Here is a 56,720-nt window from a genome sequence, read left to right as displayed (position 1 = left end):
TCGCGGCGAGCGCGACTTCCGGCCGTTGTCGGGCATGCTCAAGGAACTGCACCAGCGTTATCAGCGGCCAGTGCTGATCGCCGAAACCGGTGCCGAAGATGATGAACGCCTGCCGTGGCTGGCATACATCGTCGAGCAGACGCTGCTGGCGCTCGAACGCGGTGTGCCGGTGCAGGGGATTTGCTGGTACCCGTTTCTCGATTATCCGGGTTGGGATAACGGCCGATATTGCCCCACAGGTGTGTTTGGCTATCCCGATGGCGAGGGCGAGCGCGCGGCGTTTCATCCGCTGCACGTCGAGCTGGCGCAAGTGCCCGAGCGGATTGCCGCAAGTCTGCGCCGGGTCAATGGCCGGCGTGTTGAGGGGCAGGGGAGATGAACTTTCAGCGCAGGCGTGATGAACCGTTGCCGGCGTCAGCCGCCGCGTTTCTATGGCGCTACATAAGAATTCGCCCGGCGCACTTCGTCGCCATGGTCGCACTGGTGATCGGCGCGGCGTGCTGCGCGGTAGTGGTGCAATACGGCATGAAACTGCTGGTCGATGCCATGGCCGCCGGGTCGGCGGCGGAACAGGTCTGGCACGCGTTCGGCCTGTTCATGGCATTGATCGTGATGGAAAACCTGCTGTGGCGCCTCGGCGGTTGGGTCGGTTGCCACACCATCGTCGGCAGTTGTGCGGATCTGCGCGTCGACCTGTTCCATCATCTGACCGGCCACCCGATGCGTTATTTCCGGCGGCATTTCTCCGGTTCGCTGGCCAATCGCGTCTCGGCGATCGGTGCCGCTGCCGACAAAGTGTATGGCGGGCTGACCTGGCGTATCGTGCCGCCATGCGTGGATTTCATCGGTGCCGTGGCCTTGTTGTTGGCGGTGCACGGTGCGATGGCGCTGGCGTTGGTCGGTTGCGTGATAGTCGTCGCCGCGCTGATTACCATATTCGGCGTGCGCGGCCGCAGCCGGCACATCGCGTTCGCGTCGCAGTCGGCGCGGGTCGGTGGCGAAATTGTCGATCTGGTTTCCAACGTATGGACGATCAAGGCTTTTTCCGGGCGGGAGCGCGAGCGCTTGCGCCTGGAGCGCGAGATCGGCATCGAGGCCGATTCGCACCGCAGCAGCTGGATGTACATGGAAAAAGCCCGGGTACTGCACGACATCTGCCTGACCGTTATGGCCGGCGGCATGCTCGGCTGGGCGATTCTGCTCTGGGGAGCGGGACAGGTGACGGCGGGGGATGTGGTGATGGTCAGCGCGTTGACCTTCCGCATCCTGCACGGATCGCGCGAACTGGCGCTGGCCCTGGTGGAAACCAGCCAGCAGATGGGCGTCATCAGCGAAACCCTGGGCATCGTCGCCCAGCCCCACGAGCTCAGCGACGCCTTGGAGGAACTGGCGCCGACGCGCGGGCACATCAAAATGCTCGACGTCAGTTACGCCTACCCGGACGGGCGCAAGGTCTTCGAGCATTTCTTTCTCGATATTCCGGCCGGGCAAAGCGTCGGCATTGCCGGCACCTCGGGCTCGGGAAAATCGACCTTGCTCGGTTTGCTGCAACGTCTGGATGACGTGCGCAGCGGGGTGATCCTGATCGACGACCGCGACATCCGCTCCGTCAGCCAGGACAGCCTGCGCCGGCAGATCGCTGTGGTGCCGCAAGAACCGGCGCTGTTCAATCGCAGCATTCTGGAAAACATCGGCTACGGCCAACCGCACGCTACCGAGCAGCAGATCATCGATGCGGCGCGCCAGGCGTTTTGCGATGAATTCATCCAGGCGTTGCCGCAGGGTTATCACACCCTGGTGGGTGAACGGGGAGTGACGTTGTCCGGCGGGCAACGCCAGCGCCTGGGGCTGGCGCGGGCGTTTTTGAAAGACGCACCGATCCTGATTCTCGACGAGGCGACCTCGGCACTTGATTCCGATTCCGAAGCGATCATCCAGCGCGCATTGAGCAACCTGATGCGCGGCCGCACGGTACTCGCCGTGGCCCACCGCCTCTCGACCATCGCCAACTTCGATCGGGTGCTGGTGCTGGAGGACGGCGAGATCGTCCAGGACGGCACTCCCGAAGAACTGCGCGAAAGCCAAGGGCGGTTCCGCACGCTGTGGCAGATGCAGGCGATGGTGCACAACCGTTGAACGCGCTGCTATTGCGCTGAGCGCGTCCAGACCCTGACGTAGTCGATGCGAAACACCGACGGCAGATCAGCATCGTCGACCACGCCGAACCAGTCCCACATCGCTTCACTGTCGAAGACGATTTGCATGGGGAAATGCCAGTAGTTGTTTTTCGCCTCTCGCACCAGCACGCCGTCGACGTACCAGCGCAAAGTCTCGGGTTGCCAGTCAAAGCCGTAGACATGAAAAGTATTGGCCAGCCGCCACGGTGCGATCCAGGTACTGCCGGAGCTCAGGTGTTGATCATTTTGCGGTCTGGCCCAGACATGGGCGTTCATGTTGTACCGGCGATCAAAGGCTTCGTTGCGGGTCTTGCCGCCGATTTCGAAGATGTCGATTTCCGTGGCGTTGTCCGGCAGCCCGGTCCACGCCAGCCAGAACGCACTGGAGCCGGCGGAATTCATCGGTTTCGCCCGGGCTTCGTAATAGCCGTACATCCCCCGTTCGTTGGTTCGCACCATCGCCGAGCTGTAATCCTTGTAGCCCAGAGCTACGTATTTTTCCGGGAGGGTCTGTTTGCGGAAAGTGATGTTCAGATTGCCGTTGCCGAGCTTGGCGTTCTCCGGCAAAAACAGCGCCGGTTTGCGCCCGAGGGAATCGGTGCCGGTGGCGTTGTTGACGTGCCAGCGTTCGGCATCGAGCGCGCTGCCGTTGAATTCGTCGGACAGCCGCGTATCGCGTTTCCAACCGCCGGCATTGGCCTGGTCCGATAACGGCAGGTCGGGCGTAACGTGCGTCGGGGTCGGGCCTAGCGGACCGACGCGAGTCCACGCATCCACCTGTTGCGGAATGGCGACCGCCCACTTTTGCGCCAGATACTCGAACACATTGCGGCGTTCTTCCTGGCTGCTGAATGGGCGGTCATAAACCAGTACTTCGGCAATGTCGCCGCGGAGGATTTCCGAGGTGCCAACCACGTTGCGCGCCACCGCGAACGGGCCGATCGGCACGTCACTGGTTTCCAGCAACGCCAGCGCCGGCTCGTACGCGGTGGTGTGCTGCACGCTGATGCCGAAATTCGGTGCGACGTTATCGTTATCCGCCAGTTGCGGCCGCGAGCTGAACAGGCGCTGCCAGGCCTTGCCGCCGGCTTGCTCGGGCAGGCGCCGCGAGACAACGAACACCGTCACCGGCCCTTTGCTTGTGCGGATCGCCTGGCCCATGAATGCCGCCGTGCCGCTGAAGCGCACCACGCCGTGGCCGTTGAGGGCGTTGTCGAAGCGCGTCGGCAAAGTCGTCGCCGCGCGGTTGTCGATGTCGACGTCATTGCCCTTGCCGGACTTATCCAGCCAGCGCACGACCTGGTTTTGCCCCTCCAGTGTCATCGAGGCCGGATCATTGCCGTCCAGCCACAGCACCAGTCCGTCAGCCACCGGTTGGGGAATATTGGCCCTGACGCCGGCGCTCAGCATTAGCAAAACCAACAGCAACCATCGTGATCTGTTCATGAGTCTTCCCTAACGTGGATTTGCCCCGGTTCAAGTGCCCACCGCCAGCAGCGGCGCCGGTTGCGGGCGGTAGCCCCATGGGTTGTGAGTCTGCCAGCGCCAGCTGTCGATGAGCATTTGCGTCAGCTCGCGTTGCGCGCGCCAGCCCAGTTCGCGCCCGGCCTTGCTCGCATCGGCGCGGCACTCGGCGACATCACCGGCGCGGCGCGGGGCGAAGCGGTAGGGAATACGCAGGCCGGTGACGTCCTCGAAGGCGCTGATGATCTGCAACACGCTGTAGCCGTTGCCGCTGCCGAGATTCCACACGTGCAGGCCATGCTCGTCGCCCTGCAAAACCTGTAGCGCCTTGAGATGACCTTCGGCCAGATCCAGCACATGGATGTAATCGCGAACGCAGGTGCCGTCGACGGTTGGATAGTCGTTGCCATACACGGTCAACGCAGCGCGCTGGCCGCTGGCAACCTCGGTGAGGCACGGCAGCAGATTGTTCGGTCGACCGTTGGGCGCTTCGCCGATCAGCCCGCTCTGGTGCGCGCCGATCGGGTTGAAGTAGCGCAGTACAGCAATGTTCCAGCGTGAATCAGCGAGGGCAAGGTCGCTGAGCAATTCTTCGATCATCAGCTTGGAACGCCCGTAGGGATTGGCCGGTTTGCCGGTGCCGTGGTCTTCGACGATGGGCATGCGGGCCGGCTCGCCGTACACCGTCGCCGAGGAACTGAACACCAGATTGAACACGTGGGCGCGGGCCATCGCCTGACACAGGTTCAGTGTGCCGAACACATTGTTGGCGTAGTAATCCATCGGGCGGCGCACGCTCTGCGCAACGGCTTTGAGGCCGGCGAAATGCAGCACTGCATCAATTGCGTAGGTGCTGAAAATCTCGTCCAGCAGTGCGGCGTCGCGGATATCGCCCTCGATGAAATCGACGTGCGAGTGACTCAACAGCTCCAGCCGTGCGATGGCCTCGCGGCTGCTGTTGCACAGGTTGTCGAGGATCAGGACCGAGCGCCCGGACTCGATCAATTGCAGTGCCGTGTGCGAACCGATGTAGCCGGCACCGCCCGTGATCAACGTGGTTTTGCGCATGACGATGTGCTCCATTGCGAGGAAATGCAGCTCAGCGGGCGGTAAACACCAACTTGAATTCTTGCGGCCAGCGCGGGTGCAGCAGGCTGTAGGCCAAGGCATAGGTCAGCGCGCCGATGGCAATATCGCCGGTCAGGTGCGCGTAGCCGGACAGGCCGGTTTGCCGCGACGCCCACATCACCACGACGACCATCAGCAGCGAGGCGAACAGGCTGCGGTAACTGGACTGAAAGAAGCAGCGCCAGTCATAACCGATGGCGGCGTGCAGGCCGCGTACCTGCAGCGGCGTGATCAGCAGCATGCGCAGCAGCAATGCCAGCGCCGCCGCCATGCCGCCGTAGGTCGCTCCGAGCAGATACACCAGCGCCAGCGCGAGCAGGGTGGTGGCAACTTCGGCCTTGAGCGTCAGGTGCGTGCGATTGACCGCCACCAGCGCGGTGGTTGCATACAGGGCCAGATTGCCCAGCGCCGCCGTGCAGGCGAGCACTTGCAACAAGGGAATCGCATCGGCCCATTTCGCGCCGAAGATCAGCAGGATGATGTCTTTGGCAGTCAGGGCGATGCCGAAGAACAGCGGTGTCAGTACGAAACCGCTGATTGCCGTGGAATCGCCGATTACCCCGATCAGCCGCGCAGGCTCGGTACTGCGGCGGGCGAACACCGGCAAGGCGTAACTCATCAAGCCGTTGTAGATTGCCGAGCGCGGCAGGTCGATGATGCGCATCGCCAGGTTGAACATGCCCACTGCATGGGCGCCAGCGGTGAAACCGAGAATCAGGTTGACGCCACGTTGCAGGGTTTGCGAACTCATCACGTTGACACAGACCGGGAGACCGGCGCGCAGAACGTCGCCCAGCACTTGGCGGTCGATAAGAAAGGGAATGCGCCGACGCTCGCTGCGCATCAGTACCAGTGTGGAGATGCCGTCCATGATCAGCGCCTGAGCGACCACCGCCCACGGACCGAAACCCAGCAGCGCCACAGCCACACCGCCGACACCGCCCGCGACTTTGCCGAGCAAGGTACGCGAGGCCAGCAACTTGAAATTGCCGCTGCGGCGCATCTGCGCGACATACACTCGGGCCATCAGAGTGAAGAGGATTTTTACCGAGGCCACGGCGGTCATCCAGCGCAGCGTGGTGGACGGCGTATACAGCACCACCGCCAGCGAAATCAACGCAATCGACAACAGACTGACCAGCACGGCAAACCAGAACACGCTGCTGATGTGTTTGTTCTCGACACGTTGCAGGCGCACCAGCGGGTCTTCCAGCATCGACGAGAATAGAATGCCGACCACTTCGACCACGGCGATGATCAGCGTGCCGATGCCCAGCTCCGTCGGCGTCAGCAGATGCGCGTAGACGACAAAGGTAATCATCGACAGAAAGATCAGGCCGAACTTCTCGGTGAAAATCCATACGAGGGTCATCAGGCGGCGGTTGGCCATGGCGCGATCCCTGTAATTCAGCGGCTGTTGCCCAGGCTTTTCAAGCAGGCGTAGAGGTAGCGCAGGGTCGGTTTGCCCTGGGAGAAAAACAGCGTTTGCCACGAATGCCCGAGCATCTGCCGGAACACCTCGATAACCCGTCGATGATCGCCGCGCCGGGAAAACGCATTGAGAAATTCGGCGTGGTTGGCGAGGACGAAATAGATCCGTTGCTGTTTGGCCAGCCGCGTGCCGTAACGCGCCAGATAAAGCTGGATGAAGCGCAGCTTGTGCGGGTAATACTTGTGCGGTTGCGCGGTGATGTTGGCGGCGTTGACGGCGCGCCAGTGGAGGATCTGCGGCACGCTGTGGATCTCGCTGATTTCGGCGATGCGCGTCCACAGCAGGCGATCCTCGGCAAAGCGCAGGCTCTGATCGAAGCCGCCAATGGCGACGATGATCTCGCGCAGGGCGAGTACGCCGGAGGTGCCGTTGATGATGTTCTCGCGCATGAAGTCGGCAAAGTGCTCGCCGTGTTTGCAGCGGTCCTCCAATTGGCGTTTGCCGTCGCTGAATTCACTCATCTGAAAGCAATCGATCAAGCCGACTTTGCGTCCCTGTCGGGTCAACTCCGCGTGCAGCGCCAGTTGTTTTTGCAGTTTCTCCGGATGCCAGCGGTCATCGGCATCGAGGAAGGCAATGAAAGTTTCCTCGGCACTGAACACACCGCGATTGCGCGCACTGGCCGGGCCTTGGTTGGGCTGCTGCAACAGGACGATGGGCAGGGGCGCGGCGTAGTGCTTGACGATCTCTGGACCGGCATCACTGGAACCATCATCGACGACAATGACTTTGTCCGGCAGGCGGGTCTGTGCGCACACCGAGTCCAGTGTGCGTTGGATGCTGGCGGCGGCGTTGTACAGCGGAATCACCACGCACACGGTGACGGCGTAGGGATCATTCAGCATGGGCGTTGTTCCCGGAAAGTGCCGCGCATTGGCCGAGCATTCGCCGCTGGCAGCGGCTGCGGACGGGCGACGAGGTGGTGGCGGAAGGTCAGGCTGAGCACGCAGAAAATCAGGAACTCACCCGAGCGATAGTTGGGGATCACGTAGGCGACGTAATTGGTAACGACGAACAGGCCGATGATCACCAGCGCACAGGCCTGATAGCGCGCGGACTGATCTGCGGTGATTGCGCGATAGCGCTTGCTCAGGGTCTGGGCAAACATCAGCAGCAGGGCGATCAACTGAATCAGGCCGCCATTGAGCAGGGTTTCGACGTAGCCGCTGTGCGCGTTGCCGATGTAGCCCCAGCGCGTAATGAACGCATCTGCATCGGCACTGGCCCAGAACGCGCCGAAACCGTAGCCCTTGAGAAATTGCGCATCGATCAGCGGTTGCAACAGTTCCCAGATCAGCGTGCGGTCGGTCAGCGACGGGTCACGGCCAACCAGTTCCAGCAGCATCGCGTAGTTGGCGTAGAGCACGCCACACAGAAGGAAGAACACCAGCGTCGCCGCAGTGAAAGCCAACAGTGAGCGGTTGATGCGCAAGCGGATCAGCGTGATGAAGTAGGCGTAACTGGCGGTGCCGGCGACGATCAGCGCAATCGCCGTGGCCGACTGCGCCAGGCCAATGGCAATTAGCGCGAACAGGCCGTAGAGCATGGCCATTGGGTTGCGCTGGCGGATCATCGGCAGCAGCAACAGGATCGCAATAGCGTTCAGGCGTGCACCGGCATTCTTTTCCGCGAACACCCCGCGAAACGCACCGTCACGAATGCCGCCGGAAATGAAGGCGATGTCCGGGCGAATCACGGCGAAGATCAACCCGACCAGCGCCGCCGCACCGATCACACAGCCGAACAGAAACGCAATGCGTTCCAGGCTGTAGCGCCAGGCAATGAAACCGGCGAAAAACACCACACTGAGCAGCGCGACGAAACGCTTGAAGCTGAGCATCGGCTCGCTCGACCAACTGATCGACGCTGCCACGCAGCCGAGAAACAGCAGCAAGAACAGGTTCTGCCGGTAGAAGCTTTTACTGAGGAAGACCTTGTGCCGGATGAAGAAAAACAGCGGCACCAGCAAGGTCAGCAAGCCGCAGACCTGATTGGCCAGATTGCCTTCCAGATCCTGCTGGGCATCATCCAGCGTGCTCACATTACCCAGGCGCAGAAAGAAGCCGATCACTTGCGTATAGAACAGCACACCGAACAGGGTGAAGGCGTCCGCCAGCGTCGAGTAACGCACTTGCAGGCGGTTCATCTCAGCGCCTCCCGAGTAACGCCTTGAGGTAGGTCTGCACCGCGCGAGCATTGACAAAACGCGCGGCAGCATCAATGCGGCGCTGGCGATGCACGGCTCGCGGCGTGGCCATTTGCGCACTGATCGCGGCGGCGAGGGCGGCCGGATCGTCCACCTCGACCAAGGGCGCGACCGCACCATCGGCGAGAATTTCCTGCGGGCCGTACGGGCAGCGGGTCGCCACGACCGGCGTGCCGGTCGACAGGGCTTCGACCAGGGCGTTTGGGCTGCCTTCGAAGCGTGACGACAAGACGAAGCAATCGGCCCGAGCGATTTCGGCGATGGGGTCACTGGCGTACCCCGGCAGATCACAACGCTCGGCGACGCCGAGCGCTGCCGCCTGGGCCAGCAGTTCGCCGCGCAAGGCGCCTTCGCCGAAGATGATCAGCCGCGCATCGCCTTGTGGCAGGCGGGCGAAGGCGTCGATCAGAGTGTCGAAGCCTTTTTGTTGCGCCAGGCGTCCTACAGCGACGATTACCGGGGTGGTTTTGTCCTTCAGCCAGGGATGGCTGGGCGCGGCGGCGGGTTTGTCGCGAAAATCGTTGTCGAGCACCGGGTTGTCAGCGGTCGTCACATCGCGCGGGCGGGCGATGGTGGTGTCGACCAGGTCTTCGGCGACGCCTTGCGACACGCAGATCACCGGGTTGGGAATCAGCCGGTACAGCCACGGCGCCAGCCAGTAGGCGAGCTTGACCGACAGGGCCGGGTTGACGTGCTTGTCCCGCGAAAAGGCATTGCGCTCGCTGACATGCAGCCGCGCCAAGGTACCGGACAACGCGGCGGCGGCAATCGCCACGACGTTGACATGAGTGAGCACCGCCAGTTGCGCGTCGTAGCGATTGCTGCGCAAAAAGCGCATCAGCGCGGGCACGGCAGCGGCGCTGCGCGGGCTGTCGAGCAACACTTGCCTGACCCGTGGGTCGAGCGCCGGTTGATTGATGCCGGCACCGGTGAGCATCAGCAGCGTGACTTCATTGCCGGCCTCAACCAAGGCGCCGGCGAGGCGCACCATCATTTTCTCCGCGCCACCGGCGCCGAGGTCCTGGAGGATGATCAGCAGCTTTTTCATCGGTTCCATACCTGGTAATAGGCCTGGGCGGCGTACTGGCTGGTATAGGGCAGGATCGCTTCGCTGACTGAATGTCGGGCTGGAGCTGCCGGTTCGCGGTTGGCCAGACTGTCGAGCATTGCCTCGGTCAGGGCCGGCACATCATTGACACCGACCAAACGCCCGAGGCGTCCATCGTCGAGCAACTCGCGCGGCCCGCTGCCACAATCGGTGGAGATCACCGGAGTGCCCAGCGCCAGCGCCTCGACCAGCACCGTCGGCAAGCCTTCGTGCAAAGAGCTGAGCACCAACAGTTGCGAATGGCGGATCAGCGGATAGGGATTGCGCAGATGCCCGGTGAAATGCACCAGGCGTTCGATGCCCAGCCGTTGTGCCTGCGCTTCAAGCGCTGTGCGCAACGGGCCGTCGCCGGCAATCACCAGATACGGCAGCGGGCGTTGTTGCGCCGCCAGCGCGTAGGCGTCGAGCAGCAGATCGAAGCCCTTGGTGTGCACCAATCGGCCGATGCCCAGCCAGTAATGATGGGGCACACCACCGGGCAACGGCGCTTGTGCCGCACGCATCAGTTGTTCGCTGATCACTGCGTTCGGGCAATAACGAATACGCGGTCGCCCCCACGGCATCAACCCGGCAAGCGACTGGCGCAGACCGTGGGACACCGCGACCACCTTGCCGCTGCCGCACAGGTACAGCGCGTACAACAGCCGCAGGCTGGCGCGCCCGGTGTTTTGCTCGGCGCAATCCAGCGCGGCGTGGCGGGTGTAAATGACTTTGCAGGGACTGCCCAGGGTGGCGAACCAGGTGCAGAGATTGGCCTGCTCCTTGGCGCCAATCAGGTGCGTCACGCTTTCGCGGCGAATCAGCCGGCGCAACAGCACGATCGACTTTAGCCAGCCCGCGAGCCCACTGCCGCCACCGGCCATGCTCGGCGCGCCGTCGACGTTGGGCGAGTCGCCGTTCATGACGAAAAAACTCACCCGCCGTCCGTCCGCCAGAAACTGCTCGGCGAGGCGTTGCTGCACGCACTCGACGCCGCCGCCAGTCTGGTAATCCTTGAGCGTGAACAGAATATGCATCGGCACAATCCTCATGGGGCAGTGACATTGATTGCCACTTGCTGGCGCAGAATCAGTTCGGTCAGGCGCAGGGCATTGCTCGGGTAGTCGAGCAGGTAACGCTTGATCGTGTGCGGCTCGCGGTACATGCGGTAAAAGGCGCGCAGGTGCAGGCGATTGATAGCGTCGGGGTAGTATCGCTCGCTGGCATTGGCCTCCTGACGAATGAAACCGCCGCAGGTGAACGCCACGCCGCTGAAACCACCGCGCAGTGCTTCGAGGATAAAGCGCTCCTGCAGACCGGCGCCAAGGCCGACCAGCAGCAGGTTGGTGCGCTGTCGGCGGATGTCAGCTTGAATTGCCGCACCTTGTTCGGCGTCGAAGTAACCGTTGTGCGCGCCGACCAGTTGCAGGCGCGGGTACTGCATACCGAGCTTGTCAACGAAACGATCAAGCTCGGCCTGCCGCGCACCGACCACGTAGACGCGTTTGCCGCGCTGCTCGGACTCGCGCAACACCGGATCGGCAATCGAGGTGAAATCGAAACTGACCCGCTGCACCGCGCGCCCGGTGATGCGCGACATGAACCCGGACATCAGCATGCCGTCGCAGAAATACGCCAGCGACGGCGGCGGCTGGCGGATGAAACTGCCGATCGAGGCGAAGTTGAGAAAGGAGAACGCCCGGTTGGATTCCAGCAGGGCCGGCGAATAACGGTCGAGCAATTCCAGGCGGATCATGATGCGAGATCCTGTGTTTCGGCGGCGCAGGTTGGCCGGCCGACGCTGATGTAGGTGAAGCCGCGTGCGCTGAGGCGTTGCGGATCGAACAGATTGCGGCCATCGAAGATCAACGGATTTTTCAACTGGCGGGCGAGCAGTTCGAAGTCCGGCGCGCGAAACGATTGCCATTCGGTGACGATCACCAGCGCGTCGGCATTTTTCAGCGCCGCCTCTTTGGTCCCGGCCAGCGTCAGGTCATCGCGCGGGCCGTAAAGCTGCTGCGCCTGCTCCATGGCTTTAGGGTCGAATGCCTGCACATTGGCGCCTGCTCGCCACAACGCCTCCATCAACACGCGGCTGGGCGCTTCGCGCATGTCGTCGGTGTTGGGCTTGAAGCTCAGGCCCCACAACGCGAAGGTTTTGCCCTCCAGCTCGCCGTTGAAGTGCTCAGCGATCTTGTGGAACAGCGTGCTCTTCTGCTCGTTGTTGCGTGACTCCACCGCGCGGAGCAGGCGCGCATCGATGTCGACGCCGTGGGCGGCATGGATCAACGCCCGCACATCCTTGGGAAAACACGAACCGCCATAACCGATGCCGGGGTAGATGAACTGGTAGCCGATGCGCGGATCCGAACCGATGCCATGGCGGACCATTTCGATGTCGGCGCCAAGCTTTTCCGCGAGCCCGGCCATTTCGTTCATGAAACTGATCTTGGTCGCGAGCATGCAGTTGGCCGCGTACTTGGTCAGCTCGGCGCTGCGCACATCCATGACGATGATTTTTTCGCGGTTGCGATTGAACGGTTCGTAGAGCTCACGCATCAGCGCTTCGGCGCGCGGGCTGTCGGTGCCGATGATGATCCGGTCGGGGCGCATGCAGTCGTCGACCGCGCAACCTTCCTTGAGAAATTCCGGGTTGGAAACCACATCGAAGGTCAATGCAGCGCGGCCGCTTTCGCCGAGGATGGCGCTGATGCATTCGCGCACCCGATCCGCCGTGCCCACCGGCACCGTGGATTTGTCGACGATGATCTGCTCGCCGCGCAGGTGCTCGCCGATGGTGCGGGCGACGCTGAGCACATGTTTGAGATCCGCCGAGCCGTCCTCGTCCGGCGGCGTGCCGACGGCGATCAGCAACACATCGCCATGCTTTACGGCGGCGGCCAGATCGCTGCCGAATTGCAGGCGACCGCTGTGATGATTGTCCCGCACCAGGCTTTTCAGACCCGGCTCGTAGATGGGCAGAGTGCCGTCGTTCAAGGCCTGCACCTTGGCCGCGTCGACATCCACACACAGCACGTTGTGGCCGACCTCGGCCAGCGCGGCGCCCTGGACCAGTCCGACATAACCGATACCGAATACACTCACATTCATGGGAAAACCTCATGCGTGGCGGGGTGGGCCAGAGCGCTGGCCGCTGTCAGTAGATGTTTTTCGAGAACAGGGTGAAGGGCGTTTTCAGGAGGATCTTGATGTCCAGCCACAGCGACCATTGATTGATGTAATTGAGGTCCTGGGCGACCCGGCGCTGCATCTTTTCCACGGTCTCGGTTTCGCCGCGATGCCCGGTGATCTGTGCCAGCCCGGTGATGCCAGGCTTGAGCCGATGCCGCGCCATGTAAGCGCGGACCTTGCCGGTGTAATAGATGTTGTGGGTGACCGCGTGGGGGCGCGGGCCGACCAGCGCCATGTGGCCGAACAGCACGTTGAATAGCTGCGGCAGCTCATCGATCGAGCTGCGCCGCAGAAAGCGTCCCAGCGGTGTGACGCGGTCGTCGTCGCGGGTGGCCTGACGTACTTGCTGATCGTCGTGCACGCGCATTGAGCGGAATTTCCACACGCGGATCACTTCGCCGTCGCAGCCATGGCGGTTCTGCTTGAACAGCACCGGTCCCGGCGAGGTCAGCTTGACCGCAATGGCCACGCCGAGCAGCAGCGGGCTGAGCAGAATCAGCGCCACCGCGGCGACGCTGCGTTCGAACAGGTCCTTGCAGAACAGGCTGCCGGGGTGCGAAGTGAGCAGGCTTTCGTTGAGATAGATCGCCGGCATCCGCTCGATCTCGGAGATCGAATGATTGAGCAGGACCATGCTGCCCAGATCCGGAATCCACACCACGTCGACGTTCATGTCGAGGAGGTTGATGTACAGCGCTTCGATGGTCGCAGCCTCGGCCATCGGCAGCACGATGTACACCCGCCGCGCCTGCAAACGCGTGATGATTTCGCGAATGTCCTCGACCTCGCCGAGCAGCGGCAGGATGCTCGGCGCCGGGCCGCTGTTGGCTTTCGCCGCGACAAAACCCAGCAGCAGCGCACGATCCGGGTCGAGCAGTTTGCGCGCCAGTTCATGGGCGGTCGGGCAGGTGCCGATGATCACCGCGCGGCGCTCGTTGCAAATCATTTTGGTGTACATGCGCACGAACAGATGCAGCGGCAGAAACGTCGCCGCCTGGGCGAGAAAACCCACCACGGCCCAGACAATCACCACTTGCCGCGAGAACAACGCGCTGGTCTGGGTGACGAAAGCGATGCTCATCAGCAGCCCGAGCAGAATCAGCCAGCCGGCGAGCAAACGTCCGAGCCCGACCAGCAGACCATGGCGCTTGTGGTAGACCTGCACCAGACCGTAGACCGGCATCGAGCCAAGCACCGTGAGGATGATCAGCAGCCGATATTCACTGGGCAACTCGCCGATGCGCCAGCGCACCAGCACGATCAGCAACAGGTTGACCAGGGTCATTGCGCACAGCCATTGCACCCAGAAGGTGAGGCCGCGACGGTGTGCCATTTGCGCGGAATATTGCGAGGTCATCGGCGCGATCTCCGATTCGTCGAACAGGGAAGGATTTGCTGTTGCCGGGCGGCACGGCCCGAAGGATCAGCGCGGGGCGAAGTCGTAGTCGTAGAAGGAACGGGAATGGCCATGGCCGTACTTGCGCGCCTTGCGCAGATCGACCTGATTGAGCACCACGCCGAACACCGGCGCCTGGCTCTGCTGCAACACGGCGATGCTCTTGCGCACCTGGCCGACCGGCGTGCTCTGCGCCTTGACCACGTAGATCACTGCGTCGGAGTGCTGGGCCAGCAACAGTGCGTCGCTGACGATTTCTGCCGGCGGCGAATCGATGATGATGTGCCGGTAGCGCGACTTGAGAATCTGCAACAGCCGGCCGAGGCGTGGAGAGCTGAGCAAATCCTGCGCCGGCGCCACGGCATTGCTCGAACTGCTCGAGGCTTTCAAACGCGGTGCCTCGAACGGGTCCAGCGCCGATGGCGACAGGCAGCCGGCCGGGAGCATGTCGAGATTGCCGACGCTGCGGATGCAGTCTTCCAGCCGCGCGCTGCCGGCCATGAGGTTAGCGAGGCCGGGGCTCTGCGGCGGAAAATCGAAGTTCAGCGACAGCGTCGGCTGCCGCATGTCGGCATCGATCAGCAGCACCCGTTCCAGCGGCGCCAGCGACGAAGCGAGATTGTTGGCGATAGTGCTCTTGCCTTCGCCGGACACCGAAGACGTGACCAGCACCACCTGCGCCGGGCGTTCGTTGTTTTGCAGCATCAGCCAAGTGCGCAGGTTACGGATGGTTTCGCAGAAACGCGGGTGGTCGTTGTCCTCGAACAGCCGCGCCAACTGCCGCCGGCTCTTTTTCATCACCAGCGGCACGACGCTGAGCAGCGGCACATTGAGCAGACTCTCGACGGTGTCGTCGGTCTTGAAGGTGTTGCTCAGGGTATCGAAGAGGAAGGCGAGGGCGATGCCGACGATCGCTGCGACCAGCGCGACAATCGCGAGAATCAGGTTCTTGCGCGGTTTGCTCGCTTCCAGCGGTGCGATCGCCGGGTCGACGATGCGCGCCTTGGCCGAATCCATGTCCGAAGTGGCGGCGGTTTCCTTGAGGCGGGTGACGAAGGTTTCGTAGAGCGCTCGGGTGCTGTCGACTTCACGCTGGAATTCGCGCAGCTGGAATTCCTTGCGCGAAATGTCCTGAATCTGCGCCTTGTTGCTGTTGAAGGATTTGCGCAGCGCGTCTTCGCTGGCCACTGCCAGCTGATACTGGCGCTCAATACCGGCAACCACTTGCTGCACTTGCAGGCGCAGACTGTTGGCGGCGGTGCGCTGTTCGGAGCGGGCGGATATCAGCGCCGGGTGCTTCGGCCCGTACCGGCCCGACAACTCTTCGACTTTGGCCTGGGCCTTGGCCAGATCAGCCTGGAACTGCTGAATCAGCGGATTGCTCAGCACTGCCGGCACGCTGGACAACCGACTGATGTCGCCGTTGCTCAACGCTTGCGCCTGACGGAACTGACTCTCCGCTTCGGCACGGTCGCGGCGCGCATCGATCATGCGGTTGCCGGTCATCTGCAGCTCGTTGGCACTGATGGTGGCGACACCGTCGACATCGACCAGACCCTGTTCCTCGCGGTAGGCCTGCAACTTCTTTTCGGCGACGCGCAGGTTGTCGCGCAACTCGACCAGGCGGGTGTTCATCCAACTGGTGTTGTTTTGCGAAGACTTCAGGCTGGTGTCCTGCTGGCTGTCGATAAAACCCTGGGCGAGGGCGTTGGCCACCGCCGCAGCGAGTGCCGGGTCGGGCAGTTCGACTTCGATTTCCAGCAACTGACTCTTGCCGACGAATTTGACGCTGGTGTGCAGCATCAGATTTTGCGTTACGTCGTTGAACACCTGTTCTTCAGTCGCTGGCGGCTTCGGCGGCGGCAACAGGTCCAGCCACGGCAGCCACTGGTCACGATTGAGCTCCGCCAGCCATTGGCGCGGGGTGAACCAGCTCTGCGCCTTCTGGCGTGGATCGGTGACCGGGTTGGTAGTCAGGCCAAGTTTGCGCACGGCGCGCTCGGCCAGCTCCCGCGATTGCAGCAGGGCTTGCTGGGTCTGCAAGTAATCAGTGGTGGTGGCACCGCCGGATTCGGCGGCTTGCTGAAAACTCAACACCGGCGGCGTCTTGTCCTTGATCAGCAGTGTCGCACTGCCGACGTACTGCGGCGTGATGAACGACAGCGCCGCTACGGCCAGAGCGCAACTGAGCAGCACCAGCCAGGCGATGTTCCACTTCGCCGACCAGATCACCCGCCACAGGTGCAGCAGATCAAGGGTGTCCGACTCGTCGGCGGCTTGCGTTGGCAAGTGGCCCTGGAGCGGACGTTCGAGGTAGGTGCTTGGGCTGTTGTCCATGATCAGAAAAAGCCTTGTGCAATGGAAATGGTGTCGCCGGGGGCGATGACGGTGGTGCGCGAGATGTTCTCGGTGACCGGTGGGCCGCCACTGCCGCGCAAAATCGTCACGCGTTTCATTGAGGCGCGTTCGGTCAGGCCGCCACCCAGGGCGATGGCTTTTTCCAGAGTGAGCCCGGGCTGGAAGGGATAACTGCCGGGCTTCTGCACCTCGCCGTTGATGTAGAACGGGCGGTATTCGATCTGGCTGAGGCTGACTTTCGGATCGACCAGATAGCCTTGCCTGAGGCCATCGACGATTTTTTGTTCGACCTGATTGGGCGTCAGGCCCTTGGCGACGATTTCGCCGAGAAACGGGTAGGAGAAGGTCCCGGCATCGTTGAGGCGGATCTTCTTGAAGCTCAGTTCCGGCTCGCCGAACACGATGATGCGCAAGACATCGCCAGCGGCCAGGCGGTAATTGGTGTCGGTGTCCGCTGCCTCGACCGTGGGCACTGTCCAGAGCAGCAACAACAATAAAATCAGGCGCGTATGCATGGCCCAACCCTCCTACAGACTGACGTCGAACGTGATCTGGAAAACATTGCGGGTGAAGCTTTCGTTGTCGGCATCGGAGTCGTTATCGCGGTGGCGGTAGGCGACTTCGACGTCCAGCCAGCGGCGCATTGCGTAATTCACGCCGAGTTTGTAGTCCTGCAAATCGTCGCTACGATCCTGGCCTTCGTAGACGTAATGGCCCATGCCGACTTCGGCAACGCTGGTGATGCGTTCGGTCCAGCCGTGACGCCAACCGATCTGGGTGAAGGTGGCTTTCACCGCGTCGGAGCCATCGTCGCCTTCGGCCATGGCCTGGCGGGCGAGAAAGGTGAAGGTCGAGTAGGTGCGCGGTTTCCACGCCAGATCCACTTGCCAGGTCGGGTTGCTCAGGTCGTCGGAACCGCTCTGGTCGAAATTCTTGCGCTCGTAACCGACGCGCAATTTGCCGGTGGTTTTCGCCGTCATGTCCCACTCGGCACCGGCCAGCACTGCGTCGGAGCGGCTGCTGCGCGGGCTGTTCGATTGCAGGTAGTCGAAGCGGGTGTGGTCGTATTCGAGCAAGCCACGGGTTTTGCTGCCGAGGCGGTGATACCAGGTGCTGGTCAGATTGCTGGTGTTGCGCTCCTTGTCATCGTTGATGCCATCGGAGTTGTCGTAGCGCAGCTGTGCGTAGCTGGCGCCGAGGTCGATCTGGTTCAGCGCACTGCGCGCGCCAAAGGTGTAGACGCCGCCGACGCGCTGACTCTCGATCTTGTCGTTGATGCCGTCGACGGCGGTCGAGGTGGTGCGCTCGTATTTGCGCGCCTCGGCTTCGAGTTTCAGACGATGCCGATCAGTGAACTCCATGATGCTGTCGGCGCGCAGGCGCTGGGCGGTGTTCGAAGCGTCTGAGGCGCTGTGATAGATGTAGCGGGTCGGTTCCCAGATCACCCGCGTGGCACTGTTGCGATCCTCGGCCTTGAGCTCGAAGGCCGGCGCCAGACGGGTGACCATGGTCGATTCGACATCGTGTTCGACTTCGCGAAAGTTGTCGTCGTAGCTTTCCGACAAGGCAAAGGTCGGGGTGAAATCGAAGCCGTAGACATTGATCGCTTGCGGCTCAACGCACCAGGCAGCTTCGGGGGCACAGCAGGCGACGACTAAAACCAGGGAACAGCGAGGCTTCAGAGCCATGGATCACGCTCCTGATTAAGGGGGTCGGGGTCAGGGCGAAGCGGATCCGGACTATTGTCGCTGGCGTTCGAGGTAACTCAGCGGGACGCTGACGTGCTGTTGGCGGTTGAGAAAATTGAGCAGCATCATCACCCGCTCATCGCCGTGCATGGACAGGAACACGCCTTCGAGCGGGGACAGTGGGCCCTGGACGATTTGCAGAGGTTCGCCGGGCTTGAGTGTCGGTTCGGCAGGAAAACCGAGCGACTCCTGGCTGCGTTCGCGCAGTTGCGCAATCACGTCTTCGTCGACCCGGGCGGGCACATGGTTGAATTCGACGATGCGGCTGACACCGCGGGTCGAGCGAATCGGTGCCCAGTTATCGTCGCGGCTCAGTTCAATGAATACGTAGCCGGGGAACAGCGATTCCAGTGTTCGTTGGCGTTTGCCACGAATACTTCGCTCGCTCATCAGCTGCGGCCGAAAGGTCGAATAGTTCTGTTGCTGCAGATTGAGTTGTGCCCGTTCATCCTGGCGGGGCTTGCACTGCAATAAATACCAGTTAGAGCCGTTGCGGCAAACCGTTAGCATGCTGGAGTACTCCATACATAGCGATCGTGTAAGCAGGGCGGCCGATAACGTGGGAAGAGCCGCCAAGCTTGCTAGTAGGTAGTAGGCTGATCAAGGCAAAGTGCCGAGCCAGATGCATCAATGTTTATTGGCAGAAGAAGTGTTTCAAAAATGAATCAACTTGATTGGGTTGTTGTTATATCCATGGCCGTCTTGGCTATAACGAGTCCGCGCTTTTGTTTGAGCAAAGCTACCGCACGGTTCGCAGTTGCGACCTTCAGGATCCAATTACATAAATAGCCGGAGAGCAGAAAAGTACGCGTCGGCGCGAGCTCATCGGGCAGTGATTAGTTATCGGCCAGTCTTTGCAAGCTGTCAATTGCTAACAGTCAAAAACATTACCTTTCATCCGCTGATGATGGCCATCTCACGTAAGTCATTGTTTGGTCAGGGCGGATTTTATTCGTCGGGTTTTTTAAACTTTTCGAAGTTGTTGTAGTCACGCGGGTTAGATGGCGCGCGTGATAGCAAATTAGTTTCAATCTTACATGTTTCGGTTCGTAAGAAGTTTTGATTTTAGATGCCTCGCGTCGGATGCTGCTGGCCCGGGTAACTAAGGTCGTCTATGAATAGTTACGGTCGTTCGCGGGTAAATGTTCGTGCTGCATATTTCTTGAAGTCAAACCGGTGAGCCGAGGCAATCATGAGTGTTCTGGTAACGGGTGCCGCAGGTTTTATCGGTTATCACACGGTCATGCGTTTATGTCGCGAAGGGCTAGAGGTTGTGGGTATCGACAATCTCAATCCTTATTACGACGTCAAACTCAAACAGGCGCGTTTGCAGAGATTGCAGACGCTGGTCAATTTTACGTTCCAGCGGCTGGACATTGTCGATCAGAGCGCTTTGACCGCGTTGTTCGAACACGGCCACTACAAACAGGTCATTCACCTCGCTGCGCAGGCCGGAGTGCGCTACTCGCTGGACAATCCTGATGCCTATGCGCAGTCGAATCTGCTCGGGTTTCTCAACGTTCTGGAAGCGTGCCGTCGTCACCCTCCAGAGCACTTGATCTATGCATCGAGCAGTTCGGTGTATGGCGCCAATACCAAGATGCCGTTTGCAGAAGACGATCCGGTCGATCAACCGGTTTCGTTGTACGCCGCGAGCAAACGCGCCAACGAACTGATCGCGCACAGTTACTGCCATCTCTACGGCTTGCAAGCCACCGGCCTGCGCTTCTTTACCGTGTACGGCCCGTGGGGTCGACCGGACATGGCGCTGTTCAAATTCACCGAAGCGATGCTCAACGGGCGCGCCATCGACCTCTACAACCAAGGCGAAATGGCGCGCGACTTCACCTTTATCGACGACATCGTCGAAGCGATTTTCCGACTGCTCGACAAACCGCCCGCAATCAGCGCCGAGCGCGGCACCAATCGCCTGTTCAATATCGGTCGCGGCAGTCCAGTAGCGCTGATGAGCTTCGTCGAATGCCTGGAGCAGGCACTGGGCATCAAGGCTCAGCGCCGTTATTTGCCGATGCAGGAGGGCGACGTGCTGAAGACCTGGGCCGATGTATCGGCGCTGGCACGCTGCATCGACTTCAGCCCGCAGGTGCCGATCGAGCAGGGCGTGCAAGCGTTCGTGCAGTGGTATCGCGAGTTTTACCAGGTCTGATTCAGTGCAGGGTGACGGCCCTGCGACTTTCCCCGATGCGGATCCGGTCGAGGGCGCGGTTCAACGCATCCAGCGCATCGAGCAGCGCCTTGGCCTCGGCCTCACGTCCGTCGCCCCACAGGCGTTCGGCCATTTTGTTCAATGCCTGAATGGCGCGTTCGATGTCGGCTGCGCTGGGGTTGCTGTCAGGGGGTGGTGGTTTTTTCGGCATTCAGGGTTCCTCGGCGGTCGGCAAACCACCATACCGCCAACGCGCCGAGCTATACAGCCAGAAGTGTCGCCGATCAGCAGCGAATGCTATCTGATCAGCAAGCCGCCCCAATCAACCGCGCCTCGATAAACCGCACCGAACTCTCCAGCGCCTGCTGCCCCTCGGCCAGCATGCCTGCGTAGAAATGCCAGGCGTGAAACATGCCGGGCCACACTTCGAGATTGACCCGGACGCGGTTGTCCGCCAGGTGATTGGCCAGACGCATGGCGTCACTGAGCATCAGTTCGTTTTCGCCGATCTGTACCAGAATCGGTGGCAGTCCGGTGACGTCGGCGAACACCGGCGAGGCCAGCGGATGGTTGGCCAAGGTGTCGCCGAGAAAGGCTCGCGCGAGGATGTCCAGCACGGGCTTGGAGTTTAGCGGGTCAAGGCCTTCACGATTGCTCATGGAAGCGCCGGTGTGTTCAAGGTTGGCCCAAGGCGAGATTGACGAGCCCACCGCAGGCAAGGGCAAGCCTTTGGATTTTGCCGCGACCATCACGCTGACCACCATCGCGCCACCCGCCGACTCGCCTGCGAAGGCAATCTTGCTGGCGGCGATGTTCTGCTCAAGCATCCACTCATAGGCGCGCAAAGTGTCATCGATGGGGGCGGGGAACTGATGCTCGGGTGCGAGGCGGTAATCCGGCATGTACACCCGCGCGCCGAGCATTTTTGCGTAGTTGCCGCAGATGCCGTGGTAGCCGTCAGGTCGACCGACGATGTAGGCACCGCCGTGGATGTACATCAGCACCGCGTCGGTCTTGAGTTCATCCGGAGTCACCAGCGTAGCGGGCACGCCGCCCATGTCGACTGCTTCAAACCTCACGCCAGCCGGTGGTTGATTCTGCCCTAGCATTTTTGCGTAGGCATCGCGGATGTCGCTCATCTTAGTGGTGGTATCGATACCCTTCAGCACGGGCACCAGATCGCTGAGGCTGTTGGCCCAGGTTTGTACAGCTGCTTTTACTTCAATGTTCATATGACCTCGATCAGACGTTAGTGATGGCTTAACTAATCGAAATGGTATGCTCATGATTGGGGAATAGGGTTCCCCATAACCGGTGCCAAGCCGCCTGAATGCCAAACCCGGAGGCCACATGGAACTGCATAACCTGAACGACATCGCCGCCTTCGTCGCCTCGGTGGATACTGGAAGTTTTACGGCGGCGGCCAGGCAACTCGGGCTGACCCGCTCGGCCGTCGGTAAATCGATCGTGCGGCTCGAATCGCGTCTGCAGGTCCGTCTGCTCAACCGCACCACCCGCAGCCTGAGCCTGACCGACGATGGTCGGGTGCTGTATGAGCGATGTGTGGGCATCTTGCAGGATCTGGACGAGGTCGAAGAGGCTTTGGCGTTCCGCCGTTCGACGCCCAGCGGCCGCTTGCGCATGAGCCTGCCGGTAGCACTGGGCCGGCTGCACGTTGTGCAGCACATCGAGCGCTGTCTGAGAGACTGGCCGTCGCTCGCCATCGACGCGACGTTTTCCGATCGGCTGGTCGACCTGATCGACGAGGGTTTCGATCTGGCGATTCGCATCGGTCCGCCCAAGGAAGACTCCGGGCTACTCACGCGCACGGTGGCTTACCAGCAAATGATCACCTGTGCCGCGCCCGATTATCTGAATGAACATCCGGCACCGCAGACACCCGAAGATCTGGCCGGGCATGCGTGCCTGCACTTCGTCAGCGGCGGCCGATTGCTGGCGTGGAATTTTCGCGTCAATGGTCAGCCTGTGCCGGTCATTCATGCCGGACGGCTGCAAATGGACAGCGCCGAAGCCTTGCATCAGGCGACTGCGGCCGGCCTCGGTATCGCGACATTGCCATCCTATGTGGTCAACGATGACCTGCGCAGTGGCAAGCTCGTGCAGTTGCTCGCAGAGTACGCCGAGGCTGCCGAGCCGATCCGGGTGATTTATCCGAGCAAGCGACACCTGTCGCCGAAGATTCGGCTGTTTATCGACAGGCTGGTGGAAGCGTGGTCACCGGCGCCTTGGGACTGATCAGCCCGCCATAGGAGCTGTGCCGCAAATTCACAGCAGGTGTGCTTTTTCAGCTATATCCAGCCAATCTTGGCGAGCCGTACTCTTGCAAACAGTGGCGCAGAAACTTGCGTGTCATCGCCACTGTAATCCGACGATGTCTGTGCTCGGCACGGATCATTTGAAGGAACAATAAAAACAATATCTGCGGGAGATGAATCCAATGAGACTCGCTCAAGAGGAAGCCGTGGCCGTGGCGGCTACCGCGAAAAGCTGGCTGAAAGCTGCCGGCATCCTGCTTTGCCTGTCCACCCCGGTCGCCGCGCTCGCGGACATCAGGATCGGCGCGCTTTATCCCCTGAGTGGATCCCTGGCGTTACTGGGCGACGAGAGCTTCCGTGGCCTCGAACTGGCCGTCGCCGAACGAAATGCCTCGGGCGGTTTGAAGGGCGAGCCGATCAAGTTGCTCAAGGCCGACGCAGTCGATGCGGGACAAGCGGTCGGTGCCGCGCGCCGGCTCACCTCTGTTGAGAACGTCACTGCTGTATTTGGCAGCTATTCCTCGGCGCTGTCATTTGCGGCCACGCAGGTGACGGAGATGGCGGGGGTGCCGTTTTTCGAATTGGGTGCGGTGTCCGACCACATCACTGAGCGTGATCTGAGCTACGTGATGCGCAGCAACCCGACCGCCAGGAATTTCGCCGAAGGCACCATCACCGCCATCACGGACATTGTCAGCCCATCGCTCAAGGTCGATCCGAAACAATTGAAGGTCGCGATCATCCACGAGGATGCGCTGTACGGTACGACCATCGCCGGGTTTCAGAAAAAAATCGCTCAGGAGCAAGGTCTGAATGTGGTCGAGGTACTACCGTATTCGGCTAAAGCGGTCGATCTCTCATCGCTGATCCTGCGTTTGAAAGGCGCCCAGGCGGATGTGGTATTGCAGACCAGTTATCAGAACGACACGACGCTGTTTTTCCGCCAGATCCGCGAAGCCGGTTTCAGGCCCAAAGCCGTTATCGGCGCCGGCGGCGGCTATTCCATGCAGGACACGGTCAAGGTCGTCGGCGCAGCCAATATGGAAGGCGTGCTCGATGTCGATTTCCCACAGTTCCAGACCAATGAAAACGGCGCTCCCGGTATCGGTGCGTTCGCCAAGGCATACAAGGATCGCTACGGCAGCGAACCGCGCTCGGGCCACAGCCTGATCAACTATGTCGGGGCGAAGATATTCCTCGATGCCATGGAAAACAGTACTTCGCTGGACGCCGATGCGATCCGTGCCTCGGTGGCAACCATCGATATTCCTCTCGGCGGTACGGCTGCCGGCATCGGTGCCAGGTTTGGCAAGAACGGCCAGAACCAGCGCGCCAATACGGCAATCATGCAGTGGCAGAACGGACTGCTGAAAACCGTTTACCCCCAGGCAGCCGCCGTTGCCCAAGCGCGTTTTTCCGACCAACCCTGATACCTGAACCCCGCAATCTGCTGAAGCTTGATCATTGAGCTTCACGGGTTCGTTCGCTCGCAAAGAGGGCGCCAACCGTGGAAATTTTCATCCAGCTCCTGTTGAACGGCTTATTGCTCGGTGGCACGTTGGCCATCATCAGCATCGGCCTGACTCTGATTTTCGGCATCGTGCGAGTGGTCAACTTCGCCCATGGCGAGTTTCTGATGATCGGCCTGTATGCCGTGTACTTGCTGAATTCGCACTTCGGCATCCACCCGTATATGGCGATCATTCCTGCGACGATCCTGTTGTTTGCCGCTGGTGCGGCAATGCAGCGTTTCATCATTCAGCCGTTGCTTGGCGCTGAGGGACATATCCAGATTTTCGCCACCGTGGGCGTCTCGATTGCCCTGATGAACGGCGCGTTGCTGATCTTCGGTGCCGACGTCATGACTGTGAAGAACATCAGCGTCGGTACCACAACCGTCAGCTTTGGCGCCTTTCGCGTCAGCAGCGGTCAGTTGATCACTTTTGTCGCGTCGCTCGCACTGGTCGCGGGGCTGCACTGGTTTTTGCAGAACACCTTTCTCGGTCGGGCCGTCCGCGCTACTGCACAGCATCGCAACGCGGCGCAACTGATGGGCGTCAACGTCAAGAACATCTATGTGTTTGCCTTCGGCCTGGGTTGCGCCTGCCTGGGCGTCGCCTCGGGACTGATCGCTCCGCAATATCCGGTCTTTCCAACCGTTGGCACTTTCTTCGTGCTGACGGCGTTTGTGATTGTGGTGCTGGGCGGTCTGGGCAGCCTGTCCGGCGCACTGATCGGTTCAATGCTGATCGGCATCGTCGACAGTCTCGCCGGTTACTACATCGCGCCGGACCTCAAGGAGGTCGTCTATTTCACGATTTTCCTGGGCATCCTGGTGTTTCGTCCGACAGGTCTTTTCGGCGCCGGTCGCGGGTCTGAGTGAGGAAAATGGTCATGAATATTTTGCACCCGCGTGTCTATGTCAGTGCACTGGCCCTGGCGCTGTTACTGATCATTCCATTGAGCGTTGGCTCGCCGTTCGTTTATCACCTGTTCATCCTCATATGCAGTTATGCGGCACTGGCCAGTGCCTGGAACATCGTCGGCGGGTTTGCCGGCCAGCTGTCGTTGGGGCATGCCGTGTTCTATGGAGTGGGCGCTTACACGACGACGCTGTTGATGATGAAACTGGGCATCAGTCCATGGATCGGCATGTTCGCTGGCGCAATCCTGTCGTCAATTGTCGCGGTGCTGATCAGTTGGCCGTGCTTCAGGTTGCGCGGGCCGTTTTTTGCCTTGGCGACCATTGCGGTGCTGGAGGTCGTGCGTCTGGTGGCGATCAATCAGCATGACGTGACCGGTGGTGCGGCAGGGCTGGGCGTACCGCTGAAGCTCGGTTTCGAGTGGATGTTGTTCCGCCCGCGCTGGCCATACCTGCTGATTGCCTTCGCGTTTCTGCTCATCACATTGGCGGTGTCGTGGAAGATCAAGAATTCCCGACTGGGTTATTACCTGATCGCCGTGCGTGAGCGTGAAGACGCCGCCCATGCGGTGGGCGTGAACTCGGTCAAGGTCAAGCTGATCGCCGTGGTGTTGTCCGCATTTATCACCAGCCTGGTCGGCAGCTTTCACGCGATGTACCTGACCTTCATCGAACCCGGCTCGATGTTTTCTCTGGAGATGTCGATTCAGATCGCCATGTTCGCGTTGATTGGTGGACTGGGCACGGTATCGGGACCGCTGATCGGCACTTTGCTGGTGCTGCCGCTGGCTGAACTGGCACGCGGCTGGCTGGGCGATCTGGGCAGCGGTGTGCACGGTCTGGTCTATGGCATCGTGCTGGTCGCGGTGGTGCTGACTATTCCGCAAGGCGTGGTGGGGCGTTTTGGGGCCCGGATATTTGCCTGGATCGACTCATTGCCCGGCGGCCGTCGTTCGATGGCAAATACAGAAGCACCGATCGGGCCGACCTTGGCGCAAGCCCACTCGGCCACGCACGGTGAGCCGGTTCTGGTCGCAGAAAACCTGCACAAGTTCTTTGGCGGACTGCACGCTACCAACGATGTTTCGCTGAGCTTGGCCGAAGGCGAAATCGTGGGTGTGATCGGCCCGAACGGCGCCGGCAAAACTACGGTGTTCAACCAGCTCTCCGGATTTCTCCTGCCGTCCAAAGGCCAAGTGAAAGTGCGCCTGCTCAATGGCGACTGGGTCACCCCGAGCAGCCCGGCCGAGTTCGCCAGGGCAGGCATTGGCCGGACCTTTCAGATCGTCCAGCCATTCGCTGATTTGAGTGTCTGCGAAAACATCATGCTCGGTGCATTCATGCACACCGCCGACGCGAAGGAGGCGAGGGCGATCGCCGAGCAAGTCGCCGAGCTGACCGAACTCACCGCGCTGCTCGACACCCGGGCGCGCAACTTGACGGTCGGCGGCATGAAGCGCCTGGAAATGGCCCGCGCCCTGGCGACGCGCCCGCGCATCCTGCTGCTCGACGAGGTCATGGCCGGCCTCAACCCGACGGATGTTGCCAAGGCGATCGCAGTCATTCGCCGGGTGCGTGATTCGGGTGTCAGCGTGTTGATGATCGAGCACTTGATGCAAGCCACCATGAGCCTTTCTGACCGCATCGTCGTGATCAGTTCCGGCACGCTGCTGATGCAGGGCGCGCCTCATGATGTGATCAACGATCCTCAGGTGATCGAAGCCTACCTCGGCAAGGAGTACAGCCATGCTTAAACTCGACAACGTCCACAGCGGCTATGGCGGTACGGAGATTCTTCGTGGCGTGTCGTTCGAGGTCAATGCCGGTGAGGTGGTGACCATCGTCGGCGCCAACGGCGCCGGCAAAACCACGACCCTGCGCAGCTTGTGCGGCATCGTCACACCGTCCCAAGGCACGATCGAATTCGAAGGCCAGCGCATCGATGGCAATCGCCCCGATCAGATTGTCGACGCGGGCCTGACACTGATACCGGAGGGGCGCCAGTTGTTTCCCTTCATCAGCGTGCGCGACAACCTCTTGATGGGCGCTTACAAACGCAGTGCACGAGCGGGCTACAGGCAGCGTCTGGACAATATTCTCGATCTGTTTCCGAGGGTGCGCGAACGCCTTGATCAGAACGCCGGGACACTGTCGGGCGGCGAACAACAAATGGTTGCCATCGCCCGGGGCCTGATGGCCGAGCCGAAATTGTTGATGTTTGATGAGCCGTCGCTGGGCCTGTCGCCGCTGCTGGTATCGCAGGTCTTCGAGATCATCGACAGGATTCTCCAGTTGGGCACCACCGTGTTGATCGTCGAGCAGAACATCGTTCATACGCTGCGCATTGCTCATCGCGGTTACGTGCTGGAGAACGGCGAGGTGGTGCTCAGCGGCACCGGCCAGGAACTGCTGGAGAACCCGCACGTCAAGCGTGCTTATCTGGGGCTCTGACCCAGTCCATTCATCTGCAAGCGAGAGAAGGTCATGACTCATTCCAGACACGCCGGGCGCACCGTATTGGTCACCGGCGCCGGGGGCGGCATCGGTGCGGCGATCGCGCGGTTGTATTGCGAAGAAGGTGCAGCCGTGGCGCTGCTCGATGCTGATGCCGACAAGGTGCAACAGCAGGGCGTGGCGTTGCGTGATGCCGGTTTTGCGGTCGCGTGGGCGCAGGCTGATGTCGCGAGTTTTCAAGACTGCGCTGCTGCCTGCGAGCGCGTGCAAGGTGAGCTTGGCCCCATCGATACCCTGATCAACAACGCCGGCATTTCGCCCAAACACCACGGCGCACCCGCGCCGATCTGGACCATGGCGCCGGATGAGTGGCTGCGGGTGGTCGATATCAACCTCAATGGCTCCTTCAACCTGGTGCGAGTGCTCGCGCCCGGCATGGTCGAGCGCCGGTTCGGGCGCATCGTCAATATGTCTTCGGTGGCGGGCAGCGCGTTCTTGCCGATTGTCGCAGCGCACTACAGTGCGACTAAAGCCGCAATCATCGGCTTTACCCGCCACCTGGCCGGCGAACTCGGGCCGTTCGGTATCACCGCCAATGCGCTGGCACCGGGACGAATCGAAACGCCATTGCTCAAGACCGTATCAGCCCAGGCCAATCAAGCCGTGGTCGACGAGACACCGCTGCGCAGGCTGGGCACACCGCTTGAGGTGGCAAGGGCGGCGTGTTTTCTCACGTCGAGTGAAAGCGACTTCATTACCGGCCAGGTGGTTGATGTCGCGGGCGGCTGGTTGATGCGCTGATGACTTCTTGCGAGGACGTTTGTCATGGTTAAAACAATGGGATTTCCCGGACGCTACGAGCAGGGTCCGAATGCATTGCAACAATTGGGCAGAGTGCTGAACGACATGGGCCGATCACGGCCGCTGGTGCTTTGCGATGAGTTTGTCGCCCGGCATCTATGGCCGCAGGTTGGCGCCGCGTTGCAGGACCAGGGATTGGAACCGTTGCACATCGAGTTTCCCGGCGAGTGCACGCGCGCTGCCATTGCGCAGTTATCCGAGCAGGCATTGCTGCACGCCCCCGACACGATCATTGCGCTGGGCGGTGGCAAGACCATCGATACGGCGAAGGGGCTGGCGGCCAATCTCGACGTACCGATCATTGTCTGCCCCACGATCGCTTCAAGTGACGCGCCAACGAGTCGGCTGATCGTGCTTTATGACGAAGAGCACAAAGTGGTGGGCGTGGAGTTCCTGAAGATGAATCCCGCTGCGGTGATTGTCGATACAGAGGTCATCGTTCAGGCGCCGGCACGGTTCTTCGCGGCCGGGATCGGCGATGCCATCAGCAAGAAATTCGAAGCCCGACAGTGCTACGCCGCCGGCGGCCACAACTCTTTCGGCACACCGCCTCTGCACACGGCGTTGATGCTCACCAACCTGGTTTTCGACACGCTGATGCAGTGCGGCGTCCCGGCTTATCAGGCGGTGTGTCGTCATGAACTCACCGATGATGTCGAGCGGGTCATCGAAGGCACCGTGCTGATTAGCGGTGTCGGTTTCGAGAGCGGTGGTTTGTCACTGTCCCATGCCCTGGTTCGGGGGCTGACCGCGATACCGGCGATGGCGTCGATGCTGCACGGCGAACTGGTAGCGTTCGGCACGCTGGTGCAGATGGCGGTGGAGGCGCGACCGGTCGAAGAGATTGAACAGGTCGCGCGTCTGTTGCACGCGGTGAAGCTGCCTGTGACGTTGGCTGAGCTGGGTCAGCGCACGCCATTGACGACGGCGCAGATCACTGTCCTCGTGGACGCGACCTTATCGGCGGCATACGCCAGAAACATGCAACCGCCCTTGACCTACCAGCGCCTGGTGGAAGGATTGGCGGCGGCTGACAGCCTGGGTGCGCGGTTGATCAGAGGCTGCGCGAAGCCGCCCGCGATGCTGTGATCCTGCGTCACAACAGGTATGACCAAGTAGCTGTTTTCTCCCGTACAGCGACGCCATAACCTTTCCCTCAAGCGAAATCCTGGCGCAATCAAGTGCTGTGAGTTCGTCAAGAAAACCTAGAGGCCTGACTATGAATACTCCTGTTAAACCTGATGAGCTCGCCATTGCGTACCAGTTGCCGCAAGTTCCATTCATGACGCCCGACATGGTGCATCCGGGCGTCATGACGCAGTGGCTTGAAGACGATGCGCTGTGGGTGCCGGTAACGAAATCTGTCTCCTTCAAGCCATTGCTGCTCAACACCAGCGGCGGCTATTACATCAACCTGTTGCGGGTGCGTCAGGCCGGCGTGCTGTCGCGTCACCGCCATACCGGCGGCGTGCATGCGATCGTGCTCAAGGGTCGCTGGTACTACCTGGAGCATGACTGGGTCGCGGAGGAGGGGTCTTTTGCCTATGAGCCGCCCGGTGAAACGCATACCCTGTTCGTCCCCGAGGATGTGAGTGAAATGATCACCTGGTTCCACGTGCAGGGTGGCTACACTTACGTCGATCCGCAGGGCGTTGCCGTGGGTTACGAAGATGTGTTCACCAAGCTTGAAGCCGCCCGAGCGCATTACAAGACGCTGGGTTTGCCGGACGACTACATCGAACAGTTCATTCGCTGACCCGGACCCCAGGAAAAAGCGCGCTTCGGCGCGCTTTTTCATGAGCGTTGAGACAACATGCCTTCAAGCTTTTCGCCAGGACCGGCCATGGACAATTATTCGCAGCTACTCGCTTTTATTTGGTCTACCGAATGTGGAAGTTTTTCTGCTGCCGCGCGCGCCCATCACCTGACGCCATCAGCGGTCAGCAAACTGATCACCCGTCTGGAAGATCGCTTGCAGGTCCGGCTGTTCCAGCGCGGCTCGCGCGTGCTGACGCTGACCGAGGAGGGCGCCGCTTACCTGCGCAGCGCCAAAGCCGTCGTCGAAGCCATGAACGAGGCGGACTCGCTGGCCGAGGCGTTGCCCTCCAGGGTCAGTGGCACCCTGCGCATCCACACCATGACCTCTTTCGCCAAACACCAGATCGTGCCGTGGCTACCGGAATTTCTGGATTTGTATCCCTCACTGGACGTTGAGATTCAACTCGGTGCGCAATTTGTCGATCACTTCGAGCAAGGTCTGGATATCGCCATCCACAGCGGCGTATTGCCCAGCTCATCACGCATTGCCAGACGCATCGGCGAATGTGAATGGCTGATCTGTGCCTCGCCGCAGTACCTGGCTGAACACGGCACACCAACCACACCCGCAGATTTGCTGAATCATCGTTGCTTCAATTTCAGCTTCGTCAGCCCGTGGAACAAATGGTCATTTTTGCAGGATGGAGACGGCGTCTCGGTACCGGTGACCGCCAGCGCGTCTTTTACTCAAGGCGATCTGTTGCGCGACATGGCGCTGTCAGGCGCTGGCGTGGTGAAGCTTGCGGACTTTCATATCGGGCTTGATGTAAAAGCGGGAACGCTGGTGCCGTTGCTTGAGGATTTCAAAACGGGTGTGGTCGAGCCGATCTACCTGCTTTATTCGGATCGCAAGCATTTGAGTCCACGGATACGAGTGTTCATCGAGTTTTTTCAGAACAAGTGGCGTGAGCATCCGTGGAAAACTGAAAGCTGGCTGTAAAAGACTGGCGTCAGCGACGGACTACTCCGTCGCCAACAGCCTCTTCACCTCAGCCACAATCACCGCAATATCAAACGGCTTGGGCACTACCACATCAAACAGATCCGAACGCTGCATGCCGATGTGCGCTTGCGCGCCACTCATGAGAATGATCGGCAAGTGTTTGACGGACGGCTGGGCACGCACGGCTTCGGCGAATTCGAGGCCGTCCATGACTGGCATCATGAAGTCGGTAATAACCAGCGCCGGGCGTTCTCTTTCCAGCACCTCGAGCGCTTTCTTGCCGTTGCTCGCGGTCACGGTCATGAAGCCCTCATCCTCAAGCGCAAAGCCAAGAATGTCAGCAATCAGATACTCGTCGTCGACTACCAGAATGGTGGTCATGTTATTTCAACCCGCTTGAAGACTTACGAAATTGAACCAGGCAATGACTCAGCTGCGACTGAAGGTTCATTTTTCAAAGCCTTTTCCAGGAACACATCTTGATCGCGTACAACCACCTCGAACCGCGACGGGTTGTAGGAGCTATCGCGTACCTTAAGAATGGAAAGCGTCCTGCGAAGTTCAGCGTGATTCTCAAAGAAACGCATGAGGATCAGGTTGTCGACAATACTGGACAGGTCAGAGTTCGGTGCGCTGACCTCGGATCCGAACAAATCGCGCATTTCCCAAGAGGCAAAGACCGTCACGCCTCTGGACCGCAGCTCGTTCATCAATGCACTGAAAAAGTCGGTGATGCGTTCCGGTGTGGTTGACACCCGTGTCATGCCGCTCAGGCTATCGATGAACAGGCGCTTGATGCCTTTCTCATCGACCAGGCTCAGCAGGCGTGCGCCGAGGCCATCAAGCAAACCCTCCGTTGTTGGCTGCCAGGCAATGCTCAATGCGCCGCTGTGTTCCATGTGTTCAATATCGATGCCCAGCGAACGGCCTTTCAGGCGCAGGCGCTGCGGGCTTTCATAAAAACCGAAATGCAGTCCAGGCGCTTCGGCCGTAGATTGCGCGAGAAACTTCAGGCCCAGCGTGGTTTTGCCGATGCCGGAAGGACCCATGACCAGCGTCACGCTGGAGCTGTGCAAGCCGCCACCGAAGATCTCATCGAGCGACGCAATGCCGCTTGGAATGCGCGTCATGTCCGCGCTGTCAGGGGCGGAAGGGCGCTTGTAGAGACTTTCGAGGCGCGGGTAGACGACCAGGCCGTTATCGGTGATTTCACATTCGTGAAGACCGGTCAACGCGCCGCTGCCGCGAGTCTTGCGCAAATGAATGCGGCGCACCGAACGGGTACCGAACAGCTCTTCGCCCATTTCGATGACGCCGTCGACCATCGTATGCTCGGGGCTGCCGTCGTCCAGGCGCGAGCTGGTCAGGAACAGCACGGTGCAACCGGCAAATGCGGCATGGCCTTGCAGTTCAGAGATGAATTTTTTCGTGTCGATCGGCGAGTCGGCTTTGGAGCGTGCATTGAGCAGGCCGTCGACGACCATGACGGTCGCCTTCTGGCGGGTGATTTCGCGTCGCAGCAGCTTCACGACTTCATCGAGGCCTTCGTTTTCCAGCGTATCGAATGCGCTGACAAACTGAATTTCGGCGCCGACTCGCGATGCGTCGAAAAAACTCATGGTCGACAGGAACTGGAACAGGCGGTCGTGGGACTCGGCCAGCAACGTGGCGACCAGCACACGGCCGCCGTTGCGGGCATGGTGAAACCCTAGCTGGTTGGCAAGGATGGTCTTGCCGGAGCCCGGGCGCCCTTGAATGATGTATGAGGCGCCGGCGACAAAGCCCCCCTGAAGCAGCGCGTCGAGCCCTTCGATCCCGCTTTGAAGGCGTTTTAGCTTTTCCACAATGCGACCCTGATCTGAATAAACAGGCTTGTTCAGCCGAATGAGTGAAATGCTAACGCCATTTCCGGTTGAGGGCCATAAAGGCTGGGGAAAAGTAGCGTTTTTGCAATGTGAACCTGGCACGTGACTGCTCGGGATCAGGGGGTAGTGACAAGCCCGGCACAGGAAGATTCGATTTTTCGAAACCCGGAAGCCGATTACATCCATAGGCGCTGCTGCGGACCATGAGGGTAACGCTTGCCACTTTGCTTTCATGAAATCGTCACAAAACTGCTGCAGAGTTCGGGAGCCCGTAATCACTAGGTGTCATTTAATGAAAAGTTTGATGAAGTCTGCTGCGCTCGCCATTGCGGTATCTCTTTGTGCCACCTCGGCCTCCTTTGCAGCAGAAAATGTTCGCCTGACGGGGTCCGGAGCAAGTTTCCCGGCGCCGATCTATCTGACCTGGTTCAAGGATTTCAGCAAGAAATCCGATGGCGTCACTGTCGATTACCAATCCAAAGGCAGTGGCGCGGGCGTACAGGACTTCTTGAACAAAACCGTGGATTTCGCTGCCAGTGACTCGGCAATGAAAGACGAAGACATCGCCAAGGTCGCCGAAGGCGTGCAGTTGCTGCCAATGACCGCCGGGGAAATCGTGCTGGCCTATAACCTGCCGGGCAATCCCAAGGGGCTGAAGCTGTCACGCGACGTCTATTCCAACATTTTCCTGGGCAAGATCACGCGCTGGAACGATCCGCAGATCGTCGCAGCCAACCCGGACCTGAAACTCTCCGATACGCCGATCACCGTTGTCGTGCGTGCAGATTCCAGCGGTACGACCGCGGTATTCACCAAGCACCTGGCAACCGTCAACGCCGAGTTCAAGCAGGCGTTGGGTGAGGGCAACACCGTCAACTGGCCGGCCAGTGACAAGTTCATCAAGTCGCCGAAAAACGATGGCGTAACCGCTACCGTACGCCAGACCCCTGGTGCGATTGGTTACATCGAATATGGCTTCGCCAAGCTGGCCAAGGTCGACTTTGCCCAGTTGCAGAACAAGGCTGGCAATTACGTAGTACCAAATGCCGAAAGCGGTGCCGAGGCCCTGGCGGCGGTGAAGATGCCGGAAAACCTGGTGGCCTGGCTGCCTGATCCGGACGGTGCCAAGTCCTACCCGATCACCTCTTATACGTGGATGATTTTCCGCAAGGATAATGGCAACCCGGCCAAGGCCAAGGCCATGCGTGAAATGGTCGAATACAGCCTGACCGAGGGGCAGAAGATTGCCGATTCGATGGGTTACATCCCGTTGCCGCAATCGGTCGTCGAACAGGTTCGCAAAGCGTCCGCCAACATTCAGTAACGCCGTGAGGTCTCTCTCGGCGTGTACGTCTGCGCCACGCCGGGAGAGTTTTCCCCCTGTTCCGGACTTAGCCCATGAACAAACCTTTTGTCGTACCGGTTAATCCCGACTCTGCCTGCCAGCCACCCTCGACGAAGGATTTTCTGGTTGATCGCACCTTCCGCGCGCTCGCACGCATCGGTGTGGTACTGATTCTGGCGCTGGTATTTGCACTTGTGTTCGAAGTCGGACGCAAGGCACTTCCCGGTATGGAGAAGCACGGCTTCGATGTGCTTCTGGGCAGCGTGTGGGACGTCAACCAAGGCAAATACGGCATCCTGCCGGCCATCTGGGGCACGCTTTACAGCGCCTTCATCGCGTTGCTGATCGCCGGTGTTTTTGGCGTGAGCATGGCGATTTTCCTGACCCAGGATTTCCTGCCGACCAAGCTCGCTGCGCTGTTTCGGACCATCGTCGAACTGCTCGCGGCCATTCCCAGCGTGGTCTATGGCCTGTGGGGGATCTATGTGGTGATCCCGGCGATTCGGCCGCTGACGACCTGGTTGAACAGCGAGCTGGGCTGGATACCCTTTTTCGGTACGTCCCTGAGCGGTCCGGGCCTGCTGCCCGCAGCGCTGGTGCTCGCGATCATGATTCTGCCGACCATTGCCGCCGTGTCGCAGGACGCGCTGACGGCTGTGCCGATGAAAACCAAACAGGCCGCGTACGGCATGGGCACTACCCATTGGGAAGCGATTCTCAAAGTGATGGTGCCTTCGGCTGCCACCGGCATTTTCGGCTCGCTGGTGCTGGGCCTGGGGCGCGCGCTGGGTGAAACGATGGCGCTGGCCATGCTGGTCGGCAATGCCAACAACATTTCCCTCTCGCTGTTTGCACCGGCCAACACGCTTGCCGCTCTGCTGGCGCTGAACTTCCCCGAAGCCGGACCAAACGAGATCGAGGTGTTGATGTATGCCGCGCTCGTACTGATGTTGATTACGCTGATCGTCAACATTTTCGGCTCGATGATCATGATGTACGCCCAACGGGGTAACAAGTGATGACTGATCTGACCGCAGCAACAGACCTGACGGCGCCAACCGGTGCGATGCCCAGCTTGCAACGCAGGTTCGAAGGCCGCGCGCTGCGCAGCCTGATCCTGACCACCCTGGTCTGGGCAGGTGCTTTGCTGGCCAGCGTACCGCTGATTTCCGTGCTCTACATGCTGATCACCCGCGGTGGCGCGCGTCTGAACCTGGAAGTCTTCACCGAACTGCCGCCGACCGGCTTCGAGATGGGTGGCGGTTTCGGCAATGCGATGGCGGGTACCTTTGTGATGGTCGGTATCGCGGCAGCGATCGCGGTGCCGGTCGGAATCATGGCGGCCATTTTTCTGGCTGAACTGGGGCCGGACAGCAAGCTGGGGAACGCCGCGCGTTTTGCCGCCAAGATGCTTACGGGCCTGCCATCAATCCTGGCGGGGGTGTTTGCCTACGCTTTGGTAGTAATGACCACCGGCACGTATTCGGCACCGGCAGGTGGCGTGGCGCTTGCCGTCCTGATGCTGCCTATCGTGGTGCTGACCGCCGAAGAGTCGATGCGGATGGTGCCCAAGATCATGAAAGATGCTGCTTATGGCATGGGCTGCACGCGCTCGCAGGTCATCTGGAAAATCATCTTGCCGACCGGCATGCCGGCGATCCTGACTGGCGTGATGCTCGCCGTGGCGCGTGCCGCAGGCGAGACGGCCCCTTTGTTGTTTACCGCGCTGTTCAGCAACTACTGGATCTACCACCAGGGCAGTCTCGATGTCATGAATCCGACTGCCTCGCTGGCGGTGCTGATCTACAACTTCTCCGGCATGCCTTTCGATAACCAGCTCGAGCTCGCATGGGCGGCCTCGTTGGTGCTGGTGATGATCGTGCTGTTCGTGAACATCATCAGCCGGATCTTCGGCAAGCCCAAGTATTAAGAACGGGAGCATCTGATTTTGAACGTATCCACTGCGCAAATTGCCGCTCCGTTTGTCACCCAGGCGCCTGTAGTCATGGACTGCAAACTGGACAAGATTTTCTACGGCAACTTCATGGCAGTACGTGACAGCCACGTGCCCATCGAGAAAAACAAGATCACCGGATTCATCGGTCCCTCAGGCTGCGGCAAAAGTACCGTGCTGCGCAGCCTCAACCGGATGAACGATCTGGTGAAGGGCTTTCGTTTCGAGGGCCATGTGCATTTCCTCGGGCAGGATGTCTATGGCAAGGGCGTCGACCCGGTGGTCGTACGTCGCTACATCGGCATGGTGTTTCAACAGCCTAACCCGTTCTCGATGAGCATCTTCGACAACGTCGCGTTTGGTCTTCGCCTCAATCGCTACAAGGGCGATATCGGCGACCGGGTCAAGCATGCGCTGCAAGGCGCCGCGCTGTGGGACGAAGTCAAGGACAAGCTCAAGGTCAGCGGCCTGTCGCTCTCCGGTGGCCAGCAACAACGCCTGTGTATCGCCCGGGCAATCGCCACTGAGCCGGAAGTCCTGCTGCTGGATGAGCCTTGTTCGGCACTGGACCCGATCGCCACCCGACGCGTCGAAGAATTGATGGTCGAGTTGAAGAAGGACTACACCATCGCACTGGTGACCCACAACATGCAGCAAGCCATCCGTGTTGCTGACACCACGGCGTTTTTCTCGGTGGATATTTCCCAGGGCACACGCACCGGTTATCTGGTCGAGATGGGCCCGACCGCGCAGATCTTCGACAACCCGCGTGAACAGATGACCGGCGATTACATCAGCGGCAAGTTCAGCTAAGTCACGGCACCGGTCACGGCCGCCTACCTGCACAAGCCAAATGGATTTGGCGGGCATCGGTGGACATTTACCAAGCTTTTCCAAGGAGCTCCAATGCCTGCCACGCATCGCCTTGATTTGCCAGCGATTGAACGTGCACTGCGGGAAGTGCAGAGCCGTTTCGCCGAGCTCAGCCGGCACTTCACCGAGCCCCGAGACCCGTTGACTGATGAAGTGCTGCACAACGTGCTTGAAGGCTATGCGTTGGTTGACGAGTATGTTGCCCGCGGCGTCGACCTGTTCGATCTGCAGCAACTGAACCTGATGCTGGAGATCAATGCCACGGTGCTTTGTGGCCGGGATCCGGCGCGCCGGCTGGAATACGCCCAGCATCTGGCAGCCACCGAGGCGCACTTCTTCAACAACGTCGAGGGCGGCATCAAGGACTTGTACAACTGGTATTGCGCTTATCGCAGTGAGTCAGTCTGGAAGCGTGCAGCAGGTGTCTATGTGCGCATTCTGAGCAAGCCGCAGCTGTTTATCGAAGGCAACAACCGCAGTGGCTCGCTGATTGTCAGCTACTTGCTCATGCGGGCAGGGCTGCCTCCATTCGTGTTGACCCTGGAAAACGCCGAGGGCTATTTCAACCCCTCTTCGGTCATCCGCAACTCCGCCAAGCACGGCGTCAAGGCGTTGTACGAATTGCCCAAGATCAAGAAAAAATATGCAGCATTCCTGGAAGAACAGGCGCCCGATCCAATGAAGTTCTTTCTCAAAGGCAAGCCTTTGCCTCTCTCTCAAGGTGGCCATTGATGAAGTGGGCACCAGCATTTGCCAGATTGAGAACCTTCGGCGGCCGGGCAGGGCAGGCTATCCGCTGCGCTTTGCCGCAGTTGTTCGAACGTCAGCGCATACGGATTTCGTTCGATATCGATGACACGCTCGCCTGCCAGCTTCATCACTGCGCAGTCGAGAACAGTCGACTACCGGCCTGTATTCATCGTTGGCTGGGTGAACCGTTGCGAATGGGCACACGATCGCTGATCCGAGAGCTGCGTCGCCAGGATTGCAGTGTCTGGGTTTACACCTCATCCGGGCGCACGCCGTCCTATATCAGGCGCTGGTTGGCGCTGTACGGTATCCGCGTCGACGGCGTGGTCAACAGTGTGCTGCACAACCGTGCCCTGACGGCGCACGGAATGTCGAATGCGCCTTCCAAGTATCCGCCAGCGTTCGATATCGACTTGCATGTCGATGATTCGGAGGGCGTGCAGATTGAAGGCAAGGATCATGGCTTCCGGGTGGTCGTGGTGCATCCCGAGGATGATCGCTGGGCGCAGAAAGTGCTCGATTCGGTGGCCAAGGTCCAGGCGCAGCTCGCCTGGCAGCAAATGCTCAGACCTCAGGCGCCGGTGCAACAGCGTGCGGAGGCTGTCTTTGAGTCGCTTGGCTGAGCGAGTACGCATTGGCTATCTGGACAGCAGCGCCTCAGGTGTACGAGGCACTGCTGAGGAATGACTCAATAGATGCGCAAACGCTGCTGCGCAAAACATGTCTCGCAGAAACGACAAAGCCCTGAATAATCAGGGCTTTGTCGTACATAAGATGGCGGAGGCGATGGGATTCGAACTCATGGACCTGTTACAGTCGACGGTTTTCAAGACCGTTGCCTTAAACCACTCGGCCACACCTCCGTTTGCGTTGCGGGCGCCATAATACCTGAATGAAACACACTGTCAAACTCTCTGCATGGCTTGTTACAGAGCGTCTGTTATGATCTTTGCGACTGAACGTTTCAAACCAACAGGAGTGTCGCCATGCGCGAACAGGATTACGCAGTTAATAACAGCGTGCAGGCTGAGCAGCTAGAGGTTAGCCGCGTCCTGCGCAACACTTATGGTCTCTTGGCTCTGACCCTCGCATTCAGCGGCGTGATGGCCTTCGTAGCCCAGCAGATGCGTGTCGGCTACCCGAACATTTTCGTGGTGCTGATCGGCTTCTACGGGCTGTTCTTCCTCACCAACAAACTCCGTGATTCCGCGTGGGGCCTGGTGTCCGCCTTCGCGTTGACCGGTTTCATGGGTTTCCTGCTCGGCCCGATCCTCAACCGTTACCTGGGCATGCAGGGCGGCGCTGAAGTGGTCAGCTCGGCTTTCGCCATGACCGCACTGGTGTTCGGTGGTCTGTCGGCCTACGTGCTGATCACCCGCAAGGACATGAGCTTCCTCGGTGGTTTCATCACCGCCGGTTTCTTTGTCCTGCTGGGCGCTACGCTGGCGAGCTTCTTCTTCCAGATCAGCGGCCTGCAACTGGCGATCAGCGCCGGCTTCGTGCTGTTCTCGTCGGTGTGCATTCTGTTCCAGACCAGCGCGATCATCCACGGCGGCGAGCGCAACTACATCATGGCGACCATCAGCCTGTATGTATCGATCTACAACCTGTTCGTCAGCCTGCTGCAACTGTTCGGCATCATGAGCCGCGACGACTGATCATAATGGCTGCAATAAAAAACCCGCTTCGGCGGGTTTTTTATCGTCTGGAGAAAAGTGTCTGCTCAGTTGATGACGATGCTGCCGTCTACTTGCTGACGGTAGATCGTGTAGGGCAGGAGCAAGGTGTCGAGCGCGCCGGAGACCACGGCGTCCACCAGCACCACCGGAATGGCCGCGTTGCGGTGATCATCGGGATCGATGCCTGAGGCCAGCGGAGCGTTCAGCGTGCAGAAGTCATAAGCGAGGCCGCTGTAGATTCTCGGCACCGCGCCGCAATAACTTTTCTGCTGCTTGAGCCCGTCAATGGCAGCCTGGTCGTCGCGCGCCACCGTTTGAATCGTGCCACAACCGCCGAGCAGCAGGGCCGCGAGCAGTATTGCCTGAATTTTCATAGCGCCATTCCTTAGCCGCGAAAACCCCCAATCTACCCTGATCATTGGTAAAAGACACCTACGCCATCGGTGGCAGGCGTCGCTTGACCGGGGTCTTCTTGACGATCGCGGTGTTGGTTTCAGCCAACGTATTCAGTCGGTCGAGCAGGGTATCGAGCTGTTCCATCGAGCGCACGTGCAGGCGGGCGATGAAGCAGTCGTCACCGGTGACCTTGTCGCACTCGGTGAACTCCGGAATCGCCATGATCTGCCGCTCAACCTCCTGCAGTTGCCCTGGCAGCGGCCGTACGCGAACGATCGCCTGCAACTGATAGCCGAAGCATTTCGGATCGATCTCTACCGTGTAGCCCTTGAGCACGCCACGTTCTTCCAGCCGCCGCAACCGCTCGGCCACGCTGGGCGATGACAAGCCACTGATCTGCGCCAGCGCTTTGAGCGAGCGCCGCGAGTCTTCCATCAGCGCGCTGATGAGGATCTGATCGATATCGTCAGTCACAGGCAAACTCCGAATTAGGCAAAGGGCGCAAATCACCCTCGATAAAAAAGGCGAAAACCAAGTTTAGCCTGCTTTATGCGCTGGAGCAGCCCGAGGTGCGCTTGGCATACTTTCGCCATGCTTCGCTCACAGCCTCAGGAGAACAATAATGGACAACACAATTCGCCGCGGCTCGCTGGAAATGACCGCCGCCATGCTCATATCCGGGACGATCGGCTGGTTTGTGCTGGTGTCCGGGCAACCGGTGCTCGACGTGGTGTTCTGGCGCTGCGTGTTCGGCGCCGGTACGTTGCTGTTGGTCTGCGCCGCGTTCGGCTTCCTGCGCCCGGGAATGCTGACCCGCACAACGTTTCTGCTGGCGGTGCTCAGTGGCATGGCGATTGTCGGCAATTGGGTGCTGCTGTTCGCGTCCTATTCCCGCGCCTCGATTGCGATCGGCACCGCAGTCTATAACGTGCAGCCATTCATGCTGGTCGGTCTGGCGGCACTCTTTCTCGGCGAGAAAATTACCCTGCAGAAGCTGTTCTGGCTGGCGATTTCGTTCATGGGCATGCTGGCGATCGTCAGCGCCCATGGCACGCAAGGCGAGGGGGGTAACGATTACTTGATGGGAATTGCCCTGGCGTTGGGCGCGGCGTTTCTGTATGCGATCGCGGCACTGATCATCAAGCGCCTGACCGGCACGCCGCCACATCTGATCGCGCTGATTCAAGTCTGCACCGGCGTGTTGTTGCTCGCGCCGTTCGCGCATTTCGATGCGTTGCCGCAAGGCGTCGATGCCTGGGCGAGTCTGCTGACTCTCGGGATCGTGCACACCGGTCTGATGTACGTTTTGCTGTACGGAGCGATTCAAAAATTGCCAACGGCATTGACCGGCGCGCTGTCCTTTATCTATCCCATCGCGGCAATCTTTGTTGACTGGTTCGCCTTCGGCCATCGCCTCGAATTGCTGCAGTGGATAGGCGTCGCAGCGATCCTGCTGGCCGCCGCCGGCATGCAACAAGGTTGGGGCTGGAAAGCCCGGCGGCTGGCGGCGCAGTAAGGATCAGATGTTCCAGCGCGGTGCGGTCGCTGCCAGGCGCTGGCGCATCTCGCTGATATTGGCCGCCAGTTGGCGGGTCAGCATCCGATAGCCGTCGAGCGTATTGGCGACTGGCGCATCAAGGTCCGCTGCTGGCAGCTCCATCGGTCGCTCCAGCCGTTGCGAGGCTCCGGTTTTCAACGCGCGAGCCATGCCGATCAGCTGCACACGAATCTGCCGGTGCTCAGCCTTCAGTGCCGCTTGCAAATGGGCTGTGGCCTGCGGGTCGCTGGCATTGGGACGGATATTGCCGAGGATCTCCAGCGTGCTGATGCACATGCGCAGGTTGCGCTGAATCGCGTCGAGCTCGGTCATGGAAATCTTCACTTCCTTGGACACTGATGGCATCAGCGAGCGCAGCTGCACCATCACCGCACCCACCTTGCTCATCAGCCGCACGTGCTCGTCGGCGCTGACCGCTTCACCGTTGATGATGCGCCCGTACACCGTGGCGCAATCGCGCAAGGCATCGGCGAGGTTGTAACGCCACGAGTAGACCGCGTAGAGCGGCAGGGCGAAGGAAAACGCCAGGGCGAGGGCGATGCCGATCAGGATGTCGACGCCGCGCCACAGTCCATCGGTGATCGGGTTGTCGCCATGCCCGGCGACGATGAACACCGTGATCGCCGAGAGCAGAGCGGTGTAGCCGCCCTTGCCAATCGCGTGATACGAGAAAAAACCGCACACCACAGCCATGGAAAAGTAGGTCAGCCACGGCATGCCCAGCCAGGCGTGCTGCGCCACCAAGGCCAATCCGACCCCTGCACCGATCAGGGTGCCGATGGCGCGCTCGGCGGCTTTTTTGCCAATGTTGCCGTGATGCTGCAAACCGCCGATCACCACCAGCATGGTCACCGATGCCCATTCGCCGTGGGGCAGATTGATGCCAGTGGTCAGCAGAATCGTCGCCAACAATCCCAAGGCCACCCGCACGGAATGGATCAGGCGGGCGTGACGGTAGCGCCGATACGGGTCCAGCAACGGACGCAGGATACGGCGCAACAGCGGTGGCAGGCGGTGGGTGCTGTAAGTAGTCAGTGCGAACCTCGTACGTCAATCAAATCAATGGAAGGGGAAAATGTAATTCATCCAGGCGGACATGCGCAGCAGGATTTTGCGCATCGCGCCGATGTGATGAAAGTGCTGACTGTAAAGCGCCGCTTGCCCGTAGGCGCCGCCCGGCATGAGCGCGCTGTATTCGGCGAACGCCGGGTCAGTGATTTCAATGATCACCGGCACCCGTCCCGCCGGTGGCGAGCCGGTGTAGCTGATCAGCGTGCCGGAAGGTTGCACCTGGCCCTCGGCGATCACCCCGATCACGCTTTTCACTCGCCCCGCGAAGACTTTGCCGGGTATGCCATCGAAGGCGACTTCGGCCTCGTCGCCCACGGTCAGACGCAGCAGGCTGTTCTGACGCATCCAAGCGGCGAAGTACTGACCTTCCTGCGGAATAAACACCATTGACGGGCGCAGCGGCAGCTTGCTCGCCATCATCCCCGGTCGCAGCGAAACGTGGGTGACGAAGCCTTTGCTCGGCGCTCGAACCACGGTGTTGTCCAGTTCAAATTGAGCGTTGTCCAGTTGCGCCTGCAGATCGTCGGTGCGGGCAATGGCCGCGTCCAGTTCACGCTGGGTGCCGAAGTTGCGGCGAATCAGTTCGGTGATGCGGTAGCGGTCGCCCTTGGCTGCAACCAGTTGCGCCTTGAGCGATTTCAGGCGGTTCTGGAAAGGCGTCGGATCGATGCGAAACAGCACGTCGCCTTTTTCCAGGGGTTCGTTGCCCTTTACCGGCACGTCGATAACCTGGCCGCTGACGATCGGAATGACCGGCACCGAGACAAAGTAGGAGCGCGCCACCTCGGAATAGGGATGGTTGTAGTTCATGGTGAAAATCAGCGCGCCGATGATCAGCACGCCACCCAGGACAGCGGTGGGCACCGTCCATTTGTTCAGCGGAATGCGGAAGATCTTGAAGATGGCGACGCAGAGTGCGGCGTACGTGAGGATGAGCAACAGATCCATGCTCAGATCCCCCGGCTGTCAGAGTGAGGCGCAACCGGCGACTGCGCTTCGAGCCGCTCGATCCGAGCTTGCAGCTCGACGACCTGCTGCTCCAGTTGATTGACGTGATTCTGAATGGGTTTGCCATCGCCGAAACCCCAACCGCGATCCTCGCGATAGGCCATCGCCCAGATCCACAGAAACGGCCAGAGTGCATGCAAGGTGAACAGGCTGACCCAGCCCGTGGCATGGATTGCGTCCTGGTGCGGGTGGTTGCGATGAACGGCGATTTCGTACGGAATGTCATGCAGCACGATGATCCCGTAAAACAGCACGAGACCGACAAAAACCAACAGACCCAATGCGAAGTAATCGAGCATGGTCAGCCTCCCGGGCATCCAGCAATGCTGGGCTGAGTGTAGTCACTGAATCGCCGGGGGGCTGACGGATCGGCAGGATCGTTCAATCCTGCCGATCATCCGTCAAAAGATGTAATCGGTGGTCAGGAAACTCGAATCACGCCCGCGAATGATCTCGCTGATCAGGTCCTTGTTGCTCTCTTGGAACTTGGTCGACACCAGCGTCCGAATCGAAAACACTCGCAATGCATCGTGAACCGAGAGCGTGCCTTCGGCGGAGTTTTTGCGACCGTTGAACGGGTAAGTGTCCGGGCCGCGCTGGCACTGGGCGTTGAGGTTGATCCGCCCGACCTGGTTGGCGAAAGTGTCGACCAGCCGGCCGACCGCCACCGGGTTGGTGCCGAAGATGCTCAACTGCTGGCCGAAGTCGGATTCCAGTACGTAGTCGATCACGGTATCGAGGTGGCGGTACGGCACGATGGGCACGACCGGGCCGAACTGTTCTTCCTGATACACGCGCATTTGCGGATTCACCGGATAGAGCACTGCCGGGTAGAAGAACGAGGCATGGGACTCGCCTCCATTCTGGTTGACCACCTGGGCGCCTTTGCTTTGCGCATCCGCGACCAGACCATGCAGATAATCGACCTTGCCCGACTCCGGCAACGGCGTCAGCGCCACGCCGCTGTCCCACGGCATGCCCGGTTTGAGCGTGGCCAGTCTGGCGTTGAATTTCTCGATGAAGCTGTCGACCACGTCTTCATGCACGAAGAGGATTTTCAGTGCGGTGCAGCGCTGACCGTTGAACGACAGCGAACCGGTGACCGCTTCGCTGACGGCGTTGTCGAGATCGACTTCGGGCAAAACGATGCCCGGGTTCTTGGCGTCCAGACCCAGAGCCGCGCGCAAGCGGTGTGGTTTCGGGTGCAGCTTTTTCAGGTCACTGGCAGCCTTGTTGGTGCCGATGAAGGCAAAGATGTCGATCTTGCCGCTGGCCATCAAAGCGCTGACGGTCTCGCGGCCGCTGCCGTAGATGACGTTGATCACGCCGCTCGGGAAGCTGTCGCGGAAGGCTTCGAGCAACGGGCGAATCAGCAGCACGCCGAGCTTGGCCGGTTTGAAGACCACGGTGTTGCCCATGATCAGTGCCGGAATCAGCGTGGTGAAGGTTTCGTTCAGCGGATAGTTGTAAGGCCCCATGCACAAGGCGACGCCGAGCGGCACGCGGCGAATCTGACCGAGGGTGTCCTGCTCCAGCTCAAAGCGGCTGGAACGGCGGTCGAGTTCTTTCAGGGCATTGATGGTGTCGACGATGTAATCGCAGGTGCGGTCGAACTCTTTTTCCGAGTCCTTGAGATTCTTGCCGATCTCCCACATCAGCAGCTTGACCACGGCCTCGCGCTGCTCGCGCATGCGGCCGAGGAATGCTTCGACGTGCTGGATGCGCTCGGCCACGCGCATGGTCGGCCACAGGCCCTGACCTCGGTCGTAAGCGCGAACGGCAGCGTCGAGGGCGGTGAGGGCGGTGTCGGCATCCAGCAGCGGCGTGCTGCCGAGGATCACCTGTTCTTCGCCGTTTTCGCTTTTCAGATAAACCGGGCTGCGCACCTGCGCGAGCGGGCCGTCCCAGCGGCGCAATTGACCATCGACCAGGTATTCACGCTGCTCGACCTGAGCGTCGAGGCGATATTTTTCCGGGATGTCGCTGACCGAAGGGAACAGGTTGCCAAGGATGTTTGCTGTGGTCATGTCACTACCCTGTGTTGAAGTCGGCGTGCCGATTGAAAGTCTTGTGAAGGTTATACGCCTGAATGGGCCGGGATTTAACCCTGTGAATGTCATGCGAATGTCACGCACCCGTGCAACCACAGTCCACCCTGTGGGAGCGAGCTTGCTCGCGAAGGCGGCGGCACATCCAACATCCTCATGTCCTGACACAGCGCTTTCGCGAGCAGGCTCGCTCCCACGGTCGATCTTTTAAATCAGTCAGTCTGTCTTCGGTAATGAAGCTTTTATGACAAAAGTTCGGTAGCCCTTTGCCAGTCCGGTCATGCCTGTGTAACGCGCTTGAGGGGCCTTTCGGGGCGCACTTTGCGAGTCGGGGCGGGACGCCGGGAGTGAGGCAATGGGGACTATGGAACGTTATTCGAAAGTGGGCATGCAGGAGCTCGATCAACGCCTGTCGAAGATCGTCGAAGCCGCGCGCAAGAAGCCGGTTTCGGTGTATCGCTACGGCGCGCCGTGGGTCTGGATCGTCTCGCAGGAGGACTGGCAGGGCGCTCTGAAAGAAGTGTCCAGCTACATTCCGCCGGGCCATTCGCTGGTGTTGCTGCGCCCGCAGATTGACGATTTGCTCGACGCCCACCAGGACCTGCTGCGCGACCTCAATGCCGCACCCGGCATGCTCATTCCCGCGCAGACGGTGATGCACGTCCTGCTCCTGCAATTGCTGTATTCGGTGCCCAGCGAACAGCAGCTCTATGAACAACTGAACTACAACCTGCTGTTCCGCTGGTTCGTCGGCCTTGGCCTGAACCAGAAGGTCTGGAGTTTCACCGCCCTCAGCCGTGACATCGCCACGCTGCTCAACGAGCCGCGCGCGGTGCTGCTGATTCAGAAAATCATCGGCGAAGTGTTCTGTGGTGCCTTGCTGCAAATGCCCGAGTTCTCGCTGAACTTTGCGCTGTTGCACACCTGGCTGGGCAAGCACGCCTGCGCCACAACGATCAGCAATTGACGCAGCACACCGGGCGCTAACGCCTACAGGTCATCGCGAATTTCAGGGGGTAATGTGGAACGGATTTTCACGTCACGGCTGGCGCTGTGGGGCTGGCTGCTGGTGACGGCGGGCGCGCAGCCGGCGCTGGCCGAGGAGGGCACAGAAGCGCCCGCCGCGCAGCGACTGGTCGACGTCAACGAATACTTCGTGCGCGGCAATACCGTGCTCGATGCCCGGGCGATCGAAGAAGCGGTCTACCCGTTCCTCGGCCCGCAGAAAGCCTTGAGCGATATCGAAGGCGCCCGCGATGCGTTGCAGAAGGCCTATCAGGAACGCGGCTATCAATCGGTGTTTGTCGAGCTGCCCGAGCAGGCCGTGGCCGATGGCATCGTCTATCTGCAAGTCAGCGAAACCAAGGTCGGCCGGGTGCGCGTGGTCGGCGCCAAACACTATTCGCCGCTGGATATCCGCGACAACGTCCCGGCGCTGAAAGAAGGCGAGGTGCCGGACTTTGCCAAAGTCCAGGGCGAACTGGCGCAGCTCAACAAGACCCCCGGTCGCCAGGTCATGCCGCTGGTGCGCGAAGGTCAGCGCCCCGGCACCATGGATGTCGACTTGCAGGTCGAAGACCAGAACCCGTGGACGGCCAGCGTCGGCCTCAATAACGACTACAGCGCCGACACCGAAAAGCTGCGCAGCGTCACCAGTCTCGGTTACAACAACCTCTGGCAGCTCGGCCACAGCGTCAACCTGACGTTCTTCACCGCGCCGCAGGAAACCGACAACGCCAAGGTCTGGTCCGGGTCCTACACCGCACCGCTGAGCGAGCGCTGGAGCGTGCAGTTCTCCGGTTACCAGTCCGACAGCAACGTCGCCACCATCGGCGGCAGCAACGTGCTCGGCAAGGGTCATTCTTACGGCGTCGCGGCGATTTACACGCTGCCCTCGAGCGGTAACTGGTCGAACTCGCTGTCCGCCGGCATCGACTTCAAGGACTTCGACGAGCGCCTGAGCCTGTCCGGCGAAAGCGACAAGGTACCGCTGAAATACGCGCCGTTCACCTTCGCCTACAACGGCTTTCGCTACAGCGAAAAGAGCCAGCTCGGCCTCGGCCTGAGTCTGGTGGCCGCCACGCGCAGCGTGTTCGGCTACGGCAGCGACGACGAAGACTTCGACTACAAACGTTATCGCGCCAAACCGAGTTTCGCCGTGCTCAAGGGCGACACCAACTTCACCTGGACTTTCGACAGCGACTGGCAGAGCGCAAGTAAAGCCGCATTCCAACTCGCCTCGGGGCCGCTGGTTTCCAACGAACAATTCTCCGCCGGTGGCGCCACCTCGGTGCGCGGCTATCTCGCGGCCGAGCGCACCGCCGATGACGGTTACCTGCTCAGCCAGGAATTGCGCACACCGTCGCTGGCGAAATTCGCCGGCACGTGGATGCAGGACTGGCGCTTCTATGCCTTCGCCGAAGGCGCGCAGTTGTACTTGCGCGACGAACTGCCGGATCAGGACGCCAATTACGCCCTGGCCAGCGTCGGCCTCGGCACCCGCGCCAGCCTCAGTAAATGGCTGTCCGGCAGCCTCGACTGGGGCTACCCGCTACTCGAAGGGCCGAACACCTCAAAGCAGGAATCGCGCCTGCACTTCAACCTCCAAGCCACTTTCTAACGGAGCACGTCCATGCAACGCCTCTTCCTTTCGTTGTTGATCTGCCTGGGCTTCGTGCTCCCGGCCACGGCTCAGGCCTGGTGGCAGGACGACTGGCATTACCGCAAACAGATCGCCGTCGACACCACCCCGCAAGGCGCGGCGATCAATCAGGCCCTCGGCCGCACCGCGCTGCTGGTGCGCCTGCACACCGGCAACTTCACCTTCGACGGCGTGAAAGAGGACGGCTCCGATCTGCGCTTCGTCGCGGCGGATGACAAAACCGTGCTCAACCACCAGATCGAAAGTTTCGATGCGCTGATGGGGATGGCGCTGATCTGGGTCGATGTGCCGAATGTCGAGGGTGGTCAGCGTCAGGACATCTGGATGTATTACGGCAACCAGAAAGCCCCGGCTACCGGCAACGGGCAACTCACTTTCGATCCGAATTACACCGCGCTGTATCACTTCGACGGTGCCACCGGCACCCCGGCGAAAGACACCACGGCGTACGGCAACACCGCGCAAAGCGCGACCGGCACAGCGATCGATGGCGTCGTCGGGCGCGCCTTGCAGTTCAGCGGCCAGCCGTTGTTGCTGCCGGCCAGTCCGTCGCTGCAACACAATGCCGGCAGCGCGTTCACCTTCAGTGCCTGGCTGCGTCTGGATCAGGCCAGCGGCGAACAAGTGATACTGGCGCGTCGCGAAGGCACGCAAAGTCTGCTGATCGGCGTCAGCCAAGGCCTGCCGTTCGTGGAAATCGACGGCCAGCGCGCCGCCGCCACGCAAGCTCTGGCTCCGGCGCAATGGCAACACGTTGCGCTGACCGCCGAGGGTTCGAAAGTCACCCTGTACATCAACGGTCGCGAAAGCGCTGCGTTGGCTCAGGCGATGCCGGCGTTCAACTCGGTCATGGCCATCGGTGCCGATCTGCAGGAAGGCGCGTTCCAGCCATTCGCTGGCGCTATTGATGAGCTGCGCCTGTCGAAAGTCGCCCGTCCGGCCGCGCTGTTGCTGGCCGATGCCACCTCGCAAGGCGCCGAGTCGAAACTGGTCGCTTACGGCGTCGATGAAGAGCAGTCCGGCTTCGGTTTCGGCAGCCTTGGCTTCTTGCTCAACGCGGTGCCGATCGACGCCTGGGTGATTATCGCCGTGCTGGTGCTGATGATGTTCCAGTCGTGGATCATCATGTTGCGCAAGAACCGCAGCCTCAGCCGCGTGACTGCGGCCAACGAAGACTTCCGCGTGCAATTCGCCAAGGTCGGCACGCGTCTGGAGATGTTCGCCGACGACGCGCAACTGGCTCAGCGTCTGCAGCATTCGTCGCTGTGGCGCCTGTACCTGGTGGCGGTCAAAGAGATCCGTACCCGTCGTGAGCAGGGCGCCGATACCTCCTCGGTTTCAGCGGCGACCATCGAAGCCATCCGCTGCTCGATGGATGGCGTGCGCACCCGCGAGAACCAGCAGCTGAGTTCGAAACTTTCGACCCTGTCCAACGCCATCGCCGGCGGTCCGTATATCGGCCTGCTCGGCACGGTGCTGGGGATCATGGTGGTGTTCCTCGGCACGGCAATGGCCGGCGACGTCAACATCAACGCCATCGCGCCGGGTATGGCCGCCGCGCTGTTGGCCACGGCGATGGGCCTGTTCGTCGCGATCCCGGCGCTGTTCGGCTACAACCGCCTGATCACCCGCAACAAGGAAGTCAGCGCCGACATGCGTGTGTTCGTCGACGAGTTCATCACTCGTCTGGCGGAGATGCATGGCGAGAGCCAGTTCAGTGAGGCGTCGCACCAGCGCGGCCATCACGCCAACCACTCCGTACCGGCCTGAGGAGCACTGCCATGGCGTCCGTAAATGCCTCCCACGACGATGATGACGATGCCGCCGTCGACAGCATCAACATCACTCCGCTGGTCGATGTGCTGATGGTGGTGCTGGTGATGTTCATCCTCACCGCCACCGCGCAGGTCTCCGGGATTCAGATCAACCTGCCCAAGGCCAGCGCGTCGGTGTCGCTGTCGGAAGCCAAGACCAAGGCGATCTCGGTCAACGACGGCGGCCAGGTGTTCCTCGATGCCTATCCGGTGACCCTGGCCGAGCTGGAAGAACGCCTGCGCATCGAGAAAGCGCAGAGCCCGGATTTCCCGGTGATCGTGCGCGGCGATGCGACGGTGCAGTACCAGAAAGTCATCGAAGTGCTGGACCTGCTGCGTCGGCTCGAATTGTCCCAGGTCGGTCTCGTCACCGGCAAACCGAGTCAGGGCTGAGTCATGACCGCACAACTCCCGATCGAACCGCCGCCCGTGAAAAAGTCGCCGTTACGCTATGTGAAGTGGGGCGCCGGACTACTGGTCGCCGCGCTCGCCGCGTGGTTCTTCTGGCAGTGGGCCAACGACATGGCCGGCGTGCGCCGCGAAGCGCCGAAAGTGCCGACGATCATTCCGTTGCCGCCACCGCCACCACCGCCGCCGGAAAAACCGCCAGAGCCGCAAACGCCGGTGGAAGAAAAAGTCGTCGAGCCCAAGCCAACGCCGGAGCCGGAGGAGGTCAAGCCTGAAGAAGAGGCGCCGCCATCGCCGGCGGACGATCTGGCCAACCCGATGCAAATGGACGGCGACGCGCAGGCCGGCAGCGACGCTTTCAACATCGGCGCGGGCAAGGGCGGCGGCATGGCCGGTGCTGGCGGCGGGCGTTTGGGCACGGGCACGTACAGCCAGTTTCTCGCGTTCACTTTCCAGCGTTTGCTGCGCGAGAACCCCGAGCTGCGCAACCTCGCATTCTCGCTGCAGGCCGACGTCTGGCTGAGCAGCGTCGGCGAGATCACCCGCGTCGAGCTGATCAAGTCCAGCGGCAAACCGCAAATCGATACCCAGGTGCTGGCCGCTTTACGCGGTGCGCCAGCCCTCAGCGAACGGCCTCCGGCCTCCATCACTTTGCCCGTGCGCCTGTCCCTGCAAGGGCGGCGTCCGGGTTAATTCACTTATTCAAGCTTCGGCAAAAGGAGTTGTGTGCAGATGATTTCCAACGTGAATCGATTGTCCCTGGCGGTCGGCATGGTCATTGCGACCCTGGTCGGCCAGGCCGTGGCAGCGCCTGCGCCGTCGGAGAACGCCACGATCAATCTGATCCGCTTGCTGGTCGAGCAGGGCATTCTCAAACAGGACAAGGCCGACGCGCTGATCGCCCAGGCGCAGAACGAAGCGGCGCAGGCCAAACAGGCTGCCGCGTCCACCGCAGTCGCGGCCGGACCGGTCGCCGCGCCGGGCGATGTGCGTGTGCAGTACGTGCCGGCAGCGGTGCGCGACCAGATCCGCGATCAGGTCAAAGCCGAGGTCATGGCCACCGCCAAACAGGAAAACTGGGCAGCGCCGAATACCTTTCCGGACTGGGCCTCGCGCATCAGCTTCGACGGCGACATTCGTCTGCGTGACGAATCGCGGTACTACTCGGGCAACAACAGCAACGAAATCGTCGACTTCGCCAAGCTCAACAACAATGGCCCGTACGACGTAAATCCCAACAGCAGCACCAGCCTGCCGCCGTTGCTCAACACCCGCGAAGACCGCGAAAACCTTTTTCGCCTGCGCGCACGTCTGGGCATGAAAGCAGTGATTTCGGAGGAATGGACCGCCGGCATTCGCATCGGCACCGGTTCGGACAACAACCCGGTATCGACCACGCAGAACCTCGGCGGCGGCTTTGCCAAGAAGGACATCTGGCTCGATCAGGGCTACCTGACCTGGAAGCCAATGGACGAATTGACCCTGACCGGCGGGCGCTTCGCCAATCCGTTCATGTCCACCGACATGCTCTATTCCAACGACCTGAATTTCGATGGTGTGGCGGCGATTTTCGATCACAAGCTCAACCGCGATTGGGGCGTGTTCGGCACCGTCGGCGCGTTCCCGGTGGACTACACCAACGACACTTCCAGCAGTAACGGTTTCGACAAGGAAGAGAGCGACAACAAATGGCTGTACGGCGCGCAGCTCGGCGCGAAATGGGCGATCAACAGCAACAACCGCCTCAAAGGTGCGCTGGCCTATTACCGCTTCGACGACATACAGGGTCAGCGCTCCAGCCCCTGCGAACCGTGGGCCGGCGCGCCGGGCTGCGACAGCGACGGTACTCGTGCGGCGTTCATGCAGAAGGGCAACAGCGTGTTCCTGCTGCGTGACATCACGCCGAACCCGCTCAACCCGAGCGCCACGCCGCAGCCGCAATTCGTCGGGCTTGCGTCCGAGTTCAACCTGCTCGATCTCAACGTCGTGTGGGACGCCGACCTGCCGCAGGACTTCAAACTGCGCAGCCAGGGCAATTACATCCACAACCTCAGCTACGACGAAGGCGACATGCGCAAGCGCTCCGCCGGGCAGATCGTCAACAACCTCGACAGCAACGGCGAGATCGAAAGCGGCGCCAATGCATGGATGGTGCAGTTCACCCTCGGCAACGCGCTGGACCTCAAGCGCAAGGGCGACTGGAACCTGTTCGCCGGCTACAAGTACATCCAGCCGGACGCCTTGCCGGACGGCTTCAACGACTCGTCGTTCCACCTCGGCGGCACCAACGCCAAGGGCTATTTCATGGGCGGCAATTACGGCCTGGCGAAGAACGTTTCCGCCACGGGTCGCTGGATGAGCACCGAAGCGGTGTACGGCGCGCCGTTCGACATCGACGTCTTGCAGCTTGAGATCAACACGCGCTTCTAAGGCGCCGGGAGAGCTTTATGAACACGCGTTTTCTCGCGCTGGGCCTGGGTTTGTTGATTGCCACCGGGGCGAACGGCGAAGGCATGGAAGAACGCTTGCGCACGCAACTGCGCAGCACCACCCAACAATTGCAGGCCCTGCAAAGCCAACAGGCCCAGGCCAGCGCCGCGCAACTGGCGGCGCAGAACGAAGCCATGGCAGCGCAAGCGCAGATCAAGCAGCTGACTGCCGAACTGGCCAAAGCCAAAGGCCTCGCCGAGCAACTGGCCGGGCAGCAACAGAGCCTGCACAGCCAGGCGCAGGCGCAAGTCGCAGCCAGTGCCGAGCAGACCGGCAAGTTCAAAAAAGCCTATGACGAATTGCTGGTCCTCGCTCGCGGCAAAGAAGCCGAACGCGCGAAGCTGCAAGCGCAGCTGGCGGAACGTGACACACAAGTGCAGCAATGTTCAGCCAAGAATCAGCAAATGTACGGCGTCGCCAAACAGATCCTCACAGCCTACGAAAACATCGATGTCGCCGAGGTGATGAAAATCCGCCAGCCCTTCGCCGGCAGCGCCCGGGTCAAGTTCGATGAGCTGGCGCAAGGCTTCGGCGACGAGCTGTACAAAACCCAATTCGACGCGCCGCAAGCCGCGATCGCTCACTGATAACAAGGAAGAAAGTCATGACTCAATTGCTCACCCACGTTTCCCCGCAATCGCTGACCGACGTCCTCCAGGCCGCTGGTTATCGCGTCAACCAGAGTGAACAGAACGGCATCGTCCAGTTGCTCAGCGCCAGTCAGGGCATCGGCTACGCCGTGCGTTTCGGCAACCCGGCGCTGGAGCAGGGCAACTTTGTTGATTTCACCTTCAGCTGTGCCCTGCGCGTGCAGGGTGAGTTGCCTGAGGGAGTCGCAGAGCAGTGGAATGCTACTCGACGTTTTGCACGGTTGTCGTTGCAGGGCGAGTTTCTGGTCATGGAGATGGACGTGGTCGTGGCTGCTGGCGTGAGCAACGAGCACCTGCGCGGCAATTTGGAATTGTGGGATCGCCTGTTGCAGGAATTCATCGTTTACCTGCGCGACTTCAGTCAGGCCACTGGTATGCAAACCGCCAAATCAGCTATCGCAGAACAAGAGGAAGTCGCGCTGTGAAAAAGCCTGCCATGGTGATCGGCGCCGGAGCGCTGGCGTTGTTGGTGGTGGCCGTGGCGCTGGTGCTGCGGCCGGGCAGTGACCCGGTCGCCGCTCAGCAGCCGTCGCCGGTGATGCCGGTTGCAGTCGGGCCAGCGGTCGCGCGGTTGGGCAATCAGCAGGTTTCGCCAGAGGAATTGCAGGCGCTGCTGGCCACTGTCCCGGCGCAAACCCGCGAGCAATTGCGCGGCAACCGTGAGGCGCTTGAGCGCTGGATTCGTACGCGGCTGGCGGAAAAAGCCGTGCTGGAACAGGCCGATGCGCAGGGCTGGGCGCAGCGCCCCGACGTCGCCCGGCAGACTCGCGCGGCGACTGAGCAGATCGTGTTCCGTGATTATTTGCGCTCGGTGAGTCAGGTGCCGGCGGAGTATCCGAGCGCGGCTGAGTTGCAGCAGGCGTATGACGGGGGGAAGGCCAACTGGCAGACGCCGGCGCTGTACCGGGTCAGTCAGATTTTCCTTGCTGTCAATGATTCCGCTTCGTTGGAAACCGTGCGCAAACAAGCCGCTGAATTGAGTAAGAAGGCGCAGTCAGCTCCGGCCGATTTTGCGGCGCTCGCTACGCAATATTCGCAGGATCGAGTGACGGCAGAGCGGGGCGGTGACACCGGCCTGCAACCGTTGCAACAGCTGGTGCCGGAAGTGCGCAGCGCCGTGGCGCGGCTCAAGGTGGGCGCCGTGTCTGATCCGGTGCAAAGCGCCGCCGGTTTCCACGTGATCAAACTCACCGAACAACAACCGGCCCGCACCGCGACGCTGGAGGAACTGCGCGACCAACTGACCCAGGCCCTGCGCGCTCAACGCCAGGAACAGATCGCCCAGGCTTATCTGGACGGCATGCTCAACACTGCCACCCTCAGCATCGACGGCGCTGAACTGAACAAAATCCTCGAGGAAAAACACTGACGTCAGCCAAACACCAATCACCCCTGTGGGAGCGAGCCTGCTCGCGAATGCGGTGGGTCAGTCAGCGAAGATGTTGAATGTGCCAACGCTTTCGCGAGCAGGCTCGCTCCCACAATGAGATCCGGTGTATTCAGAGCAACCACATTAGATCGACAGGGAGTCATCAATGTCATTCACCGAACTCGCAGGACGCTCGGGCACCGCTGATTATCAAACGCCCCAAACCATCGCCGAACCCTGGCTAAACCAGGCCGCGACCATCGACAGCGAAGTCGCCCAATACTTCCTCGTCAGCGCCCGCTGCGGTTGCTTCATGCAAGCCGCGCGCAGCCTCAATGTGCGCTCGACGCTGCTGCGCAAACAACTCGCGCAACTCGAACAGCAACTGCAACACAGCCTGTTCAGCTTCCAGGGCAGCGCCCTAACGCTCACCCGCGAAGGCCAACTGTTGCAGGTCCGACTCAGCACCCTGGCCCACCAACGCAAACTCCCGGTCATCGAACAACCGCTGATTCGTCTGGCCATCGCCGAATCCATCCTCCACGACATTCTCGGCCGCGACCTCATCGCATTGCTGCGGCGCAATGCCAGTTTGCGTCTGGAAATTATTGCTCTGGATAGCGAACTGGCCCTGCGTGCGGTCAGCGCCGACATTGTCCTCTGGCTCGCTCCTGGCGATGCTCCAAACCTTGTTCCCACCTTCGCTACCAGCGAACCGCAACACCTCGCGCGAATTGAATATCTGCCGCACATCGCCAAGCGCTATTCGCGGGTGACAGCGCGACCGGAAACGCCGGATGATCTGGCGGACTTCATGCTGGTGCAGTGGCAGCATGATCGGCAGGTTGAGAGCTTTCGGCCTTGGAATGAGTTGGTCGAGCAGCGCTTGGCTGGCGTAGTGCAAATGCAATCTTATGAATTGATGCTGGAGATGATCCGGTGCAGCGCTTGCATCGGATTGCTGCCGGCATACATGAGCCGCTTCGACCGAGGCCTCATCGCACTGCCCGGATTATTCGCCGAGGCGATGCAGCTCCATGCTTGGCTCGCCGTCAACACCGACTCGCAAAACTCTCCCGAAATCCAAGCCCTCATCGACCTCATCCAGCAAACCTTCAACGAACGCCACGAATGGTTCCAGCCTTGACCCGCCCCCCTGTAGGAGTGAGCCTGCTCGCGAAAGCAATCCGCCAGTCGAAGCCACAGTGACTGACAAACCGCTTTCGCGAGCAGGCTCGCTCCCACAGGAATCTTCATTGCTTACGCGTTGATCGTCCCCACGCTCCGCGTGGGAATGCAGCCCGGGACGCTCTGCGTCCCCCCAGAGCTGGAACGCGGAGCGTCCCTTGAGGCATTCCCCACGCAGAGCGTGGGAACGATCATCAACTGCACCCGTAACTGAATAAACCGCATCAACAGTGGGAGTGAGCCTGCTCGCGAAAGCAATCCGCCAGTCGAAGCCAAAGTGACTGACAAACCGCATTCGCGAGCAGGCTCGCTCCCACAAGAATCTTCACTGCTTACGCGTTGATCGTTCCCACGCTCCGCGTGGGAATGCAGCCCGGGACGCTCTGCGTCCCCCCAGAGCTGG

General features: G+C 60.7%; 53 protein-coding genes, 1 tRNA gene and 1 pseudogene (1 of these 55 only partly in view). 30 read left to right on the top strand and 25 right to left on the bottom strand.

Annotated elements, in window-relative coordinates:
• Both D8U61_RS05855 and D8U61_RS05850 read left to right on the top strand, forming a co-directional pair.
• Positions 1 to 379 carry the final stretch of a beta-glucosidase gene (locus D8U61_RS05855; RefSeq protein WP_130926566.1) on the top strand. 815 nt of this gene lie to the left of the window's left edge, so 379 of the gene's 1,194 nt are visible here — the last part of the coding sequence; its start codon lies off the left edge, out of view; the stop codon is at positions 377 to 379.
• Entirely contained in the window at positions 376 to 2,136 is a 1,761-nt protein-coding gene (locus D8U61_RS05850; protein ID WP_130926565.1) for an ABC transporter ATP-binding protein, read from the top strand. The genes D8U61_RS05855 and D8U61_RS05850 overlap by 4 nt, the downstream gene beginning before the upstream one ends.
• A gap of 8 nt (positions 2,137 to 2,144) precedes the next feature.
• Here D8U61_RS05850 and D8U61_RS05845 read toward each other — a convergent pair whose 3' ends face one another.
• The 14 genes from D8U61_RS05845 to rfaH form a co-directional block, all read right to left on the bottom strand.
• Positions 2,145 to 3,623, bottom strand: a complete 1,479-nt coding sequence (locus D8U61_RS05845; protein WP_130926564.1) for a family 16 glycosylhydrolase — start codon at positions 3,621 to 3,623, stop codon at positions 2,145 to 2,147.
• Positions 3,624 to 3,653: 30 nt separating this feature from the next.
• Positions 3,654 to 4,709 (bottom strand): UDP-glucose 4-epimerase GalE, encoded by a 1,056-nt coding sequence (gene galE / locus D8U61_RS05840; protein ID WP_130926563.1) that lies wholly within the window; start codon positions 4,707 to 4,709, stop codon positions 3,654 to 3,656.
• Positions 4,710 to 4,740: 31 nt separating this feature from the next.
• Complete coding sequence (locus D8U61_RS05835; protein ID WP_130926562.1) at positions 4,741 to 6,159, bottom strand: oligosaccharide flippase family protein; 1,419 nt, start codon at positions 6,157 to 6,159, stop codon at positions 4,741 to 4,743.
• 17 nt (positions 6,160 to 6,176) lie between these two features.
• Entirely contained in the window at positions 6,177 to 7,106 is a 930-nt protein-coding gene (locus D8U61_RS05830) for a glycosyltransferase family 2 protein (RefSeq protein WP_125926779.1), read from the bottom strand.
• Positions 7,100 to 8,407, bottom strand: a complete 1,308-nt coding sequence (locus D8U61_RS05825) for an O-antigen ligase family protein (protein ID WP_110646539.1) — start codon at positions 8,405 to 8,407, stop codon at positions 7,100 to 7,102. The genes D8U61_RS05830 and D8U61_RS05825 overlap by 7 nt, the downstream gene beginning before the upstream one ends.
• A gap of 1 nt (position 8,408) precedes the next feature.
• The gene (locus D8U61_RS05820; protein WP_130926561.1) at positions 8,409 to 9,515 is read right to left on the bottom strand and encodes a glycosyltransferase; all 1,107 of its coding nucleotides are present in this window, start codon (positions 9,513 to 9,515) and stop codon (positions 8,409 to 8,411) included.
• On the bottom strand, positions 9,512 to 10,591 hold the full coding sequence (locus tag D8U61_RS05815; protein ID WP_130926560.1) for a glycosyltransferase: 1,080 nt from the start codon (positions 10,589 to 10,591) through the stop codon (positions 9,512 to 9,514). Before D8U61_RS05815 ends, D8U61_RS05820 begins: the two co-directional genes overlap by 4 nt.
• Before the next feature lie 11 nt (positions 10,592 to 10,602).
• On the bottom strand, positions 10,603 to 11,310 hold the full coding sequence (locus D8U61_RS05810) for a WecB/TagA/CpsF family glycosyltransferase (protein ID WP_122746365.1): 708 nt from the start codon (positions 11,308 to 11,310) through the stop codon (positions 10,603 to 10,605).
• Complete coding sequence (locus D8U61_RS05805) at positions 11,307 to 12,665, bottom strand: UDP-glucose/GDP-mannose dehydrogenase family protein (RefSeq protein ID WP_125926776.1); 1,359 nt, start codon at positions 12,663 to 12,665, stop codon at positions 11,307 to 11,309. The genes D8U61_RS05810 and D8U61_RS05805 overlap by 4 nt, the downstream gene beginning before the upstream one ends.
• A 46-nt stretch (positions 12,666 to 12,711) precedes the next feature.
• Entirely contained in the window at positions 12,712 to 14,103 is a 1,392-nt protein-coding gene (locus D8U61_RS05800; protein ID WP_130926559.1) for an undecaprenyl-phosphate glucose phosphotransferase, read from the bottom strand.
• 66 nt (positions 14,104 to 14,169) lie between these two features.
• Positions 14,170 to 16,479, bottom strand: a complete 2,310-nt coding sequence (locus tag D8U61_RS05795) for a GNVR domain-containing protein (RefSeq protein ID WP_130926558.1) — start codon at positions 16,477 to 16,479, stop codon at positions 14,170 to 14,172.
• 2 nt (positions 16,480 to 16,481) lie between these two features.
• Positions 16,482 to 17,015: a polysaccharide biosynthesis/export family protein gene (locus D8U61_RS05790; RefSeq protein WP_071172312.1), complete on the bottom strand. Its 534-nt coding sequence runs from the start codon at positions 17,013 to 17,015 to the stop codon at positions 16,482 to 16,484.
• Positions 17,016 to 17,027: 12 nt separating this feature from the next.
• Entirely contained in the window at positions 17,028 to 18,188 is a 1,161-nt protein-coding gene (locus D8U61_RS05785) for an outer membrane beta-barrel protein (protein WP_110646547.1), read from the bottom strand.
• A 51-nt stretch (positions 18,189 to 18,239) separates the two neighbouring features.
• The gene (gene rfaH / locus D8U61_RS05780; protein WP_024012821.1) at positions 18,240 to 18,758 is read right to left on the bottom strand and encodes a transcription/translation regulatory transformer protein RfaH; all 519 of its coding nucleotides are present in this window, start codon (positions 18,756 to 18,758) and stop codon (positions 18,240 to 18,242) included.
• A gap of 682 nt (positions 18,759 to 19,440) precedes the next feature.
• Between rfaH and D8U61_RS05775 the strand changes: the two genes are divergently transcribed.
• Positions 19,441 to 20,415, top strand: coding sequence for an NAD-dependent epimerase (locus D8U61_RS05775; RefSeq protein WP_130926557.1), 975 nt, complete (start codon positions 19,441 to 19,443; stop codon positions 20,413 to 20,415).
• Position 20,416: 1 nt separating this feature from the next.
• Here D8U61_RS05775 and D8U61_RS05770 read toward each other — a convergent pair whose 3' ends face one another.
• Both D8U61_RS05770 and D8U61_RS05765 read right to left on the bottom strand, forming a co-directional pair.
• Positions 20,417 to 20,626: a hypothetical protein gene (locus tag D8U61_RS05770; protein WP_130926556.1), complete on the bottom strand. Its 210-nt coding sequence runs from the start codon at positions 20,624 to 20,626 to the stop codon at positions 20,417 to 20,419.
• 94 nt (positions 20,627 to 20,720) lie between these two features.
• Complete coding sequence (locus D8U61_RS05765) at positions 20,721 to 21,647, bottom strand: alpha/beta hydrolase (protein ID WP_177433305.1); 927 nt, start codon at positions 21,645 to 21,647, stop codon at positions 20,721 to 20,723.
• A gap of 118 nt (positions 21,648 to 21,765) precedes the next feature.
• On the opposite strand from D8U61_RS05765, the gene D8U61_RS05760 reads away from it, so the two are divergent.
• From D8U61_RS05760 to D8U61_RS05720, 9 genes are all read left to right on the top strand, one after another.
• Complete coding sequence (locus D8U61_RS05760; RefSeq protein WP_130926555.1) at positions 21,766 to 22,671, top strand: LysR family transcriptional regulator; 906 nt, start codon at positions 21,766 to 21,768, stop codon at positions 22,669 to 22,671.
• A gap of 202 nt (positions 22,672 to 22,873) precedes the next feature.
• A complete protein-coding gene (locus tag D8U61_RS05755; RefSeq protein ID WP_016774568.1) occupies positions 22,874 to 24,121 on the top strand; it encodes an ABC transporter substrate-binding protein in 1,248 nt (415 codons plus the stop codon).
• A gap of 77 nt (positions 24,122 to 24,198) precedes the next feature.
• Complete coding sequence (locus D8U61_RS05750) at positions 24,199 to 25,074, top strand: branched-chain amino acid ABC transporter permease (RefSeq protein WP_024012825.1); 876 nt, start codon at positions 24,199 to 24,201, stop codon at positions 25,072 to 25,074.
• Between the two features lie 11 nt (positions 25,075 to 25,085).
• A complete protein-coding gene (locus D8U61_RS05745) occupies positions 25,086 to 26,867 on the top strand; it encodes a branched-chain amino acid ABC transporter ATP-binding protein/permease (protein WP_016774570.1) in 1,782 nt (593 codons plus the stop codon).
• Entirely contained in the window at positions 26,860 to 27,564 is a 705-nt protein-coding gene (locus D8U61_RS05740) for an ABC transporter ATP-binding protein (protein WP_016774571.1), read from the top strand. Before D8U61_RS05745 ends, D8U61_RS05740 begins: the two co-directional genes overlap by 8 nt.
• Before the next feature lie 33 nt (positions 27,565 to 27,597).
• Positions 27,598 to 28,368, top strand: a complete 771-nt coding sequence (locus D8U61_RS05735; RefSeq protein ID WP_024012827.1) for an SDR family NAD(P)-dependent oxidoreductase — start codon at positions 27,598 to 27,600, stop codon at positions 28,366 to 28,368.
• A gap of 24 nt (positions 28,369 to 28,392) precedes the next feature.
• Positions 28,393 to 29,517 (top strand): glycerol dehydrogenase, encoded by a 1,125-nt coding sequence (locus D8U61_RS05730; RefSeq protein ID WP_130926554.1) that lies wholly within the window; start codon positions 28,393 to 28,395, stop codon positions 29,515 to 29,517.
• A gap of 130 nt (positions 29,518 to 29,647) precedes the next feature.
• Positions 29,648 to 30,184: a 2,4'-dihydroxyacetophenone dioxygenase family protein gene (locus D8U61_RS05725; protein ID WP_024012829.1), complete on the top strand. Its 537-nt coding sequence runs from the start codon at positions 29,648 to 29,650 to the stop codon at positions 30,182 to 30,184.
• Between the two features lie 87 nt (positions 30,185 to 30,271).
• Positions 30,272 to 31,186 (top strand): LysR family transcriptional regulator, encoded by a 915-nt coding sequence (locus D8U61_RS05720; RefSeq protein ID WP_071172325.1) that lies wholly within the window; start codon positions 30,272 to 30,274, stop codon positions 31,184 to 31,186.
• Between the two features lie 21 nt (positions 31,187 to 31,207).
• Here the strand turns inward: D8U61_RS05720 and D8U61_RS05715 are convergent, their stop codons facing one another.
• Positions 31,208 to 31,570, bottom strand: a complete 363-nt coding sequence (locus tag D8U61_RS05715; protein ID WP_122746352.1) for a response regulator — start codon at positions 31,568 to 31,570, stop codon at positions 31,208 to 31,210.
• Positions 31,571 to 31,593: 23 nt separating this feature from the next.
• On the bottom strand, positions 31,594 to 33,033 hold the full coding sequence (locus D8U61_RS05710) for an ATPase domain-containing protein (protein WP_016774586.1): 1,440 nt from the start codon (positions 33,031 to 33,033) through the stop codon (positions 31,594 to 31,596).
• 313 nt (positions 33,034 to 33,346) lie between these two features.
• On the opposite strand from D8U61_RS05710, the gene pstS reads away from it, so the two are divergent.
• The 6 genes from pstS to D8U61_RS05680 all read left to right on the top strand — a co-directional run bounded on the left by pstS (position 33,347) and on the right by D8U61_RS05680 (position 38,599).
• Positions 33,347 to 34,378, top strand: a complete 1,032-nt coding sequence (pstS, locus tag D8U61_RS05705; RefSeq protein WP_130926553.1) for a phosphate ABC transporter substrate-binding protein PstS — start codon at positions 33,347 to 33,349, stop codon at positions 34,376 to 34,378.
• A 74-nt stretch (positions 34,379 to 34,452) separates the two neighbouring features.
• Positions 34,453 to 35,418, top strand: a complete 966-nt coding sequence (gene pstC / locus D8U61_RS05700) for a phosphate ABC transporter permease subunit PstC (protein ID WP_024012838.1) — start codon at positions 34,453 to 34,455, stop codon at positions 35,416 to 35,418.
• Positions 35,418 to 36,329: a phosphate ABC transporter permease PstA gene (pstA, locus tag D8U61_RS05695; RefSeq protein WP_110646555.1), complete on the top strand. Its 912-nt coding sequence runs from the start codon at positions 35,418 to 35,420 to the stop codon at positions 36,327 to 36,329. The genes pstC and pstA overlap by 1 nt, the downstream gene beginning before the upstream one ends.
• A 75-nt stretch (positions 36,330 to 36,404) precedes the next feature.
• Positions 36,405 to 37,166, top strand: a complete 762-nt coding sequence (gene pstB, locus D8U61_RS05690) for a phosphate ABC transporter ATP-binding protein PstB (protein ID WP_016774591.1) — start codon at positions 36,405 to 36,407, stop codon at positions 37,164 to 37,166.
• Between the two features lie 93 nt (positions 37,167 to 37,259).
• A complete protein-coding gene (locus D8U61_RS05685) occupies positions 37,260 to 37,958 on the top strand; it encodes a hypothetical protein (protein ID WP_024012840.1) in 699 nt (232 codons plus the stop codon).
• Positions 37,958 to 38,599, top strand: a complete 642-nt coding sequence (locus D8U61_RS05680; protein ID WP_223631389.1) for a hypothetical protein — start codon at positions 37,958 to 37,960, stop codon at positions 38,597 to 38,599. Before D8U61_RS05685 ends, D8U61_RS05680 begins: the two co-directional genes overlap by 1 nt.
• Before the next feature lie 152 nt (positions 38,600 to 38,751).
• On the opposite strand, the gene D8U61_RS05675 is transcribed toward D8U61_RS05680, so the two are convergent.
• A tRNA-Ser gene (locus D8U61_RS05675) sits at positions 38,752 to 38,839 on the bottom strand.
• 123 nt (positions 38,840 to 38,962) lie between these two features.
• Between D8U61_RS05675 and D8U61_RS05670 the strand changes: the two genes are divergently transcribed.
• Positions 38,963 to 39,634 (top strand): Bax inhibitor-1/YccA family protein, encoded by a 672-nt coding sequence (locus tag D8U61_RS05670; RefSeq protein WP_008006561.1) that lies wholly within the window; start codon positions 38,963 to 38,965, stop codon positions 39,632 to 39,634.
• 65 nt (positions 39,635 to 39,699) lie between these two features.
• Here the strand turns inward: D8U61_RS05670 and D8U61_RS05665 are convergent, their stop codons facing one another.
• Positions 39,700 to 40,029 carry a YceK/YidQ family lipoprotein gene (locus D8U61_RS05665; protein WP_024012842.1) on the bottom strand — a complete coding sequence of 110 codons (330 nt, stop codon included), beginning with the start codon at positions 40,027 to 40,029 and terminating at the stop codon, positions 39,700 to 39,702.
• Positions 40,030 to 40,087: 58 nt separating this feature from the next.
• A complete protein-coding gene (locus D8U61_RS05660; protein WP_024012843.1) occupies positions 40,088 to 40,525 on the bottom strand; it encodes an Lrp/AsnC family transcriptional regulator in 438 nt (145 codons plus the stop codon).
• Between the two features lie 148 nt (positions 40,526 to 40,673).
• Here D8U61_RS05660 and D8U61_RS05655 point away from each other — a divergent pair, with 148 nt between their 5' ends.
• Complete coding sequence (locus D8U61_RS05655; RefSeq protein WP_130926552.1) at positions 40,674 to 41,567, top strand: DMT family transporter; 894 nt, start codon at positions 40,674 to 40,676, stop codon at positions 41,565 to 41,567.
• 3 nt (positions 41,568 to 41,570) lie between these two features.
• Here the strand turns inward: D8U61_RS05655 and D8U61_RS05650 are convergent, their stop codons facing one another.
• From D8U61_RS05650 to D8U61_RS05635, 4 genes are all read right to left on the bottom strand, one after another.
• Positions 41,571 to 42,611 carry an FUSC family protein gene (locus tag D8U61_RS05650; protein ID WP_051600445.1) on the bottom strand — a complete coding sequence of 347 codons (1,041 nt, stop codon included), beginning with the start codon at positions 42,609 to 42,611 and terminating at the stop codon, positions 41,571 to 41,573.
• A gap of 57 nt (positions 42,612 to 42,668) precedes the next feature.
• Positions 42,669 to 43,628 carry an HlyD family secretion protein gene (locus D8U61_RS05645; RefSeq protein ID WP_056785734.1) on the bottom strand — a complete coding sequence of 320 codons (960 nt, stop codon included), beginning with the start codon at positions 43,626 to 43,628 and terminating at the stop codon, positions 42,669 to 42,671.
• 2 nt (positions 43,629 to 43,630) lie between these two features.
• A complete protein-coding gene (locus tag D8U61_RS05640) occupies positions 43,631 to 43,987 on the bottom strand; it encodes a DUF3302 domain-containing protein (RefSeq protein ID WP_110599509.1) in 357 nt (118 codons plus the stop codon).
• A gap of 102 nt (positions 43,988 to 44,089) precedes the next feature.
• Positions 44,090 to 45,715, bottom strand: a complete 1,626-nt coding sequence (locus D8U61_RS05635; RefSeq protein ID WP_130926551.1) for an NADP-dependent glyceraldehyde-3-phosphate dehydrogenase — start codon at positions 45,713 to 45,715, stop codon at positions 44,090 to 44,092.
• A gap of 652 nt (positions 45,716 to 46,367) precedes the next feature.
• On the opposite strand from D8U61_RS05635, the pseudogene D8U61_RS28250 reads away from it, so the two are divergent.
• The 10 genes and pseudogenes from D8U61_RS28250 to D8U61_RS05580 form a co-directional block, all read left to right on the top strand.
• A pseudogene (locus D8U61_RS28250) lies at positions 46,368 to 46,538 on the top strand (transposase); the annotation flags it as partial.
• Between the two features lie 219 nt (positions 46,539 to 46,757).
• Entirely contained in the window at positions 46,758 to 48,356 is a 1,599-nt protein-coding gene (locus tag D8U61_RS05620) for a ShlB/FhaC/HecB family hemolysin secretion/activation protein (RefSeq protein WP_016774602.1), read from the top strand.
• Between the two features lie 12 nt (positions 48,357 to 48,368).
• Positions 48,369 to 50,168, top strand: coding sequence for a MotA/TolQ/ExbB proton channel family protein (locus tag D8U61_RS05615; protein ID WP_130926549.1), 1,800 nt, complete (start codon positions 48,369 to 48,371; stop codon positions 50,166 to 50,168).
• Between the two features lie 11 nt (positions 50,169 to 50,179).
• Positions 50,180 to 50,605, top strand: a complete 426-nt coding sequence (locus D8U61_RS05610) for a biopolymer transporter ExbD (protein WP_003201710.1) — start codon at positions 50,180 to 50,182, stop codon at positions 50,603 to 50,605.
• A 3-nt stretch (positions 50,606 to 50,608) separates the two neighbouring features.
• Complete coding sequence (locus tag D8U61_RS05605) at positions 50,609 to 51,313, top strand: energy transducer TonB (RefSeq protein WP_130926548.1); 705 nt, start codon at positions 50,609 to 50,611, stop codon at positions 51,311 to 51,313.
• A 39-nt stretch (positions 51,314 to 51,352) separates the two neighbouring features.
• The gene (locus D8U61_RS05600) at positions 51,353 to 53,050 is read left to right on the top strand and encodes a putative porin (RefSeq protein WP_024012852.1); all 1,698 of its coding nucleotides are present in this window, start codon (positions 51,353 to 51,355) and stop codon (positions 53,048 to 53,050) included.
• 17 nt (positions 53,051 to 53,067) lie between these two features.
• Positions 53,068 to 53,697, top strand: a complete 630-nt coding sequence (locus D8U61_RS05595) for a DNA repair protein (protein WP_125926762.1) — start codon at positions 53,068 to 53,070, stop codon at positions 53,695 to 53,697.
• A gap of 17 nt (positions 53,698 to 53,714) precedes the next feature.
• Complete coding sequence (locus tag D8U61_RS05590; RefSeq protein WP_125926761.1) at positions 53,715 to 54,185, top strand: YbjN domain-containing protein; 471 nt, start codon at positions 53,715 to 53,717, stop codon at positions 54,183 to 54,185.
• Positions 54,182 to 55,129, top strand: a complete 948-nt coding sequence (locus tag D8U61_RS05585) for a peptidylprolyl isomerase (RefSeq protein ID WP_123442571.1) — start codon at positions 54,182 to 54,184, stop codon at positions 55,127 to 55,129. Before D8U61_RS05590 ends, D8U61_RS05585 begins: the two co-directional genes overlap by 4 nt.
• Positions 55,130 to 55,295: 166 nt before the next feature.
• Entirely contained in the window at positions 55,296 to 56,276 is a 981-nt protein-coding gene (locus D8U61_RS05580; protein ID WP_130926547.1) for a substrate-binding domain-containing protein, read from the top strand.
• The last annotated feature ends 444 nt before the right edge of the window (positions 56,277 to 56,720 follow it).

The organism is Pseudomonas sp. Sample_14 (assembly GCF_004307515.1).
Lineage (GTDB): Bacteria > Pseudomonadota > Gammaproteobacteria > Pseudomonadales > Pseudomonadaceae > Aquipseudomonas > Aquipseudomonas atacamensis.
This window is presented reverse-complemented; position numbering and strand designations above follow the sequence as displayed.

Bases quoted from the DNA above. Each gene is read 5' to 3' on its own strand.
- D8U61_RS05850 (WP_130926565.1), top strand. From the start codon at position 376: ATGAACTTTCAGCGCAGGCGTGATGAACCGTTGCCGGCGTCAGCCGCC.
- D8U61_RS05845 (WP_130926564.1), bottom strand. From the start codon at position 3,623: ATGAACAGATCACGATGGTTGCTGTTGGTTTTGCTAATGCTGAGCGCC.
- galE (WP_130926563.1), bottom strand. From the start codon at position 4,709: ATGCGCAAAACCACGTTGATCACGGGCGGTGCCGGCTACATCGGTTCG.
- D8U61_RS05835 (WP_130926562.1), bottom strand. From the start codon at position 6,159: ATGGCCAACCGCCGCCTGATGACCCTCGTATGGATTTTCACCGAGAAG.
- D8U61_RS05830 (WP_125926779.1), bottom strand. From the start codon at position 7,106: ATGCTGAATGATCCCTACGCCGTCACCGTGTGCGTGGTGATTCCGCTG.
- D8U61_RS05825 (WP_110646539.1), bottom strand. From the start codon at position 8,407: ATGAACCGCCTGCAAGTGCGTTACTCGACGCTGGCGGACGCCTTCACC.
- D8U61_RS05820 (WP_130926561.1), bottom strand. From the start codon at position 9,515: ATGAAAAAGCTGCTGATCATCCTCCAGGACCTCGGCGCCGGTGGCGCG.
- D8U61_RS05815 (WP_130926560.1), bottom strand. From the start codon at position 10,591: ATGCATATTCTGTTCACGCTCAAGGATTACCAGACTGGCGGCGGCGTC.
- D8U61_RS05810 (WP_122746365.1), bottom strand. From the start codon at position 11,310: ATGATCCGCCTGGAATTGCTCGACCGTTATTCGCCGGCCCTGCTGGAA.
- D8U61_RS05805 (WP_125926776.1), bottom strand. From the start codon at position 12,665: ATGAATGTGAGTGTATTCGGTATCGGTTATGTCGGACTGGTCCAGGGC.
- D8U61_RS05800 (WP_130926559.1), bottom strand. From the start codon at position 14,103: ATGACCTCGCAATATTCCGCGCAAATGGCACACCGTCGCGGCCTCACC.
- D8U61_RS05795 (WP_130926558.1), bottom strand. From the start codon at position 16,479: ATGGACAACAGCCCAAGCACCTACCTCGAACGTCCGCTCCAGGGCCAC.
- D8U61_RS05790 (WP_071172312.1), bottom strand. From the start codon at position 17,015: ATGCATACGCGCCTGATTTTATTGTTGTTGCTGCTCTGGACAGTGCCC.
- D8U61_RS05785 (WP_110646547.1), bottom strand. From the start codon at position 18,188: ATGGCTCTGAAGCCTCGCTGTTCCCTGGTTTTAGTCGTCGCCTGCTGT.
- rfaH (WP_024012821.1), bottom strand. From the start codon at position 18,758: ATGCTAACGGTTTGCCGCAACGGCTCTAACTGGTATTTATTGCAGTGC.
- D8U61_RS05775 (WP_130926557.1), top strand. From the start codon at position 19,441: ATGAGTGTTCTGGTAACGGGTGCCGCAGGTTTTATCGGTTATCACACG.
- D8U61_RS05770 (WP_130926556.1), bottom strand. From the start codon at position 20,626: ATGCCGAAAAAACCACCACCCCCTGACAGCAACCCCAGCGCAGCCGAC.
- D8U61_RS05765 (WP_177433305.1), bottom strand. From the start codon at position 21,647: ATGAACATTGAAGTAAAAGCAGCTGTACAAACCTGGGCCAACAGCCTC.
- D8U61_RS05760 (WP_130926555.1), top strand. From the start codon at position 21,766: ATGGAACTGCATAACCTGAACGACATCGCCGCCTTCGTCGCCTCGGTG.
- D8U61_RS05755 (WP_016774568.1), top strand. From the start codon at position 22,874: ATGAGACTCGCTCAAGAGGAAGCCGTGGCCGTGGCGGCTACCGCGAAA.
- D8U61_RS05745 (WP_016774570.1), top strand. From the start codon at position 25,086: ATGAATATTTTGCACCCGCGTGTCTATGTCAGTGCACTGGCCCTGGCG.
- D8U61_RS05740 (WP_016774571.1), top strand. From the start codon at position 26,860: ATGCTTAAACTCGACAACGTCCACAGCGGCTATGGCGGTACGGAGATT.
- D8U61_RS05735 (WP_024012827.1), top strand. From the start codon at position 27,598: ATGACTCATTCCAGACACGCCGGGCGCACCGTATTGGTCACCGGCGCC.
- D8U61_RS05730 (WP_130926554.1), top strand. From the start codon at position 28,393: ATGGTTAAAACAATGGGATTTCCCGGACGCTACGAGCAGGGTCCGAAT.
- D8U61_RS05725 (WP_024012829.1), top strand. From the start codon at position 29,648: ATGAATACTCCTGTTAAACCTGATGAGCTCGCCATTGCGTACCAGTTG.
- D8U61_RS05720 (WP_071172325.1), top strand. From the start codon at position 30,272: ATGGACAATTATTCGCAGCTACTCGCTTTTATTTGGTCTACCGAATGT.
- D8U61_RS05715 (WP_122746352.1), bottom strand. From the start codon at position 31,570: ATGACCACCATTCTGGTAGTCGACGACGAGTATCTGATTGCTGACATT.
- pstS (WP_130926553.1), top strand. From the start codon at position 33,347: ATGAAAAGTTTGATGAAGTCTGCTGCGCTCGCCATTGCGGTATCTCTT.
- pstC (WP_024012838.1), top strand. From the start codon at position 34,453: ATGAACAAACCTTTTGTCGTACCGGTTAATCCCGACTCTGCCTGCCAG.
- pstA (WP_110646555.1), top strand. From the start codon at position 35,418: ATGACTGATCTGACCGCAGCAACAGACCTGACGGCGCCAACCGGTGCG.
- pstB (WP_016774591.1), top strand. From the start codon at position 36,405: ATGGACTGCAAACTGGACAAGATTTTCTACGGCAACTTCATGGCAGTA.
- D8U61_RS05685 (WP_024012840.1), top strand. From the start codon at position 37,260: ATGCCTGCCACGCATCGCCTTGATTTGCCAGCGATTGAACGTGCACTG.
- D8U61_RS05680 (WP_223631389.1), top strand. From the start codon at position 37,958: ATGAAGTGGGCACCAGCATTTGCCAGATTGAGAACCTTCGGCGGCCGG.
- D8U61_RS05670 (WP_008006561.1), top strand. From the start codon at position 38,963: ATGCGCGAACAGGATTACGCAGTTAATAACAGCGTGCAGGCTGAGCAG.
- D8U61_RS05665 (WP_024012842.1), bottom strand. From the start codon at position 40,029: ATGAAAATTCAGGCAATACTGCTCGCGGCCCTGCTGCTCGGCGGTTGT.
- D8U61_RS05655 (WP_130926552.1), top strand. From the start codon at position 40,674: ATGGACAACACAATTCGCCGCGGCTCGCTGGAAATGACCGCCGCCATG.
- D8U61_RS05645 (WP_056785734.1), bottom strand. From the start codon at position 43,628: ATGGATCTGTTGCTCATCCTCACGTACGCCGCACTCTGCGTCGCCATC.
- D8U61_RS05640 (WP_110599509.1), bottom strand. From the start codon at position 43,987: ATGCTCGATTACTTCGCATTGGGTCTGTTGGTTTTTGTCGGTCTCGTG.
- D8U61_RS05635 (WP_130926551.1), bottom strand. From the start codon at position 45,715: ATGACCACAGCAAACATCCTTGGCAACCTGTTCCCTTCGGTCAGCGAC.
- D8U61_RS05615 (WP_130926549.1), top strand. From the start codon at position 48,369: ATGCAACGCCTCTTCCTTTCGTTGTTGATCTGCCTGGGCTTCGTGCTC.
- D8U61_RS05610 (WP_003201710.1), top strand. From the start codon at position 50,180: ATGGCGTCCGTAAATGCCTCCCACGACGATGATGACGATGCCGCCGTC.
- D8U61_RS05605 (WP_130926548.1), top strand. From the start codon at position 50,609: ATGACCGCACAACTCCCGATCGAACCGCCGCCCGTGAAAAAGTCGCCG.
- D8U61_RS05600 (WP_024012852.1), top strand. From the start codon at position 51,353: ATGATTTCCAACGTGAATCGATTGTCCCTGGCGGTCGGCATGGTCATT.
- D8U61_RS05595 (WP_125926762.1), top strand. From the start codon at position 53,068: ATGAACACGCGTTTTCTCGCGCTGGGCCTGGGTTTGTTGATTGCCACC.
- D8U61_RS05590 (WP_125926761.1), top strand. From the start codon at position 53,715: ATGACTCAATTGCTCACCCACGTTTCCCCGCAATCGCTGACCGACGTC.
- D8U61_RS05580 (WP_130926547.1), top strand. From the start codon at position 55,296: ATGTCATTCACCGAACTCGCAGGACGCTCGGGCACCGCTGATTATCAA.